Origin of the sequence: Gilliamella apis (genome assembly GCF_002142155.1) — a bacterium.
Classification (GTDB): domain Bacteria; phylum Pseudomonadota; class Gammaproteobacteria; order Enterobacterales; family Orbaceae; genus Gilliamella; species Gilliamella apis.
Map to the genome: position 1 here is coordinate 1 of NZ_NASD01000012.1, position 57,671 is coordinate 57,671.

Genomic DNA, 57,671 nt, shown 5'->3' on the forward strand with positions numbered 1-57,671 from the left:
ATATTAAATATTATAACATTATAATTTATAGTGAAAAATTGGGTAATGTAGGGTATTTCATGTAATATTAATACCCTATATTTTATGTACTATATCTTACGAGGTCTACCTACTCTGAAACTTATTATTTTCTTAATATCTTGATTGCCTTTAAAAAAATCATTGGCATTTACATTAAATAACTTTTTATTTTTATTATTAAATTTATTTGAGATTTTATTACAATTAGCCAATGTATTAAATAAATGCTCTTTCGTATTTTGATAAACTGGTATTCCATTTGGAACATAATATTCTAAATAGTTATCTAAAATATGATTTTCAATTGCATATCTGATTATATTTAATCTTTGAACATCAACAGTATAATTGTCAAAACAATCTGCTTTACTTTTTTGAATTAGGTAAAGTTTATTTTTTGCATCTTGTTCATTAACATATATATCTTCAAATCTAACTAAAAATGGTTTTTTAACATAATAAAAAAAATCTGGTATTAAATGGAATGTTGTTAAAACACCTCCATTAATGCAATCTATAGAGATATTTTCTTCTTTAAGAAATATTTTATTAATTAAAATACCATTGTTTTGTAATCCAAAGCATTTTGTATCTAATCGATAAAAACTAAAAGTATCATCTATTTCGCCTAATATAATACTATCTTTGTATCCCCATTGATTGGGCGATAATGAACATTCTTCTAAAAAATCATCTATTGTTATACGATAACTTTTTATTTTTTCTTTAGTATAATAATCTCCTAATAACCAGCAGTAATTATTTAAAATCAATTGAGTATTTTGAGGAACTCTAATATAAAAATAATCCATATCCCTTATAAGGTTGGATAACTGTAATCTATTATCTTTGTTTTTTTCTTTTTTATTTTGAATTATGGAAGGACAAACTGATGTTATAGATGTCAATACAGAATCATCGGGAAATTTAGTATTAAGATCTTTTGCTTTATCAAGAATTTTAGTAAATTCTTTTATTCTTATACAAAAATATTTATAGGCAAATTCAGTTATGAAATCCTTTTCAGGGTAAAAGAAATCACTAAACCTCTTCATTATTTGTCTTCCATCTGAATCATAAAGATAGATATCATTAAGTCGGTAAAATCCTCTCAATATATTTAAACAAACTTTAAATCGTGATGGATTTATTAAAATTTTATCTACTTGCTCAGGAAATTCTGTTAGCAATCTTTCATATGCATCATCAAAAGAAATTTTGTTAAAATTACTACACATAAACAGATAATATTGAATTAAAAATTAATTTGACTAAATAATATCAGAAATATCATAACTGGTAACCCTCAAATTATCTATGTGATCACACCATCTTTGCAACCATTCTCTACATTGATCGGCATAGCTATATAAATTATATGTTCCTACTATTCCTTTTGGTGAATGACCTAATACTGCTTCAGCAACTTCTGTTGGACAGTTTAGTTGTGCTAATCCAGTTCTAACTGTCCTTCTCAAATCGTGGGGAGTCCAATCCTCAATATCTAACATTCTATTCTTTTGTTTCAAATAACTTAATTTTTTAGAAAGAGAATTTTGATTATTTCCCCTTTTAGGAAAAATATATTCCAATGTGTTGTCCTTTTTAATTTCCTGCAATAATTCACATGCTTGTTTTGATAACTGAACAGCATGTGATGTATTGTTTTTAGCAATCGGAATTAGAAATGTTTTATTCGATAAATCAATATGTTCCCATTTAGCATTACACCATTCACCTGTTCTGCATCCTGTATATAAAGTTAATAAAAAAATATTTTTTATATCTTTAGGTAGTGGACATTCAGGTAACCATTGCAAAAATTTTTTAAGTTCCAGAATACTAAAATGACGTATTTTTGATGGATTTGTGAATTTTATTTTTGATTTGAGTAAAGTTCTCTTTGCTAATAGTGCAGGGTTAGTAATACTTTCATCAAGCACATCCAAACCTATAGCATAATCAAATACTGATACTAATAGATTTAGCATAAATTTCGCTTGTGTTTTTGCATTTCTATTAATAACATCCATTATAAGAGAGATTATTTGTTTTTTTGTTATATCCGTTGCTTTATATTTACCTAATTTTTTAATTGGATCTGAATAAAGTGTTCTCCTGACTTCTTTCTGATATTTTGATATTTTTGAATCGTTTATAATATTATCTGATTTACCTTTTCTGACTTCTATATATTTTATCAAATATAAATCTATTAAATCTTTAAATGTTTCACTTTTACTTTGGCATTTTTTAACTACATTCTTTTGTTGTTTAATTTCATCTGCTGGAGAACCTCCATTTCGACGAATTTGTTTTAATTTTTGTAATTCTACCCTTGCTTTTGATAAGGACATATCAGGGTAATCGCCGAACTTTATTTCTCTACTTTTTTTAGTTCCCAACTCTTCATAGCGATAAAAAAAAGAAGTTTTTTTGGTTTTTGGTGATTTTTTTACAATTAAACCTCTATTTTCATTTGTATCAGTTAGTCTACTTCCGTTCTTCATATTTTTAATTTTTAAATCTACCAAAGGTTGTTTCTTACCACTCATATAATGACTTTTTCCTATTATCTTTTTAATCAATAAATCACTAAAAAATCCTCAAAAAATATCACAGGATTCTCTAAAATTTATAACAGTTTTTATTACAGTTATAAATAAGATTATATGATATTTTATGACATAATTTGAAACAAAAAGAAACAATAAAAATGATAGTTACATGAATATATTTACTTTTATTAAAGATATCTGGTTCTCATTCAATCAGAATTTATTGATTTTCTACTTTTCTTTCACAAAAAGACAGTAATTAACCATTATTATTTGCTCTTAAGGTTTTGTTAATCTGCTTTTGTTAGTTTAGTTACCATTATTAATTGTGAATAATAGTAGCTATGCAAAAGTTAGATAATTCTCCAGATTTTAATTGGTGTTCATTGCTCTATGTAATTTTATTTTTTTGTTACTTTTCTTGTAGTTTGCAACTCTATATTGCGTTGTCTGGACATGCTAATTTTATTGGCTTTCGTGATTCAATTATTTACAGCATGATTTGGCTAGTACCGGTATTATTTTTTCCTCGTTATACCAAAAAAATTGCTACTGTTTATGGCATTATAATTGGGGGATTATCATTAATTTCTATTGGTTATTTTACCATATATCGGCAAGAGTTTTCACAGAGTGTCTTTTTTGTAATGGCCGAGTCAAATTATAACGAATCACATGAATTTATCTCTCAATATTTAAGCATTAAGTTAGTTATAGTATTGCTGATCTATATTTTGCTTGGGTTTTTTCTATGGCTTAAAGTTAAACCTGTTTATGTTAAAAATATGACTAAATGGTTAGTGTCGATAATTATTGTTATTTATGCATTAATGCCATTGTGTATTGGTGTTGTAATAAAAAAAATGTCATTTTCACAAGCAACTCAGCATTTACAAGAACGTATGGAAACTACAGTTCCTTGGCAATTGATCAACAGTTATTTAGCATATCGTTCACAATTGTCGAATATGGAGAATATTTTAAATCATCTGCAAACACTGCCTGAGTTTGAAAATTTAACGGATGCTAATGGTGATACGCCAAGAACATTAGTGTTAGTGATTGGTGAATCGACTACACGTAATCGTATGGGAATTTATGGTTATGAACGCAATACTACGCCGTTGATTGAACAATTTAAGCAAGATAATCCTGATTTTGTTGTGTTTAATGATGTGGTTTCATCAAGACCTTATACTATTGAAATATTACAGCAAGCCCTAACTTTGGCAGATGAACAAAATCCAGATTTATATCTTAGCAAACCATCTCTTATTCACCTTATGAAGCAAGCTGGTTATAAAACCTTTTGGATCACTAATCAACAGACTATGACAAAACGTAATACGATGTTAACTATGTTTTCTAAACAAGCTGATGAACAGTTTTATATGAATAACGATCGTAATCAAAGTTCACGACAATATGACTCATCGGTATTTGAACCATTTAAAAAAGTATTACATGATCCTGCTGAAAAGAAATTTATCGTCATTCACCTGCTTGGTACGCATATGAAATATGAATTGCGCTATCCTCAAAGTACTGATTATCAGCGTTTTAATAATAGATCAGATTTAGCATTTAAACTTGATGATGATAAGTTAAAGGTTTATAACAGTTATGATAATGCAATAACCTATAATGACTTTGTAACAACCAAACTATTTAATTTATTTAAAGATAGTCAGGAAAATGGTTTTATGTTGTATTTTTCTGATCATGGTGAAGATGTTTATCAAACCCCTCCGCATGATATTCTAGGTCGTAATGAAAAAGCGCCTACTAAGGTGATGTATACTGTACCATTCATGCTATGGCAGTCACCAAAATGGCTAGCTAGTCATCCTAATAACTATCAGTCCTATGTGAATAGAAAATTCAGTACTCAAGACTTGATTCATACTTGGTCTGATTTAGCTGGGCTTAGTTATAAATCCTATACTCCAGAAAAAAGTATAATAAATCCGAAATTTGAACAACCAATTCGTTGGATTGGCGATCCTCATGATAAAAAAGGCTTAACTGATTTTGATAAGTTAACTAAATAATAGTGAGTAATTTGCAGATAAAGTTAAGGTGTGATATTGTATATTTATACAGTTATTTTTTTAATGCTATTACACCTATTATGCGAAAAATTATTCATGTCGATATGGATTGTTTTTATGCCGCTGTCGAAATGAGAGACAATCCCCGTTATCGCAATATTCCTATTGCGGTAGGGGGTGATCCGCGTAAGCGAGGTGTGGTATCAACTGCAAATTACTTAGCTCGTCAATTTGGTGTCCATAGTGCGATGTCCATGGCCCAGGCAATTAAGCTCTGTCCTAATCTTAAAGTTATCCCCGGTCGACATGCTGTTTATAAAGAAGTTTCTAATCAAATTCAGCAAATCTTTAAACGATATACTCAAGCTATTGAAACTCTCTCCCTTGATGAAGCTTATTTAGATGTGACTGATTGTAAGCTTTTTCACGGCTCAGCTACTTTAATTGCTCAAGATATCCGTCAAGCGATATATAAAGAACTCGAACTCACTGCTTCGGCAGGTGTTGCTCCACTTAAGTTCTTAGCCAAAATAGCTTCTGACATGAATAAGCCTAACGGACAGTATGTAATTACACCTGAACAAGTAGGGAGTTTTATTGAACAGTTACCGCTAAAAAAAATTCCTGGTGTGGGTAAAGTAACTGAGAAAAAGCTAACTGAATTGGGATTATATACTTGTAAGGATGTTGTCAATTATGACCTAACAAAATTGCTTAATCAGTTTGGTAAGTTTGGTCGAATTTTATATGAACGTTGTCAAGGTATAGATGAACGTGAAGTTTGTAATGACAGACAACGTAAATCCGTAGGCGTAGAGCGTACTTTAGTTGATGATATTCATAGTTGGGATGAGTGTTTAGCTCAATTTGATCCTTTATTTGATGAACTCGAAAAAAGATTAAGCAAAGTTCGTGCTGATTTATCGATTGCAAGGCAAGGTGTCAAATTTAAATTTGATGATTTTCAACTGACAACTCAAGAGCATGTATGGTCAAAATTGGATAAGGATGATCTGATTGAACAGGCTTATAAAGTGTGGTCAGAAAGACGAAATAATCGAGGTATAAGATTAATTGGTTTTCATGTCACTTTAATAGATCCTCAAGTTGAAAAACAGCTAATTTTTCAATTTTGATTGCTAACTGACGATCAAATAGTTATTTTTTACTGTTAGATCATGGTGAGATTTGTTAATGATAAAGGATCTGATTTAATTTTGATAAATCAGATCCTTGATTGTTATTTTGAATATATAGCTAAATGATTATTTTAAATTTTGACCATTAGTCTTAATCACATTTTTATACCATTCAAATGATTCTTTTTTATAGCGTTTCATACTGCCGTTACCTTCATTGTCACGATCAACATAAATTACGCCATAGCGTTTTTTCATTTCTCCAGTAGTGAAAGATACTACGTCGATAATTCCCCATGCTGTATAACCAATCACATCAACACCATCGTAATCCATCGCTTTTTGCATCGCTTTGATATGAGCGCCAAGGTATTCAATACGTGGTTTATCATGAATTTGGTTATCATGTTCTAGTTCATCTATCGCACCAAAACCATTTTCAACAATGAATAGTGGTAATTGATAACGATCATATAAACGGTTAAGAGTATAACGTAATCCTTCTGGATCGATTGGCCATCCCCAGTCACTGCTTTTAATGTATGGATTTTCTACCGCATTTGGTAGCGCACCATTGACGATATTGTCACGATGGTCATTTTTAGCATCAGCTTTTACCACTGTTGACATGTAATAACTAAAGCCAATGTAGTCAACTGTTCCTTGTTTTAAACAGGCTAAATCATCTTCAGTGATGTCAAGTTTGTAACCTTCTCGTTCAAACTCTTTTAATGCATAAGCAGGGTAATAACCACGTACATGTACATCAGGGAAGAAGAAGCGTTGATGCATAGCGATTTCTGATGCCATCATATCTTCAGGATTACAAGAATATGGATAGATTGGTACATGCGAAATCATACAACCAATTTCAAAATCAGGATTAATTTTTTTACCAGCAATAACTGCTTTAGCACTGGCTAATAATTCATAGTGAGCCACTTGATAAAGTACTTCTTGTGGATTTTCACCAGGTTTAACTTGCACACCTGAATTAGTCCAAAAGAAGATTGGATTACTGGTATCCATTTGATTATTAATTTCGTTGAACGTCATCCAATATTTGACTTTATTTTTGTAGCGCTCAAAACAACTAATTGCGAAACGTTCGAAAAATTCAACGGTTTTACGATTTCTAAATCCACCATAATGACGAGCAATATGTAATGGAATTTCAAAGTGTGAAAGGGTGATAACCGGTTCAATTCCATTAGCAATAAGTTCATCAAACACATCATCATAAAACTGTAGACCAGCTTCATTTGGTTCTAACTCATCACCATTAGGAAAGATTCGTGTCCAAGCAATTGAAGTACGTAAACATTTCAAACCTAATTCAGCAAATAACTTAATATCCTCTTTATAATGATGATAAAAATCAATTGCAGTGTGATTTGGATAAAATTTACCTGCTTCGATATCTTGAGTGATTTGTCTTGCAACGCCATGAGCACCAGCGGTCATGACATCAACCACGCTCGGTCCTTTGCCCCCTTCATTCCAGCCGCCTTCAAATTGGTGGGCTGCTAATGCACCACCCCATAAAAATGGTTTTTTAGTCATTTTTGGTTCCTTGTTATTGCTTAATTTCAAATAAGATATCGTCAAGATTTACTTCAGTTTTATCAGTTAATGTGATCAATTGGTATTGATCAGTATTAACAATAATAATCGGTGTAATTAATGGGTAACCAGCTTGTTTAATTGCTTGTGGATCAAAGCTAATTAATAAATCACCCGTTTTAACTTGTTGTCCCATACTTACATGGTAACTAAATTCATTGTTAGTCAGATTAACAGTATCAATACCAACGTGAATTAATAATTCTACGCCATTATCTAAAGTTAAACCGATAGCATGTTTTGAACTTTCAAAAACGGCGGTCACTTTACCATTATAAGGTGCATAAACATGGTTCTCAGTTGGTTCTATCGCAATACCTTCACCCATCAATTTTTGAGCAAATGCGGGATCTGGAACTTCACTTAGTGGGTATACTTTACCAATCATTGGACTTGTTACATCGATTTCGTCGATAACGATTTTTGGTGTATCGTCTTCAACAGGTACATTATTTGCTTTTGTTTCATTAGTCCCAAAAATTTGTAGAAGTAGGACTGGGCCAAATAACGCAATGGCTGAACCAAGTGCAACACCGATGAACGAACCATAATGTTCTGGATTAATTGCATTAACGATGGTTAATGGTCCAGGTAATGCTGCATAAGTATAGTAGTAAGGTGTAAAGAAGCCAGCAGCAATACCACCAAGAGCACCACAGACACAACCATAGATAAATGGTGTTTTGAAACGTAAGTTAACCCCGTAAATAGCCGGTTCAGTGATACCAAATAGACCAGTGATAAATGCTGATAAAGAGACACCTTTCATTTCTTTAGAACGCGTTTTGATATAGAAGCCTAGTGCAGCACCAACTTGACCGATTACGGCAATAGTTTGGTAAGCTTGGAAAGAGTCTTTACCGTATTGGCTAATATTTTCGATAATCACAGGTGTAATACCCCAATGGACGCCGAAAATAACAAGTACTTGCCAAAATGCGCCAATAATGCCACCGGCAACCCATGGAGCAAGATTAACAATCCAGTTATAACCACTAGCAATATAATGTGCAGCACCAGCAGTAAGTGGACCAATCGCAACTAAAGTCAATGGCACCATAATCACTAGACTGATTAATGGCATTAATAGCGGTTTAATAATGCTATGTAATCTAGGCTCTAAGAAACGCTCTAGATAAGATAGCAACCAAACTAAAAATAGCGGTGGCAATACGGTTGAGCTATAAGTAGTTTCAGACAGTGCTAATCCAAAAAGATTAATCTCTTGTCCTGATTTAATCATAGCTGCCAATTCGGCCCATGTTGGTGAAAGTAGGGCTGCACAGCAAGCTACTGCAATATAGATGTTGCAACGGAAATGTTGCGATGCGGTAATGGCAATAAAAATAGGTAAAAATGCGAATGGAGCCCAAGAAATAAAGTTAAATACTTGGCAAGTACCTGTTGCTTCAAATTCTGGGAAAGCTAGCTTAATTAAAATCAAGATACCTTGTAATATCCCTGCACCAGCTAATACATAAACAAATGGGGCAAAAACGGCTGACATAGTGGCAATAACACGGTTTAAAATGCTACTTTTACTATTTACATCAACTTTATTACCACCTTTAATTAATTGGGTAAAGGCATTATAGACTTTATCTACATTAGTACCGATAACAATCTGAATTTGACCACCTTTTTCAACCACAGTGATAACGCCTGGGAATTTTGCAATATTTTCTTTAGCGTTTTCTGGCGTTTGTTGCGTAACTAAACGCAAACGAGTGGCACAACGAGCTACGGTAACAATATTTTCTTCACCGCCTAACTCATTTAATATATCAACTGCCAATTTATTATAATCTCTAATTTTAGATGACATTAATTATGCTCCTTTCAACAGGTAAGAGAGCTTATATTATCCTTAAATTAAAAATTGTTAATGACCAATTTTATTGTTTGTGATCTAGATCCCGTTTTCTCGTAATTTTGATTTAATAATTAATTTACAGGTATAGAATAAAAACTATTTATAACAATAATAAAGAATAACAAATGTTAAAATATCAAGATATAGCGGAAAAAATCCAGCAAGCAATTTATCAGCAAGATTTGCCTAAAGGTACGCAATTACCAAATATTGAAGGTTTAATTCAGCAATATCAAGTTAGCCGAACTACTATTATTAAGGCTCTAAATCGTCTTGAAAGACATGGCGTAATTTATCAAATCCAAGGTAGTGGTATCTTTGTTCGACAACCGAAAAAACAAGGTTATCTAAATTTTCTGGAAAGTCATGGTTTTAGTGTCGATCTCAATGATTTACCTGGCTCATCGCAAGTATTTAATGTTGATGTTATTCAACCTAATGCTAAAGTTAAAGAAAACCTTCAGTGTGAAGATGATGAATATGTCTATTATATAAAGCGATTACGTTTGGTTGAAGATAAAGTATACGGTTTTGAACAATCTTATTATCGAAAAAATATAATTTCTTATTTAAATAAAGAAATTGCCGAAAACTCAATCTTTAGTTATGTAAAAGATATTTGTAAGGTCAATATCGGTTTTTCAGATAAATATTTTAAAGCCATAAAATTGGATGAAGATATCGCTCCTTATTTGGGTTTAAAGGCCGGCGATCCCGCTTTATGTGTTGAAGAGATCTTTTATACTTCTTCTGGTGAACCTTTCGATTTTTCACAAATTATCTATCATTACGATAATGCGAAATTCTTTGTTCAAAGTCATTCAAAATAGTCTGCAAGATTTCATTTAGTTAATAAATTATTAACCAAATGAAATCTAATCAATCTAAAGACTTTATATAAATTTACATCAAATTAGTTTTGCTCGACCTTTTTAAGAGTTTCGAATGAGCCTGATAAGGTTAGGGTGATTTCATATTCAGGTGGTGTATAAATATCAACATTACTATAGTTCTTCATTGAAACCATTTTGCCCATCATTTGATCACTACTAGAGTTATTTCTTTCATAAATTGCTTCAGGATATCTTGATTGAATTTCAAGTGAAATAGGTGCACCAACGACATATTGTTTAGCTATTAAGCGTTCAACTTTAGTGGTTAATTGGTTTAATAAAAGAGTTTCATGCTCTTTTACTGCGGTTTGAATGGCTTGTGGTGATACGCTATAAGAGATGTTATTATTGACTTCCATTTTTAACTCTTGTGCTTTAGCAATGATCTTACCGATAAGATCGAGTTTATCTGTTTTTATTTTTAAAGTGTTATTAACAAAATAACGTTGCTCATTAATTTTGTTTGTATCAATTTTTCGGACAAACGAGCTCTTAATTGAAATATTTGTTAAACCGATATTTTTTAAATCATTGGCGATATTAGTATATTTTTGGTATAGATCTTCTTTTGCTTTACTTTCACTATTAGCGACTGCAGTAATTTGGAATAGATAATAGTTAGTTAACTTCTCTTCTTCAAGCTGAGAAATATCATTTATATTATATTTATCAAGGGCTTTATTTAGATTGATAAAACTGTCATTATCATCAATAGTTAATACAATATTAAGAAACGCTTGATAATGGTTATCTTCTTGATTGTTTTCTTTCGCAATTGTTTTAACTCTGTTTTTGTAGTCTATGGTGACTAAATTATCATCGGTGATATTAAGTGTGTTTAGGTAATTTTTTAATTTCTTCATTGTCTCAACGTTAAGATCTGAAGCTTCAGTAGGTGTTGCACCTTCTGTTTCTAAAGTAATAGAAAATTCAACTGTATCAGGTTTTAATTTAATGCTATCAATAATACTTGAATTAATTTGCCCCACAGGAATGAGATCTTTTCCATATTTTAATTGTTGCAGTTCTAAATAAGAGTTACTGACGTTTAACTCGTTATAGTTTGCCTGAGATGGAAATATGGTGCTTATATTGAGTAACAAAATTAATATAAATGTTTTTTTCATTTTATTTCCTTAATTCAGTCTAGAGAAATGGGCTTAAGTAAATTAATGTAGAAAGATAAGACAAATTATAATTAATTTAATTGAAAAGTTGTCAAATAATTGTAAAAACTTGCAAATATAAAAAAAGCGTCTTACGACGCTTGGTTATTTAATGCCATATTCAGAACGATATGCTTCGACTTGGACTACTTGGTCTTTACGTGATGGATCACGATAAAGATATTGGATCAAATCATCTAAAGTGATAATCGAAATTACGTCACAACTATAAGTTTGTTTGATTTCTTGAATAGCGGATAATTCACCTCTACCTTTTTCTTGACGATCAAGACAGATTAATACGCCAGCAAGTTTAGATTGATTATCTTCTAAAATTCGCATTGATTCACGAATTGCAGTACCAGCGGTAATTACATCATCAACTAACATGACGCGTTGTTGATAAATAGAACTACCAACTAAATTACCACCTTCACCATGATCTTTAGCTTCTTTTCGGTTAAAGCAATAAGGTACATCAACATTGTGGTGCTCGGATAAAGCCACAACTGTAGATGAGACAATTGGGATACCTTTATAGGCAGGACCAAAGATGACATCATATTTTAAATTTGCATCCATTAATGCAGCGGCATAAAAACGACCTAATAACGCCAAATCCTTTCCGGTATTAAATAGTCCTGCATTAAAAAAATAGGGACTTTTCCGTCCTGATTTTAAGGTAAACTCACCAAATTTTAATGCTTGCCTATCTAAAGCAAATTCTATAAATTCACTCTTATATGATTTCATCGATCCTCTCCAATTAATCTTTTAAAGCTTGTTTTTGTGCTTCTATAATGGTTGTAATGCCATTTTTTGCCAGTTCTAATAAAGTTAATAATTCTTCATGACTAAATGGTTCACCTTCGGCAGTACCTTGAACTTCAATGATGCGACCATCATCAGTCATTACCACATTCATATCGGTTTCGGCATTAGAATCTTCAATATATTCTAAGTCGCATACCGCTTCACTATTAACAATGCCTACCGATACGGCAGCCACTAAAGATTTAATTGGGTTTTGCTTTATTTTACCACTTGCTAACATCATGTTTATTGCGTCAACTAATGCCACACAAGCACCAGTTATTGATGCTGTTCTAGTGCCTCCATCAGCTTGGATAACATCACAATCTAATGTAATGGTATATTCCCCTAATAATTTTAGATCAATCATTGCGCGTAATGAACGGGCAATAAGGCGTTGGATTTCCATGGTACGGCCTGTTTGTTTTCCTTTTGCCGCTTCACGTTGAGTTCTTGAATTGGTTGCTCGAGGCAACATACCATATTCAGCGGTTACCCAACCTTGATTTTGACCTTTTAAAAAGCGAGGTACAGATTCTTCAATTGTTGCATTACAAAGTACTTTTGTTTCACCAAACTCGACTAATACAGAACCTTCTGCATGCTTAGTGTAATGACGGGTTATTTTGATTGGGCGGACTTGTTCCGCGGATCGACCAGACGGGCGCATGCAATTCTCCAGCAGTTTTATTTTAAAATTTATCTTTGAACTTATTAAATCATTTAGGAGGACATCAACAAGAAAGCGTTGATGTTTAGCCTAAGCTAAGAGCACATTATACAGAATTTGTGATACAATGCCCAGCAAGTTTTTTATAAATTTAGGACCTATTATGATTTCTAGTATGACCGCATATGCGCGAAAAGAGTTGAACCAATCATGGGGTAGTGCTTCTTGGGAGTTACGTTCGGTCAATCAACGCTACTTAGAAACCTATATTCGTTTACCCGAACAGTTTCGTTCTCTTGAGCCAATTATTCGTGAACGACTTCGTGCACGATTAACGCGCGGAAAAGTCGAATGTAATTTACGTTTCGAATTAGATCCCGCAGCACAACATCAAGAATTGTCATTAAACATTGAACTTGCTAAACAAATATTAGCTGCTGGTGATTGGATAAAACGTGAGTATCAAACGGGACAAATAAATCCGCTTGATGTTTTACGTTGGCCTGGTGTCATGTCAAGCAAAGAACAAAATTTGGATACTATTTCGCAAGAAATTTTGGCCTTACTTGAAACCGCAATTGATGAGTTTATCGCCGTTCGGGAGCGTGAAGGTAAAGCGCTTTGTGAATTAATTACTCAACGCTTAGAAGCGATAACCGTGGAAGTTGATAAAATTCGCACTTGGATGCCGCAGATTTTAGAATGGCAAAAAGAACGATTAAAAAGTAAGCTTGAAGAAGCTAATATTGATCTTGATAATTCACGTTTAGAACAAGAAATTGTTATGGTAGCCCAAAAAATTGATGTCGCTGAAGAACTAGATCGGTTAATGACGCATGTTAACGAAACATATTCGATCTTAAAGAAAAATGAGGCAGTAGGTCGTCGACTCGATTTTATGATGCAAGAGTTCAACCGTGAATCCAATACTATTGCTTCAAAATCGATTAATGCTGATGTAACCGCTAGCGCGATTGAACTCAAAGTGTTGATTGAGCAAATCCGCGAGCAAGTACAAAATATCGAATAATTTACTTGTTGATGAATCAGTATCTCGGTATTTTTGCTGTTATTTTGGCATCGCTATTATGGGGCACAACTGGCACAGCAGCCACTTTTGCTCCTACTTTATCTCCTTTATTTATTGGTTCCTTCGCAATGGGCATTGGTGGGATATTGCAATGCGGATTAGCCATTTATAATATCAAGCAAAACCACTCATTATTAACAGCTCATAGCCGTTTTTTAGTTGTAGGTGCCTTAGCCGTAGCTATCTATCCTTTGGCATTTTATTCATCGATGCGTTTATCGGGTGTTACTATCGGCACGGTTGTTTCAATAGGATCAGCGCCAATCTTATCAGCTATAATTGAATATATTAGTCGTGATTTCCAAGTGACAAAACAATGGGTTATTGGTGCTTTATTGGGTATTATCGGCATGACTATGTTAGCATTTTCTGAAAATGCTTCGACCGCAGTTGAATATAATCATGTTGGTTTGGGGATTTTATTAGGACTTATTGCTGGTTTTACTTATGCTCTTTACTCATGGTCAGCACGACAATTAATGTTAAAAGGTATAGATAGCAAAGCGGCCATGGGTGCTACATTTGGTTGTGGTGGTTTATTACTGATTCCAGTGATGCTAATAACGGGAACGACATTTTTTGCAGCATGGAATAATATTGCAGTTGGCTGTTATATGGCATTGATTCCAATGTTTTTAGGATATCTATGCTATGGATATGGATTATCGAAAATATCTGCCAGTTTAGCAACTACTATTAGTCTATTGGAACCGGTTATTGCTGCAATTCTCGCTATGTTAATTGTTGGCGAATCGCTGTCATTAATAGCTTGGATTGGTATGTTATTTATCTTTGTCTGTTTGATTATAGTTACATTATCAAGCGTAATTAATAATTAAAAACGATATTATTAATTGAATTTAATTGAACGATTGAATTATTGAACTAAAGACAATAATTTCACTAATCTGATCATTGATTTGCTGATAACTAAGAATAGATTAATTTTCTAATTTGACTGTCTTGTATTCCTATTTTAAACCTCTAAAATCTATCTTTTCTTCTACTTGAAAATCAATTAAATATTGCTAATATAATGATATTATTTTTGTTGTAAATATATAAAAATATTAAAGGATGAAAAGGAATAACTAATATGAAAAAAATGCTTACAAGTGGTTTATTAATTTTATTTTTTGCATGTTCGGTTAATGCAGCTAAATATGATAATGTACCATATGATGAAGTACTAAAAATTGCCACCGAGCAAAATGATCCAGTTGCACTAAATGAGTTAGGTTATAGATACCTCAATGGGGTAGAAGGTGTTGAAAAAGATACCGTAAAAGCGAGAGAATGGTTTGATAAAGCTATTGCACAAGGCAGTGGAACAGCCGAATCCAATGTAGGTACTATGTATGATAAAGGTAATGGCGTTGAACAAGACTATGCTAAAGCGAAAGAGTGGTATGAAAAAGGTGTTGCAAAAAATGATAAGTATGCGCAATTAAATTTAGGTGGCATGTATAAAGAAGGACGAGGTGTTGAAAAAGATCCATTAAAAGCAAAAGAACTACTTGAAAAATCGGCAGAACAAGGTTTGTCTTATGCTCAATCTTTTTTAGGTGATATGTATTTTTTTGGTCAAGGTATTAAAAAAGATGTAATTAAAGCTCGATACTGGTATGAAAAAGCAGCTGAACAAGGTATACCTGAAGCCCAGTTTAATTTAGCTGTCATGTATGAAAATGGCGTGGCTGGCCTAAAAAAAGATCATGATAAAGCGATGGATTTATTTGAAAAAGCTTGTGAAGGCGGTGTGGAGCATCCAATTTGTCAATAATTTTTGATTAATTAAAATTTAGTTTTAGTGAGAATTAATTAAACGACAGCTAAATTGAAATTTAAAAGGCGGGCTTAATCCGCCTTTTTCATTTTTTAGAGTTATAAAATCAATCTTCATTAACTAACTGCTTAATATAAAAGAGCTTAAGCTAAACGATGTCTTCTTTTTATCGATTTGAAATACCAATATAACGCGGCATAAGCGATACCTGTTGATAAAAGGTCTGCCGTTGGTGATGCAGCCCAAACGCCATCTAAATCGAAGAATAATGGAAGAATATAAAGCGTTGGTAATAAAATTAAAAGTTGTCTTGAAAGGCTTAACAAAATAGAAATCTTTGCCATCCCGATACATTGGAAAAAACTAGTTGTTACCATTTGAAAGCCGACAAACGCAAATGAAAACGTAGTATAACGTAGTGCAATGGCGGATATTGCCACTAAATCGACATCAGAACTAAACGCTTTAACCAGCACGTCAGGAATAAAGCAACCAAATATAAAGCCTACACTGGTGATAACTGTGGCAATTTTAACTGCATAGATAAAGGTTTCTTTCACTCGGACATAATTTTTAGAGCCGTAATTATAACCAATAATCGGTTGCATACCTTGATTTACACCAATGACAATCATGATAATCAGTGTAATTAATCGGTTAGCATTAGAATAACCGGCGATCGCATCATCACTTGAAACATGTGAAATGGGGGCATAACGGGTTAACTGCCAGTTTATAAAAACAACTACCACTGAGGCGGCAACTTGCATGGCAAATGGTGACATGCCAATGGATAAAATTGCTTTAATGTAGCTTAAATTAAGTCTAAAGTTACGACGATATAGCTTTATATTACTGTTTTTGCTAATAAAGTGTTGCATCACAAATAAAAAGCTTATGAACATTGAGAGTGTGGTAGCAAAAGCTGCTCCTCTCATTCCCCAACCTAAACCTATAATAAAAATTGGCGCTAAAATAATGTTGGCGATCACACTAATAAACATGGTTACCATTGCTTTAAATGGGTAACCGCTTGCGCGCATCATATTGTTATAATTGAATGTTAATGTGATAAAAATACTACCCGGTAAAAATACTTCTAAAAACTCACGAGCATAAATATGGTTGGTTGAGCTTGAACCAATAAAGTGCAAAACAGGATCGATAAAATAGAGTAGTAAGGCTAAAGTGATACCACTAAGTACGGCAGTTAACATAAAAGATGTTCCCGCTACTTTTTCAGCTTTATCTATTTCACCTCGGCCTAAAAATATAGATATTCGGCTGGCTGAACCAATACCTACCAACATGCCAATACCCGCAGCAAGATTCATAACTGGTAAAATAATACCAGCGCCACTTAGTGCTTCACGACCAATCCAATGGCCAATAAAAATTCCATCAATAATGTTATACAGCGTATTCACTGTTGTGCCGATAATAGATGGAAGCGCATATTGCCAAAACAATAAGCTGATTTTTTTATGTTTAAAATCATCATAAATATCGTGTGAGTTTGTCATTTTGATTCACATTGATAAAAGGTTAAAAGTTATAAAGAAGTTTTAGAACAAGGATATGTAAAGTATAAAATTGACAATAAGAATGTTGCTTAGTTTAGCAGAGTTATAAATTGATGATAGCACTTTTTTAGTGCTTTGTTAAAATAGACACTATTAAATTGTCGATCCAAATAGGAATCTCCATGAGCGTACAAATTGAGAATATAGTTCTACATAAATTAATTAGAAAAAGTGATACTGAAATTGAACTACAACTTCGTGATTCACTCCTCGGTAATGAACAAGCTGTTGCTAACTTGATTGAAGATATTAATAGAATTTACAACAATAAAAGTAAAGCATATGGTTTATTTAATAGTGAAAGTCTTTTTGAACAATCACTTAAAGAGTTACGTTTAGGTAATCAAAATTTTCTTAATTTTAGTCAAGAATCAACCAAACAGTTGCGTAATGAATTAGCCAAATATCCATTTGCAGAAGGTGGTACTGTTATTTTTTGCCACTATCGATACCTTGCCGTTGAATATCTAATTATTGCTGTATTAAATAGTTGCTTAAGCATGTTAGTTAATGAGGAGCTTAATATCTCTGAAACTCAGTATCTAGATATCGATCATGCTGATATTATTGCCCGTATTGATATTACTGAATGGCAAACGGCACCAGAATCAAAACGTTATTTAACTTTCTTAAAAGGCCGAGTAGGGCGAAAAGTATCTGATTTTTTCATGGATTACTTAGGTGCTAGTGAAGGATTAGATGCAAAAGCGCAAAATAAAACTCTTGTTAAAGCGGTAGATGATTACTGTCAAGAGATGCAATTTGACAAACAAGATAAAACCAATGCTCGTGAAAATGTCTATAACTATTGTCAAGCTCAATTACAAGCAGGGGAAGAGATAGAGCTGAAAAATCTTGCTAATGAATTACCAACAAGTGACGAAAACAACTTTATGGAATTTGTAAAAAATAGCGAATATGATTTAGAAGATACATTCCCTGCTGATCGTAGTGCCTTACGTCAATTGAAAAAATTCTCCGGTAGTGGTGGTGGATTAACCCTAAGTTTTAACTCCGATCTATTAGGTGAGCGTATAAAATGGGACCCACAAACTGATTCACTCGTTATTAAGGGCGTTCCACCTAATTTACGTGATCAACTTCAACGCAATAGTGGCTCAAACGAATAATTAGGGGAAAAATATGAAATACATTGGTGCACATGTGAGTGCAGCTGGTGGTGTAGATAATGCGCCAATAAATGCTTATCAAATTGGTGCTACAGCCTTCGCTCTATTTACTAAAAATCAACGACAATGGCATGCAAAACCGCTTGAAACTGCAGTGATTGATAGTTTCAAAAAACGTTGTGAACGATATGGATTCACCAATAAACAAATTCTACCTCATGATAGTTATCTTATTAACTTAGGTAGCCCTGATAGTGAACAACTTGAAAAATCACGTACCGCGTTTTTGGACGAAATGCAACGTTGTGAACAGTTAGGCCTAACTTTGCTAAACTTTCATCCAGGTAGTCATTTACAAAAAATTTCGGTTGATGACTGTTTAGCGCGGATTGCCGAATCGATAAATATCACGCTAGATAAAACCAAAAGTGTCGTCGCTGTGATAGAAAACACAGCAGGACAAGGATCTAACCTAGGTTATAAATTTGAACATCTGGCACAAATCATCGACAAAGTAGAAGACAAAAGCCGTGTAGGTGTCTGTATTGATACCTGTCATGCCTTTGCTGCGGGTTATGACTTACGCACCGAAAAAGCCTGCAAAGAGACCTTTGATGAGTTTGAAAAAATTGTCGGTTTTAAATATTTACGAGGTATGCATTTAAACGATGCTAAAAGCGAACTTGCCAGCCATGTTGACCGTCATGACAGTTTAGGCAAAGGCACCATTGGTGAAGCTGCATTTAAATTTATTATGCAAGACTCACGAATTGATGAAATTCCACTTATTCTTGAAACTATTAACCCAGATATTTGGGCTCAAGAGATAGCATGGTTAAAAGAACAGGAAAAATAATCAAATGCGAATCAAAAAAATACTAGCGATATGTTTATTTTTCTTATTAAGTTGTAGCTTTTATGCAATTGGCAATACACGTGAGCAATTAGAGATATTTGAACTTAATCTTATTGATAATAACGGGCCAAAATTCTATTTTGTATCGGTACTCCGAGGTAGTCATATTGTTATTTATGACAAAGATGGCAATAAAAAACAATCTATTAAACCAATATTTCCTAATATAGAGGATGATTGTAAAAATGATAAACATCAATTACCTCAAAAATATCGACAAAGTTTTTTGACTGCCAGTGGCATATCCGAAACGGATAACTTATTCGTATATAATTATGAATATAATAAATTATATAGTTTTCCCATTAGTAAATTGGAGGTATTTGCAATAGGAGGCGATTGTTTACCTACTGATGAAAAATATTATCTATTTGGATTTGCATTAGCATTGAATCAACTACCTCAAGATTACGATCCTAATGATACAACGTTTGTTTATATTGGAAAGGAAAGTCCTTTTGCTCAAGAGCAACTAACTTTATTAAACTGGCAAAAAATTAGGGATAAAGAGGATAATTATTTAGCACAAGCTCATGGATTACATTACAATTTATGGACATTAGGGAAATCTCCTTGGTACCCAGATTATTACCCTAAATGTGCGGGTTTAGTGGTTAAGAATGATAAGAATAAAATCTTACTTGATGAAGTTTTAACTCAGGAATACAGCCTTCTACCTTTAAATGGCAAAGATAAAGATCATGAATACAAAAAACAATGGACGGGAAAATTATTTAAAAATAAACCATTAGTCGTGTTTGGGTGTTTCTCAATAATGGGTTGCCCAGTGATAGACTTCATTGATTCACCTTTTTCTAAATTTGACATAAAGCTACACTGCATAAATAAAAACAACTGGGTTGCCCAGTGATAGACTTTATTGATTCATCTTTTTCTAAATGTGACATAAAGCTACGCTGCGATTCTCGTTTTTATAGTTGTAAATGATATTAATTGAGAACAACTTTTTTAAGGAATAAGATAAATTATACTTAAAAATGGAAAAAACGAACAAAATAAAACAACGATAAAGACGAGCCCGTACTTGAGATTTTAAACAATAGATTGTGAGGCGTTATCAACAAGTAAAAACGCGTAATGAATTTGGTTTAAAGTATAAGTTAACGCCACCAATATTATAGCGATGGATAACTTAATGCACCATTACACGTTCATTTACATTGTCTACATTAAATGATTCAAACTTTAGTGATATTTGGTTTTGATTCGCCTTAATAGCCAGATATTGATGAATTAATACATAAGGAAGTGAATAAAATGCCAATAAAGAAAATAATACCGATATGTATGTTGTTCTTATTAAGTTGTAGTTTTTATGCAATTGGCAATACACGAGAGCAATTAGAGATATTTGAACTTAATCTTGTTGATAATAGCGAGCCAAAATTCTATTTTGTTAAGTTACTCCAAGGTAGTCATATCGTTATTTATGACAAAGATGGCAATAAAAAACAATCTATTCAACCAATATTTCCTGATAATGAGGATGGTTATAAAAAGGATAAATATCAATTGCCTCAAAAATATCGACAAAGTTTTTTGACTGCCAGTGGCATATCCGAAACGGATAACTTATTCGTATATAATTATGAATATAATAAATTGTATAGTTTTCCCATTAGTAAATTAGAGGTATTTGCAATAAAGAGCGATTGTTTACCTACTGATGAAACAAATTATCAATTTGGATTTGCATTAGAGTCGAATCAACTACCTCAAGATTACGATCCTAATGATACAACGTTTGTTTATATTGGAAAGGAAAGTCCTTTTGCTCAAGAGCAACTAACTTTATTAAACTGGCAAAAAATTAGCGATAAAGAGGATGAAGAGGATAATTATTTAGCACAAGCTCATGGATTTGATCATTACTATTTTAGCGATAAAGGTTATAATTATTTAGCTCAAACTAATGGATTACATTACTATTTAAAGCAATATCCTTCTCACCGCGATGATTATCCTAAATGTGGCAGATTAGTGATTAAGAATGAGAAGAATAAAATCTTACGTGATGATAACTATGTTTTCAGTTCGTTATACGGCGGTCTACCTTTAAATGGCAAAGATAAAGACCATGAATACAAAAAGCAATGGACGGGAAAATTGTTTAAAAACAAACCGTCAGTCGTTTTTGGCTTTTTCTTTGAGGGGGCGGAAAAGTGCCCAGTGATAGACTTTATTGATTCATCTTTTCCTAGTTATGATATAAGACTACGCTGCGATTCTCGTTTTGTATATTATAGATGTAAATAATATTAATTAAGAACAACTTTTTTAAGGAGTAAGATAAATTATTCTTAAAAATGGTAAAAACGGAGAAAATAAAACGACGATAAAGACGAGTCCATACTTGAGATTTTAAACAACAGATAGTAAAGCGTTATCAACAAGCAAAAACGCGTAATGAATTTGGTTTAAAGTATAAGTTAACGCCACCAATATTATAGCGATGGATAACTTAATGCACCATTACACGTTCATTTACATTATTTTACTTATAGTAAATGATTCAAACTTTAGTGATATTTGGTTTTGATTCGCCATAATAGCCAGATATTGATGAATTAATACATAGGGAAGTGAATAAAATGCCAATAAAGAGAATAATACCGATGTGTATATTGCTCTTATTAAGTTGTAGCTTTTATGCAATTGGCAATACACAAGAGCGATTAAAGATATTTGAACTTAATCTTGTTGATGATAGCGAGCCAAAATTCTATTTTGTATCGGTACTCTGGGGCAGTCATATTGTTATTTATGACAAAGATGGCAATAAAAAACAATCTATTCAACCAATATTTTCTGATATAGAGGATGGTTATAAAAAGGATAAATATCAATTACCTCAAAAATATCGACAAAATTTTTTGACTGCCAGTGGTATATCCGAAACAGATAGTTTATTCGTATATAATTATGAATATAATAAATTGTATAGTTTTCCCATTAGTAAATTAGAGGTATTTGCAATAAAGGATTATTGTTTTCCGACTGATGAAACATATTATCACTTTGGATTTGCATTAGCGTTGAACCAATTACCTCAAGATTACGATCCTAATGATACAACGTTTGTTTATATTGGCAAGGAAAGTCCTTTTGCTCAAGAGCAACTAACTTTATTAAACTGGCAAAAAATTAGCGATAAAGAGGATAATTATTTAGCCCAAGCTCATGGATTACATTACTATTTATGGACATTAGGGAAATCTCCTTGGTACCCAGATGATTACCCTGAATGTGCGGGTTTAGTGGTTAAGAATGATAAGAATAAAATCTTACTTGATGAAGTTTTAACTCAGGCATACAGCACTCTACCTTTAAATGGCAAAGATAAAGATCATGAATACAAAAGGCAATGGACGGGAAAATTATTTAAAAATAAACCATTAGTCGTGTTTGGGTGTTTCTCAGAAATGGGCTGCCCAGTGATAGACTTTATTGATTCACCTCTTTCTAAATATGACATAAATCTACACTGCGCTCATCGTTTTTATCCGTGTAAACGGTAGGCTCTATAGGGCCGGATATTGATGAATTAATACATAGGGAAGTGAATAAAATGCAAATAAAGAGAATAATACCGATGTGTATATTGCTCTTATTAAGTTGTAGCTTTTATGCAATTGGCAATACACAAGAGCGATTAGCGATATTTAAACTTAATCTTGTTGATGATAGCGAGCCAAAATTCTATTTTGTATCGGTACTCTGGGGCAGTCATATTGTTATTTATGACGAAGATGGCTTTAAAAAAGAATCTATTCAACCAATATTTCCTGATATAGATGATGGTTATAAAAAGTATAAATATCAATTATCTCCAAAATATCGACAAAATTTTTTGACTGCAAGTGGTATATCCGAAACCGATAATTTATTCGTATATAATTATAAATATAATAAATTGTATAGTTTTCCCATTAGTAAATTAGAGATATTTGCACTAAAAGATGATTGTTTTCCTATTGATGAAACATATTATCACTTTGGATTTGAATTAACGTTGAGCCAACTACCTCAAGATTACGATCCTAATGATACAACGTTTGTTTATATTGGAAAGGAAAATCCTTTTGCTCAACAGCAACTAACTTTATTAAACTGGCAAAAAATTAGCGATAAAAAGTATGATTATTTAGCCCAAGCACATGGATTACATTACTATTTAAAGCAACCTCCTTTTCATAGCGATTACCCTGTTTGTGGGAGTTTATTAATTAAGAATGAGAAGAATAAAATCTTACGTAATGATGACCATGCTTTAAGTTTGTTATACGGCCGTCTACCTTTAAATGGCAAAGATAAAGATCATGAATACAAAAAGCAATGGACGGGAAAGTTATTCGAAAATAAACCATTAGTCGTGTTTGGGTTTTTCTCAAAGGGGGGGAAAGAGTGCCCAGTAATAGACTTTATTGATTCATCTTTTTCAGGTCATGACATAAACCTAATCTGCTATAGTCCTCCTCATAGGTGTAGTTTTTAAACAACCATTTAAATAACAATAGGATATCTCAGGCTCTGCAATAGCAAAAAATCCGAGTTGAAAGAAATGCTGTTTAGGCGAAGTGGCGATGAAATTAGAATCACCACGGACTGCGTTCAACATAATTCGGGCAGTATGGCTTTGTGCCTGTTTAATTAAGTTATCTTTTAATTCAATGGACTTAAATTAACATATTGAACATAATCGATTAGTTTTATGATGATCTTGGATCCTTGTTGCGATAATTTAAACAAAGTAATAATTAAAGGACATAATATATTTTAATGTGTTTAATGATTTCGACTAATATCAAGTTGGTAAATTATATTTTTTAACGTTCTACATCACGTTGTTATAGCGTTAGAAAGAGTATTAGTCTTGTTTTAATCAATTAAATCCACTTTTAATTTTCTGCTGTCGCTTCGCCCTAGATCATCGATTACAGATATTTTGTAAATACCACTTTTGTTAGGAACCCAATTCAGTGTGTTTTCAACTGAACTACTCCCAAGAAAATTTTTATCGACAAACCAATATAATTTCTTAACCTCACCATCAGCAATGGCATCTAACGTAATTTTCTCATTCTCTTTATTACTTAACCTTACTTTGTAAACAACGTTTTTTAATGGTGAAGTAATCCGTGGAGGAGAACCAACATAATTTTGAGTTGTTTCGCAATGCGCACTATTAGGTGGTGTTTTTTTGGGAATTCCCGCTTTAGCAAATACTTTAACTAAGTCTGAAGACCAATATTCATAAACTTCTACATGTGTATCTTTCGGATTGAAAGGAGGACAAGCAACTTTATTGGTTTTATTATCAATCACAACAGGGCGATAAACTGTATCAATATTAATCGGTGATACACCTGGTATAAACCACGTTTTACCCTTTATCTTACACCACTGCGTAACTAAATTCCCACTAGGTAAACAAATATCCACTTGTGTTAAGTTAGGTGGAATTGCGTTTTGATAACCTTTATGATTTGGATAGTAAGCTGTTATTGAATCAATAATATTGAAAAATAGGGGAGCTGCGGCATTAGCACCAATAAAAGCATTATTGCTATGTCCATCAAAATTACCCATCCAAACAATAAGAGTATAATTATTAAATCCTCCAGCTGTCCAAGCATCGCGAAATCCCCAAGATGTGCCTGTTTTCCAATATATAGGTGTTAGAGATTGCTGTTTTTTAGCTAAAATATCTTCATTGCGCGTGTTTTTTAATAACATATCTAATGTCATGAAACTCGCTTCAGGACTCAACAGACGCTGAGTTAAAGGTGGTTGATTATCGGTATTTTTTGTCATTCTTAACGGTTGCCAAATACCTTGATTAGCTAACATGGCATATAGTGTTGCTAATTCTTGGGCTGTCACTTCACCGCCGCCAAGAACTAAAGCTAAACCATAATGATCTTCTGTGTTCATCTCGCGAATATGGGCTTGTTTTAAGAATTGATAAAATGAAGGTTTTTTTAATTTACCAGCAACATATACCGCAGGAATGTTACGACTGTGAATTAGTGCATCTGTAACAGAGATAGGACCTTTAAAATGGTGATCAAAATTCTCAGGGGTATAAAATCCAAAATCTGTTGCGACATCTTTTAATACTGTTCTAGGATGAATAATACTTTGATCCATACCCAAAGCATAGATGAAAGGCTTTAGTGTTGAGCCGGGTGAACGTTTAGCAGCAGTTCCGTTAACTTGCCCTTGAATGCTACGATTAAAATAATCGGCAGATCCAACTAATGCTTTCACCTCCATTGTGTTGTTATCAACTAACAATACAGATGTGTTATAAATCCCTTTTATTTTATTGCGTTCAATAAAGGCGCTGACTTGCTGTTCAATAATTGTTTGTAGTTCTATTTTTAATGTAGTTTTAATAACTTGTTGTTCAGCATTAGTTTTTTGAATTTGTTGCTGAAGTATTTGGTTGGTGAAATGGGGGGCGATAAACGGTAATTGCTCAGGTTGACGCATCATTAGTGGTAAGTCAAATAGCGCAGCTATATTATCTTCGGTTGCATAGTGTTCTTGCCAACGTTCAAATAATCGTTGTCTAGCATTAACTAATGCTTTACCTGCAATGCCTTTTTTCTTGTCTATACGATAAGTAGGTGATTGAGGAAGAACCGTCAATGTTAACGCTTCAGGTAAGTTAACCTTATCAGGCGTTTTATCAAAATAAATTAACGATGCCGCTCCGATACTTTCTATATTGCGACCGAAAGGGGCATAATTAAGATAGGCTTCCAAAATGTCATGTTTAGAGTATTTTAACTCTAATTCAATAGCTCTAAATATTTGCAATAATTTACCAGCTATTGTTTTAGTATTAATTTTCCAATGCATACGTGCCAGTTGCATAGTAATGGTCGATGCGCCTTGTCGATTACCGCCCCCGATATAAGTTGCTCCAAATGCCCTTATCAAACTAAACGGATTAAATCCAAAATGATAATAAAACCACTGATCCTCATGTAATAGAAGGCTATTAATGATGTGTGGAGAAATTTTTTCCAAAGGTGTCCATGTTCGATATTGTTGGTCGTTTGCTAATGTTATGCGCAATAATTGGTCGTTTTCATCATACAAAATAGTGGAAAAATTTAGCGATTGGTTTAACGGTGGGTTAGGGGTTAAACGAAAGGCAATGACGATTAAAGAAAGAATAATAAGAATAACAATAATATTCCCAATATACCTAAATTGTTTTACCATTTTATTAAGTTACACCAATAATGATATAAAATTAAAATACTAAAGTTAGTAATCATGCAATAAATACAAAATAGCAGAGGGAAGGCGTTTACCCTCTGCTAGTGGCTAATTAACGTGGCTCAATAATAATCTTATTTCCACCTTTAGATACAGCTTGAATATCGCGATCATACATTGCTTCACCATAAGCCGGAGGTACCGCGTACTGGCCAATATTGGTCGCTTTTATCTGATAATTAAATGTTTGTATCTTATCACTTCTAGTCGAACCATAAATAATGACGCGATCTTCTCTAACATCTGTATAGTCTGGATACCAAGTATATTTACCTGTAGCAATTGGTGATATCCACTGTTCATCAGAATCGTAATTATCATTTTCACCTTCATCGCTTTGTTTATCGTTTTCAGATTCAGCATGATTATTAATCGCTTTTTGTTGAACAACTTCAAAACCACCTGGTAGCATATCAACAATTGCAATGTTGGTTAATCCTTCTTCAGATATTGAACGAATCCTAACAGTTACATTGATAGTTTCACCTAATTTCACCGTATCAATTTGCTTACCATCGTTATCTGTAAATTCACGGTAAATTTCAAGCCCTTTATTAATTGGTTCTTGTTGAATTGAACGATCAAAGCCTTTCTGCGATATTAAATACCAAGCTGGCAAATCTTTAGCGTTATGGAAGCTAATAGACTCTACCGAATCATTGAATTTTCCTTTAGCTAACAAGTTCTTCAATTTAGCAATAGTGGCAATTTTTGCCTGTTGATCGTTAGATTTTGTTGTGACAGTAAGATCGTTTTCATCTAACTCGTGAGCTTTAACTGCTGAATTATAACTATCTAAAGCCAACATAGTCATCGCAGCTGATTGAGTAGTATAACGTTCCTCATTTAGCATTAACACCATATTCTCAAGAGCTTGCGCAGGAATATCATTGATTTTATTATCAAAATGTTTTGCGATTAAATAGATTTTCCCAGCATTAATGACTAATGGATCATAATAATAATGATTCCACCATGCTTTATCATAGGCTTTGGAGAGATCCTTCCAAATCGGTTTTAAAAGATTATCTGCTTGTTTGTCCATTTTCAGCATTTTGTAGGATGACGCTAAATACAACGCCGTAAGATCAGTAGACCAAGATTGGTAATTATGATTTAAATCCTCAATGACTGAAGCAATTTGATTAGTTGTAATGATATTTTGTCTAGTTAGCAGATAAATTGCATAAGCTCGCAATCGCAAGCTGTAACGATCAGTTAAACTACCAGCAGCAACCAACTTAACATATTTATTGGCATTTTCTAGTAGATCTTTTGGTATTACTAATCCTGCATCTTTTGCTTCGAGTAGGAAGTGAACCGTATAAAGTGTAATAAATGGATCAACATTATATGTTGAATACCATAAACCAATTGCGCCTTCACTATTTTGGCGGCTTTGTAGTTTTTGCATTACTCCAGTAAATGGTATCGTTTTATCGGTGAGCAAATTGAATTCAGGATATTTATTGCCAATTACCAGTGGTAAAGCACGACTAACAATCTGTTCAGAACAGAAATATTCATAATTATCAAGGTATTCGGTAAGACCTTTAGCTAAGATCATTGGAGAATAAGAAACACCAGCATTCTGTTCATTAAATTCTGGATACATTTGTCTTAACCCAGCAAAGGTTTGTGTTTTACCATCCATTCGACCCATAATAGTTTTTATTCGATAAGGATTTATCGGACGAACAGAAGTACTTACTTGTCTTGTTATCGTCTTATCTTTATAAGTTGCAGTAAAGAGTAAATCACCACTACCTAATTGTTCGGTTGCTTTTAAACGGAAGCTTAAAGTACCTTCTTTCATTGACGCTAACTTGACGGTTTTAATTGAGTCATCTAAAACAGCTAGATGTGGCGTTGTGGTTAGCTTAACCTTAATTGGGATTTCTTCATTACCGATTTCAGTGATGTTATTTGCAACTAATAAACTTATTTCAAATTCATCGTTTGGCGTAACGAAATAAGGTACATTAGGACTTAATACAAAGTCATTACGAACTGTAGTAGACGTTTGGGTAACGCCCATTGTTTTCTTACCGACTGTTACAGCCATTACTCTAATTTTTCCACTGAAAAATTCAGGTACTTTGTAATTGAGTTGTTTTTCACCATTAACGTCTATAATTCCGGACCAGTAGGTAACAGGCTCATCGGTCTTACGTTTAAATGGATTCAAATGAGCATTAAGTTTATCATCACTATCTTGATCACCTCCTGGTGCAGATAAAGTTAGTAAACGTTTATATTCAGGTAAGATAAGATCTAAAATCTGATCCGTTCTTACTGATAACGCTTTTTTACGTATAAAGTTTTTAATTGGATTTTTTAATTGATAGCCAGCAACTTGTAAGATACCTTCATCAACTGCGAAAACTACGACACGTTGTTGGCTATTAGTTTTAATTGTGATTGGAATCGTCTCTCCAGGTTTGATTAAATTCGGTGCTTTTAATGTTACCTTCTCCATAAATCTATCATCAGAAACCTTAAATGGAACAACACCATAACTAAGTGGACTCATGAATATTTCTTCTGAATTTGGATCACGAACAAACTGCACATTGATATAGGCATTTCCTTCTACTTCTTCAGGTAAAGTGATTTTTTGTACCGAACTGGTAGTATCAGTTTTAAACCATTTCCACGCATAAACTTTATCCCTTTCGATAGTGATGATCCCACTACCGGTATAAGGTGCGGTTATTGCTATTTCTATATCTTGCCCAGGTTTATATTCATTAGCATCAATTTTTAACATTAATTCACTATTACGATCTAATGAGCGCGTTACATTTGCTGATCCGGCTACTGTATATTCAGTTTGATAAATTACTTCATTTTGGTTATTTAACAATTGAAGAATATAGTTACCAGGGGTTTTAGTTGGAATCTGATAAACAGTTCCTTTGTTATCAATTTCAAAAGGAATTTGTGAAATTACCACATCTTTTGGTTTAGATTCATATTTATAAACACCTGAAGACTGTTCAACTAATACAGAAAGATATTTTTTCTCAAGGGTAACAAGTTTGAGGTTATCTAGTGTAATTTGATCTAGAGTTGGATTTATTGCAATAAGATTAAGTAAACGCTTGCTGTCCCGTTTAATATAACTTAACTCACCATCAGGTTTTGCCCCAACTAGATAATCAGATGCAGAAATCAAAATTGAATCCATTGCTGCAACACTACGACCACTATTTGGTTCAAATACATCAGTCAAGAATTTAGCTACATATTGACCTTCAAAGTCTTCAATATGAAGATCAATATCCGCAATTCCTTCTTCATTTGTAAAATTGTCTTCAAGTTCAATTTTGAAATTACTACGGTTATTACCTATGCGATAAAACTGATAATCTTCAAATTTTTTAAAACTAAATCTGGTTGGCTGTAAATATAATTTACTCTCAACTCGACGATCTTGGGCTGCGGTTCCAAAGAGATTTTTTGCAGTCACTTTGGCAATTATATCCGATTGATTAATCCATCCTTGTTTGTTTTCAGTTACTATTTGTGCGGTAACTTTAGTTTTATCTGGTTCAAATTCTCGAATAGTCACAGAAGTAGAACCTAGGAAATTTTGATCATCATTCCCCGAAACATTTTCATCATCTTCAATGTATAAATAGACATGCCATTGTCCAGTTGGAGAACTTTCTTCCGTTTTAAATGAAATCTCATTAAAACCGTAATCATCAACTTTGATTTTTTTAGTTGTAACAAGATTATTTTTAGCATCATAAATGTTGGCTGCTAACTTAATTCCATTCAATGATTTAGTCCAATCATCTGCTTTAATAATCATCCCTATGTGGAAGGTATCGCCGGGTCGATAGATTCCTCTATCAGAAAAAAGATGCGCATGTAACTCTCCCCGTTCAACTGTTTCGTATTGACCATCGACATCAAAACGAGAGTAATTAAGTTTCCTGTCATAATAGCGATAACCTTTAGAAATTGGTAAAAATGACATATCTTTACCTTTTTCAATTAAGAATAACAACGGTTTAATGCCTTTATAGTAATCAGATAATGGTGCGAAATTGACATGACCAGTGTTATCGGTGATTGAAGAGGTAATTTCAATACCATTGGCACCGAGTATGGAAACTTTAGCACCGGCAACAGGTAATCCACTGTTGATAGATTGCACAAAGAGATCATAAGAGCCATCAAGTGATTTTTTATTTATAATGCCTAAATCTGTCACTAATATGAATCGAGAAGTGAAATAATCGTAAGGCTCTTCATCTTCTTCTGCATCATCATTTTGGGCATAGAGATTTAATAAAAATACTCCGCGATTAGCTTCGTTTTCTTTAACATCTTTGTTAAGGTATGGCGTCAAATCGAAGTCAGAGTAATGAATAGCTCCTGATTTACCCTTAACATCTTTTAAAATTGAATATTTTTCAACAAAATTATCACTTTTATAATATTCAAAACTCATTGCACTAAAATCACTGTCATTATCGTAGACCAGATGCTGTAATTGGGATGGAATAACACGTTTGAGTTCTAATTTTATTTGATTAACATTACGAGAAACGACGGGAATCTTTTTATCACCTGACAGCGATAATAGGGAACCTGTAGCAGCGAAATTAAGCAATTTACTATATTCACTAATTCGCATCAATTTCTCATATCTATTTTTAAATGTGTAACCACCTTCGGACGTTAAAGAAGGATCAACAGTAATAAATATCTGTTGACGTTGATCACCGTTTATTTCAAAGCTAAATTGATTTTGATAAGTTCTATTATCGTCAGTTTCAATGTATTTAGTTGTTAATCGTTTTGATTTATCTAAGACGGTTTTATCAATAAAATATTTAGTTTTGTGTTGGTTATCGATTTTATCGTAATATTCTTCACTATATTTGGCGTCTTGGTCTGGTAACTGCCAGATTGATAATGCTTTTTGTAAATCACTAGCTTTAACATTATAACCTAAATTAATTGTGATAATTTGGCGCATTTCATTATTGGATAGTTCAACAAAGGAAATTTTAGTTGAATTGATATTAAGATTATATTTATTCGGTATATTGATCTCTTTCGAACTTTCTAAGGTTGCTGGGGATCCTCCCATTGAAGATGTTATACCCTTTGTAATATTTAATGATAAATAGCGATTCATATCAGCGACTTCTAATTTATCACTTTTTATATAAGCACGTGTTTTATCTTTATTATAATTAATTGTAAAGTTTACATTTTGGACAAATTCATGAGGTTTATATTTTTGATCAGTATCTTGAAATAGTGATAGTTTTAAATTATTTTCAAAGGTTGTCGGATCGACAGGATGAGTGAATTTTACTTCATAAATACCGAGTTTTTCTTCAGCATCAATAGGATTTTGATAAAATTCACCGCTTATAATTACAAAAGAAAAACCGGTTGTTTTAAATGTAAAAATATTATCTTGATTACTTATTAAATTGTTAGGATTAAGTAATTTCGAACCATCCAATTTAACCGTATAGGTTTCACCGATTGGCCATGGTTGTTCTGGTTTAAAATAGATATTTTCATCGTCATACCAACTCCATGTCCCTTTAATTTCAGGTGAAATTTCAATACCCTCAGTTATTTCCTTGCCAATTTTATCTATCGGAGCGGGCGATCGTCTATGTCCAGTAAATTTAATTTTTAAATAAGATTGATTAGGATCAGTAATCACACCGGATTCTTTAGGCGCATAAAAAGAAATACCATACGTATTAATAATTACGGGGGCAGGCTCAATAGGTTTTGGTTTATTTAAGTACCAATGGTAGGCATAATTACCACTGAGATAGGCAACAATTGCCAAAATAACAACACAACCAATAATTAAACTATAGTTATTGAGTCTTGTAATTGATGATTGATAGATATCTTTAGCACGTGGATACCACTTAGGTATCGACCAATTAACTTGACCAATAATCGGGCTTATCAGCCATAATATGGATCGTAATACAATTAGTAGAAAAAGTGCAAAATAGAGAATCGCTTCTAGACAGATACAAAAGATGCGATACGGTAGACGGAGAATGAAACGTATTATATCCATGATATTCCTTATCATCTCAATTACTATTATCAATAATCGATTTTTAATCGCAATAAAACTAAAACGCAAAATATAGCTATTGTATTGTGTTTTACTTCATTATTTTTGCTGTGAATAAATTAGTATTACTAAAAATAGTGTATATACTTTGGTGAAAGTATAAATGATAAATAAAATTAATTGAATAATTATTGTTCTTTTTTAGCAAAAAAAATTACTAATCTTGGTGCACGATAACCTTGAATATTTTTTGTCGGTCATGTGGATCAAGAATATCGCTAAGATAATCCGCTGTTATCCAATCCGTTTTTTGCTGTTCTTTTAAATTGATAATAATTGGAACAACTTTTTTAAACAACAAGATAATCCATAATTGAAAAATGGAAAAAACGAAGAAAATAAAACGACGATCAAAACGAGCCCATACTGAAGATTTAAATAACAGATGGTAAGGCGTTATCAACAAGTAAAAACGCGTAATGAATTTGGTTTTGAGTGTAAGTTAACGCCACTAGCATTATAGCGATGGATAACTTAAAGCACCGCTACACGTTCATCTACATTGTTTTACTCTAGATTAAATTATTCAAACTTTAGTGATAATAGGTTTTGATTCGCCGTAATGTTCAGATATTGATGAATTAATACATAAGGAAGTGAATAAAATGCCAATAAAGAAAATAATACCGATATGTATATTGTTCTTATTAAGTTGTAGCTTTTATGCAATTGGCTATACACGAGAGCAATTAGAGATATTTAAACTTAATCTTGTTGATGGTAGCGAGCCAAAATTCTATTTTGTTAAGTTACTCCAAGGTAGTCATATTGTTATTTATGACAAAGATGGCAATAAAAAACAATCTATTCAACCAATATTTCCTGATAATGAGGATGGTTATAAAAAGGATAAATATCAATTACCTCAAAAATATCGACAAAGTTTTTTGACTGCCAGTGGCATATCCGAAACGGATAACTTATTCGTATATAATTATGAATATAATAAATTGTATAGTTTTCCCATTAGTAAATTGGAGGTATTTGCAATAGGGGGCGATTGTTTACCTACTGATGAAAAATATTATCTATTTGGATTTGCATTAGCGTTGAATCAACTACCTCAAGATTACGATCCTAATGATACAACGTTTGTTTATATTGGAAAGGAAAGTCCTTTTGCTCAAGAGCAACTAACTTTATTAAACTGGCAAAAAATTAGTGATAAAGAGGATAATTATTTAGCACAAGCTCATGGATTACATTACAATTTATGGACATTAGGGAAATCTCCTTGGTACCCAGATTATTACCCTGAATGTGCGGGTTTAGTGGTTAAGAATGATAAGAATAAAATCTTACTTGATGAAGTTTTAACTCAGGAATACAGCCTTCTACCTTTAAATGGCAAAGATAAAGATCATGAATACAAAAAACAATGGACGGGAAAATTATTTAAAAATAAACCATTAGTCGTGTTTGGGTGTTTCTCAATAATGGGTTGCCCAGTGATAGACTTCATTGATTCACCTTTTTCTAAATTTGACATAAAGCTACACTGCATAAATAAAAACAACTGGGTTGCCCAGTGATAGACTTTATTGATTCATCTTTTTCTAAATGTGACATAAAGCTACGCTGCGATTCTCGTTTTTATAGTTGTAAATGATATTAATTAAGAACAACTTTTTTAAGAAATAAGATAAATTATTCTTAAAAATGGAAAAAACGAACAAAATAAAACGGCGAAAAAGATGAGCCCATACTTGAGATTTTAAACAATAGATTGTGAGGCGTTATCAACAAGTAAAAACGCGTAATGAATTTGGTTTAGAGTAAAAGTTACCGCCAGCAACATGGGTAAAATTTAATAATAAGTCTCAATAACGTTGAGACTTATAAAGGTAACTATTTAAAATCATTTAAAAATAATTTAATGATGGTATAGACTCCTCAATATTTTTTACAAGTTGTCGGATTTAATAGTTATATTGAAGAAATTGCATTAATATAAGGTTGTTTATTTCATTGCAAAAGATAATAACTGTTTAAAACAATCCTATTAGGCAGTCTTATTATTCAATTCACAAATAAGAGAAATTATTTCTGGCAAAATATCTAAGATTAAGGCTAATTGCTGCATAACCAGCAGATCATTATTGCTTTGGTCATCATTAATTGATAGTGATTCAATATAATCAGCAACCACTTTTTTCAATGGTTGATATTTAGAATCGATTTTTTGGTCACTTAGCATAGTAATGATATAAACCGATACATCATCAAAAATTTCCATAGTATGCGGTGAAATACTTTTATCGCGATGTGCTCCCAAAGTGGATAGATAACTAATTAAGGTGTGATTAAGGGTCAATAATCTAAAACCTTGGTCAATCACATCTTGTTTAACGTGTGGCTCTTTAGTCATTAAGCTGATTAAGGAGGATAAATCTGCATTACTATCATGAGCTGCGCGTCGTGCGACACGGTATTTGGGATCATTAGTTTTACCTGAGACATACTGACTACCTATTACTGCTAAATAGTGGCTATCTTCGTGACAGACTCGATCTAGTAATTTAGGTAAATTCCTAAACTTCCAATCTGGCCAGATAAAACTTACCGCAAACCAAGCAATAAAACAGCCAATTAAGGTAGCTATAATGCGTGAAATAGCAACAGAGATACTGCTTTCACCGATTAAGCTAAAACTGAAAAATACTAATAAGGTAATAAAGGCAGTGGCATAAGCATATTGTGAGTTTTTGAATAGGAAAAATAACCAACCAGTTATAATGATCAATACTAATTGCGCTTCAATACTTGGAAACAAGTAAGTTAAAGGAATACCGGCAATTATCCCTAAAATAGTACCAAAAACGCGCAATTTTAAGCGATATTTTGTAGTTGAATAGTTTGGTTGGCAAACAAATAAGCTGGTTAAAATAATCCAATAACCATGTGAAAGGTTAGAAAAATATATCACCATATACCCAACAAACAAAACAATACTCATACGAATAGCATGGCGAAATAGTGGCGATTTGATGGTTAAGTTTTGCTTAATTTTGGCAAAAATATCATGAAAACGGGTAAGCTCTTCATCAATTAACTGGTTATCTTCTTGGCTTTTCGATAAATGTTGCTCAGTATCGATATGGGCTAATAATAAATCAATAGCGAGCAAATTTTGATATAAATTTTGTAACGATTTAATGAGTAATAAATTAGCGTTAGTTTGTTGTTGATATTCACCTATTGCTTCTTCAAGATAGGTAAAGTAGCGAGCGAACAATGGATCATGTTGGTAAGTTTGATTTAACTTAATTGATAGTGCTAATTTAGCACAAGCTTTAGCTTGTAAATTTAAAATTCTTGCAAAGCGAAATAAAAGATCGCTATGTTTGAAATGGTAACTTAACGCTTTATAATCGCCATGTGATGAACTTGCTCGCTCATGAATATCTTGAGCGACAAAATAGTAACTTAGCATTTTTCTGATATAGGCTTGTCCACGAAAACCTTTAAGTCGATTAAATAATGATCGTTTCGCATCATTAAATACATTAATAACCTGAGTATTACAGGTCGTTAACTCAAAAGTTTGTCGCTTAAAATCATCGGTTTCATCAGGATCGAACATTGCTGCTTTTGCATCAAGATAAAAACTTAATTTCACAAAACAATTGGCTAAAGTTTGTTGTGTAGTGCGAATAGGTTGCACAATTGATTCAATTAGTGAAACAAGGTTATACCAAAGTGCTCCTAACAATAAAAAGCAAGGTAGAGTGTAATTATCAGCAAATAAATTATGCCCGAGCATGGTATAAGCTGCAATTAGTAATGAGCCAAAGGCAATAACACCATACCGTTGACCTAACGAACCTAGCATAATAAATAGAAACGTTGAGCTAACTAAGCCAATAATAAACAATAGTGGAGCATGGAACAGAAATTCGACCGAAAATGTCGCAATTGCAAAACAAATTAGTGTTAATAATATATTAATACAACGACTTAATAAGCGAGTATCTATCTCAGTCAAACCTGCTGCGACTACGCCCAATGTGAGAGGGATCACTAATGGTACAGAATCAAAGTACCATGGTACTAGAGTAGATCCAGTCAAACTAACCAGCATACGAATACTAAACAGTAAATTACTGCTATAAAAAACTTTGCGTAAGGATAGGATAAATGAATGCACGTTGTTTAGTGTTTGAGTTGAGTTTTCTTAATAATATTAAGAATACTATATTGTTATCATTAGCGAAAGCAAATAAGTATAATGATGATGCTAATTTAAATTTGTGGTTTACTGTTTTAGCTATCTATCTTATTTAAAATAGAAGTAATTTTATATTATCTGTTAATTTAACTGGCTGTAATTATAATCACGGCATAAGCAAATCAGATAGGCTAATAATTTTTTTTTATTATAAATTAATTTAAGAAAACGTTATATTATGCCTTTAAAAATCATTACAGGATGAAATCATGAAGAACTTATTTAAAGTGGTATCGGCGTTAGCATTGTTAAGTTGTGCTTGTCTAAGTGATGCTAAATTACCAGAATCAATCAAAATTGGTTCGGATACATCTTATGCTCCATTTGATTTTATAGATAAAAATGGTGAAATTACTGGTTTTAATATTGAAATTACCAAAGCACTTTGCGAAAAAGCTAATATTAAATGTGAATTTCAATCGACTGATTTTGATGCCTTAATTCCATCTTTATTGTCGCGTAAAATTGATATGATTTCATCGTCCTTAATGATGACTGAGAAACGTAAAAAACAGATTGCTTTCTCAGATGAAATTTTTCTTACTAATTCGCGATTAATTACTAAACAAGGTGCTGATTTATTACCGACAGTTGAATCTTTAAAAGGTAAAAGAGTAGGGGTAGAACAAGGTACTTCGCAGGAACATTTTGTTAATGATAAATGGCGTCCCAATGGGGTCATTATTGTACCATATCAAAATCAATTGCAGGTGTTTTCAGATTTAGTTGCTGGTCGTTTAGATGCGGCATTACAAGATGAAGTGACGGGAAGTTATGCGTTTTTAAAACAACCACAAGGAAAAGATTTTGCTTTTGCCGGGGAAGTTCTAAACGATAAAGGCTATTTTGATGTTGGTGTCGGTTTAGGATTCCGTAAAAAAGATGATGAACTGCGTGAAGCTTTCAATAAAGCATTAGTTGAAATTTTAAATGACGGTACCTATCAAAAAATAAATGACAAATATTTTGACTTTAACGTTTATAGTAATAAAAAATAGTTCATGCAAGGTTATCGTTCTCTAATATTACAAGGTGCCTTGATCACTATTGAATTAGCGATTTTTTCGCTAATTCTTGCCATTATTATTGGCGTTATTTGTGCACTCGGTAAATTATCAAAAAGGTCAGTATTACGACTTGCTTGTCAGGCTTATACATCATTGATTCGCGGTGTGCCTGATTTGGTTTTAATGATGTTGATCTTTTTTGGTCTTCAATTTTTATTAAATAACATTACCGATTTTTTTGATGTAGATATGCTGGAAATTGATCCCTTTGTGGCAGGCATTATTACGTTAGGTTTTATTTATGGTGCCTATTTTACTGAGACATTTCGCGGTGCATTCCAAGCTGTTCCCAAAACATTAATTGAAGCTGCAACTGCATTAGGTATGAATAAATGCCACACCTTTATATATGTCAGGTTCCCATTAATGATGCGTTTTGCTTTACCTGGCATTGCTAATAATTGGTTAGTGATTTTAAAAGCCACAGCATTAGTATCATTATTGGGATTGTTTGACCTTGTGAAAGCCACTAAAACAGCTGGTGAAGCAACATATCAACCGCTATTTTTTGCACTCATAGCTGGCGCTTTTTATCTATTTTTCACCTCTATTTCAAATATTATTCTATGGTGGCTTGAAAAGCATTATTCCACCGGAATTACTAAAGCTAAATTATAAACGAGCAATGTTATGTTAGAAATCCTTCAAGATTATTGGAAAGCATTATTATGGTCAGATGGCTATCATATTACTGGGTTAGCAATGACCTTGTGGATCTTGATTTTATCCGTATCTTTAGGTGGATTATTTGCATTAGTGTTAGCGGTTGGCCGTAATTCAAAACATTTTTTTATAAAATGGCCTATTTGGCTATTTACTTATGTTTTTCGTGGTACGCCATTGTATGTACAGTTATTAATTATCTACACGGGTATATACACATTAAGTTTTGTTAATCAACATCAATCTTTAAATGATTTTTTTCAAAGTGGGTTAAATTGTACTATTTTAGCTTTTGCTTTAAATACTTGTGCTTATACTACAGAGGTGTTTGCGGGTGCTATTCGCAACGTTCCTAATGGTGAAATTGAAGCAGCTACGGCACTTGGTTTTAATCGTTGCCAATTATATCGATACATTATTTTACCTAGAGCCTTTCGAATTGCATTACCTGCTTATAGTAATGAAGTCATTTTTATGTTGCATTCGACAGCTTTAGCTTTTACGGTGACGGTCCAAGATGTGATGAAAATTGCGCGTGATATCTATGCCGAAACTTATCAACCTTTTCATGCTTTTGGTATTGCGGCGGTGATCTATTTATGTGTGAGTTTTGTTTTAATTTTTGGTTTTAGACAACTTGAAAAACATTACTTGTTTTATATACATGTTGGTGGTTCAAAGACTTGTTAAAATAGTAACAGGCAATATTCAATATTGCCTGAAGATATATGAATAAAATTAATTAATTAAATTATCAGCAGGAATTCCATTATCATTGCTGTCATGATCTTTTGAACCTGGTAATGCACGAGTACGATCAATAGGTAAATAACTGCCATTTGTTGTTTCGATTTGACATTCACTCCAAAAGATTGAGTATTTGGTATTTGCATGCATACTTTCGCCACGGAAATAACAACGTGCTGCATTATATAAATCGCCTCGGCAAAGTATGGCTATTAACAACCAAACGCCCACAACCGCCCATGCTACCCATTTCAAATTACGCCATAAGAAAGACCAAAAACCTTTTTTACTGAAATGGCAATAAGCAAAAATTAATAGTATTACGCCAACAAATCCCAATGATTCATACAACCAAAATAGCCACATATGGTTAACTCCTAAGCAACAGTACTTAGTATTTTATACTATCTTTGAATTTACATCCATGAACCATTACGAATAATACCAACAGCAATTCCTTCAATAGCAAAACTTTGTTGTTCTAAGTCGACATCAATTGGAGAAAACTCAGGATTTTCAGCTAATAATTTTACGTGACGACCTTTTTGCGATAATCTTTTAACTGTTACTTCGTCATCGATTCGCGCAACAACAACTTGACCATTTTTAACATTTTGAGTTTTGTGAACAGCAAGCAAATCACCATCTAAAATACCAATATCTTTCATTGACATCCCTTCAACTCTTAATAAAAAATCGGCTTGAGGTTTAAATAAACTTGGTGATACTTGATAATGACTTTCGATATGTTCTTGCGCTAGAATTGGTGATCCAGCTGCGACCTTACCAATGAGTGGTAGACCTTCAAGTTCATTAGTGTCATCAGGTTGTTCTAATAATAAACGAATTCCACGTGATGAACCGGCAATCATTTCAATAGCCCCTTTTTTAGCTAAGGCTTTAAGATGTTCTTCTGCTGCGTTAGCTGAACGAAAGCCTAATTTTTGGGCAATTTCTGCTCGCGTTGGTGGCATCCCGGTGGTTTGAATATTTTCTTTAATTAAATCATAAATTTGTTGTTGGCGTTCGGTTAATGGTCTCATGGCGAATTCCTGTTTTTATATACAGATACATGTGATTATATACAGCTAAAAAAACAAAACAACTGTTTTATCTATTTTTTTTATGAATAGTGGATAAAAATGGTAACTAAAGTTAGATTTTCGATCTAAATCACATAATAGTATTGAAAATTTTCATAAAACTATTTAAAGAAACAATTTTATGCTACAAACAATCTATCTTGCTAATAAAGTAATGCTTGGCGTAAATTTAATGGCTAGTTTAGTAATTTATTGGCGTATATTCTGTTTAATAGTTGTATGATATAATTATTTTCGAAATGATTATTTATTGGAACTAATGTATGTCTTATATTGTTGCACTTAGTGGTGGCATTGCCAGTGGTAAAAGTACCATTGCTAATCTATTTGCGCAATTAGGTGTACCAATTATTGACGCTGATGTAATTGCTCGGCAAGTTGTTGCTGTAGGATCATCTGCTTTGACGCAAATTGTAAAACATTTTAGTCAAGAGATCTTGTTAGAAAATGGTGAGTTAGATCGAAGTCAATTAAGAGAAATTATTTTTAATAATGAACATGAACGGTTATGGTTAAACAACTTATTGCACCCGATTATTGCACAAGAAACTCAACAACAGATTGCAAAACAAACAGCTCCTTATATAATTTGGGTGGTACCATTATTAATTGAAAATAATCTACACCAACTAGCTGATCGGGTGTTAATAATTGATACTCCAGAGGCGTTACAACTAGAGCGCTTAATTGATCGTGATAAAATAAGTGAGTCTTTAGCCAAGAGAATGATTGATTCACAAGTTTCATTAAGCGATCGTTTAGCATTTGCAGATGATATTATTATTAATGACGGTAATTTGGTGTCATTAACAATGCAAATATATGATTTAAATAAAAAATATTTGCATAACTCTAAAGTTAAGAATAGCTATGAATAACATTGTTTTTGAACATCCATTAAACGAAAAAATGCGTACTTGGTTACGGCTTGAATTTTTACTTAATCAATTAAATACACACCATCATTTTGAGAAAAATAATGCTTTATTGTTTTTTCATGCTTTATCTGAATTACTCGAAATTATTGAACGAAATGATGTCAAAGGGGATTTGATTAAAGAGATTGAAGCTCAAAAACAAAAATTACTTTCTTGGATTGATATTGACGGTGTTGATAAAGAATTGCTTGGCGAAATGATTAACAAGTATGAAGTGTTTTTAACTAAATTTAACTCAAGTTTACGTTTGGGACAACCGTTAAAAGATGATCGATTTATCATGGCAATTCGTCAGCGTTTGATGATTCCAGGTGGATGTTGTAGTTTTGATTTACCATCTTTCCATTTGTGGTTAAATCAACCGCAAGAAAAACGTAATATTCAAGTTGATAAATGGCTGCAGCATATTGCAATACTTGATGAAACGTTAAAAGCATGTTTACAGTTTATTAGGCAACTAGGTGAATTTAAAACTTTTACTTGTACTAATAATTTTTTTCAAGAGACTAATGGCGATGTGAATTTGATTCGAATTCGTGTTGCTTTCGAGAAAAATGTTTACCCTCAAGTTTCCGGTCACATGTCTCGTTATAGCATTCGTTTTTTACCCCTTTATGCTGGCGATAATAGTAATATTGATGCAATTGAATTTGAACTTGCATGTTGTTAGTCCTATTACTTTAAGAGTGTTTAAATGAATAAAAATACTGTTACTATTGTAAAGTGTCCTACCTGTCAAAAAGATGTTGAATGGTCTGAAAAAAGTTTATACCGACCTTTTTGTAGTAAACGTTGTCAATTAATTGACTTAGGTGATTGGGCAACTGAAGAACATCGCATTGCTGATAAAGAACTAAGTGAACAAGATCTTTGGAGTGAAGATGATCTTTCCAATTTAGTGAGTAAATATTAATGAAGATTTTAGGTATTGAAACATCGTGTGATGAAACAGGTATTGCCATTTATGATGACAAGCAAGGGCTTATCGCTAATCAACTCTATTCACAAATAAAATTACATGCCGATTATGGTGGCGTTGTGCCAGAATTGGCCTCTCGTGATCATATTCGTAAAACAGTGCCATTGATACAAGCTGCACTAAAAGAGGCTAATTTGTGTGCAAGTGATATTGATGGTGTGGCTTATACCGCAGGCCCAGGTTTGATTGGGGCTTTAATGGTTGGCGCCTCTATTGGACGCTCACTTGCATATGCATGGGACGTACCAGCCGTTGCGGTTCATCATATGGAAGGTCACTTGTTAGCCCCTATGCTAGAAGATAATCCTCCTGAGTTTCCATTTGTGGCTTTGTTAGTATCAGGAGGACATACTCAGTTAATTAAAGTAACTGGTGTTGGTAAATATCAATTACTTGGTGAATCAATTGATGATGCAGCAGGGGAAGCATTTGATAAAACTGCTAAATTGTTAGGACTTGACTATCCTGGTGGTGCAAAATTATCAAAATTAGCTGAACTCGGCGATGCCACACGGTTTCGTTTTCCTCGACCGATGACTGATAGACCTGGTTTAGATTTTAGCTTTTCAGGGCTTAAAACTGCTGCAGCAAATACTATTTATCAACAGAGCCAAGCTCAGGATCTTGACGAACAAACCAGAGCAGATATAGCTAAGGCCTTTGAGGATGCTTTAGTTGATACTTTATTAATAAAGTCGCGTCGAGCTTTAGATCAAACTGGTTTTAATCGATTGGTTATTGCCGGAGGAGTGAGTGCCAATAAAACTTTACGTCGCCAACTTGCTGCACTTATGGCCCAACGCAAAGGGCAAGTTTATTATCCTCGATTAGAATTTTGTACTGATAATGGTGCGATGATAGCCTATGCAGGTATGATTCATCTTAAAGCCTCACAATTTGCCGATCTAGCTATTGAGGTTAAACCAAGATGGCCATTAAGTGAATTAAACGCGAAAGAATAATATCCTATTTAATTATTTATCAATGGAGCATTACCAGATTTTTATAGTGGGGTAAATTCCCCACTTTTTTCTTAATATAAGACTTATTGATTATCGTCAGTTGATTTATTTAAAGCTAGTTTTTCGATATTTCGGTTAATATTGAATAGAACACAAATTATTTCGTATCCGATGCGGGTAAATAAAGCACCACCAACGATGGTTATAATGCCGGTTATTATACCTAGTAGTGCTGAGCCAAAACTATAACGAATAATTAGAAAACTTGAGAAGATGATAACTAGACCTGAAAATGCGATAAGAATTAAACTTATCCAATAAATTACAGTAATAATTTTAGGCGTGAACATTTTGTCAAAAAAGAAAAAGTCTTTAAAAGAAAGTCCACTGGTATCTATTATTTTTTTCATTTTATTTCCTTAATTAAGTTTTATTTATTTTATTGCTTTGACTTTGGTCAAAAAAACGATACATTTAATACCAAATAAATCAATAAAGCAACGTTATTTTTAAAAAGGTTTTTAAAATTTTAATATGAAAACATTTATTCCGGGTAAAGATGCAGCACTTGAAGATTCCATTAACTATTTTCAACAACAATTAGATAAATATGATTTAGCTGTTAATGAAGCCTCTTGGCTTAACCCCGTGCCCAATGTTTGGTCGGTACATATTCAAAATATAAAATGTCCTTTATGTTTTGCTAATGGCAAAGGCTCGAGTAAAAAAGCGGCGTTAGCTTCTGCTTTAGGTGAATATTTTGAGAGACTTTCAACTAACTACTTTTTTTCTGATTTTTATTTAGGTGATAAAGTCGCTAATGGTGAATTTGTTCATTATCCATCGGAAAAATGGTTTGCAATTCCTGATGATAATAGTTTACCCAAAGGTTTATTATCGCAAAAGTTACTTAATTTTTATGATCCTGAACACGAATTAACGGCAACGGATCTAATTGATTTACAGTCTAGTAATAGTGAAAGGGGTATTTGTGCTTTACCATTTGTACAACAATCAGATGGCAAAACCATTTATGTACCAGTGAACTTAATTGCTAACTTATATGCATCAAATGGAATGTCAGCAGGCAACACACAAAATGAAGCGCGAGTACAAGCTTTATCCGAAATATTTGAACGTTATACCAAAAATAAAATTATTGCTGAAGCTATTAGTCTGCCAACTATTCCCGAAACAGTAATTAATCGTTATCCAGCCGTATTAGCAGCAATCGAAACGCTTGAAAAGGAAGGTTTCCCTATTTATTGTTTTGATGCATCATTAGCTGGTGAATTTCCAGTGATTTGTGTTGTGCTATTTAACCCTCAAAATGGTACATGTTATGCTTCATTCGGTGCTCATCCTAATTTTGGTGTAGCACTTGAACGAACAGTGACTGAATTACTACAAGGTCGAAGTCTTAAAGATCTTGATGTGTTTTCACCGCCAAGTTTTGATAATGATGATGTAGCAGATCTTAGTAATTTAGAAACGCATTTTATTGATTCAAGTGGCTTAATTTCTTGGGATCTTTTTAATCAAAAATCGGATTATGAGTTTGTTGATTGGGATTTTTCTGGTACAACCGAGCAGGAATTTGCCAACTTGATGGCGATTTTTGAGCGTCATCAAATAGAAGTGTTAATAATGGATTATCAGCATCTTGGGGTTTATGCTTGTCGAATTTTAGCCGTTGGCATGTCAGAAATCTATCCGCCAGAGGATCTGTTAATTGCTAATAACAATATGGTGATTCATCTTCGTGATTTGATTTTGTCACTACCATATCAAAAACGTACTAACAAGCAACTACTCGACATTATTGAACTGTTTGATGAAGAAGGTATAGATGATTTTGCTCGAGTTCGTGAATTACTTGGTATTGCAACAGGTAAAGATAATGCATGGTTAACATTGAGAATTGGCGAATTAAAAGCTATGCTGGCGTTAGCAGCACAGGATTTACCGCAAGCTAAATTATGGATAGATTGGACGATTGAAATGAATGAGTCTATTTTTAGTGTAGAACGCAATCATGCCTATCGTTGTTTGCAAACTTTAGTTAATTTCATTATTGAGCGTGGCGCAAACCAATTTGATGATTATCAACCTGCTTTTAATAAAATGTATGGTAGTTCCTGTGTAGCAGAAATGTGGCTTTATGCAACAGCAAAAAAACAATTTTTTGGGCTAACGGATTTAGATCACTCTATTTCAGATAGTGATAGTTTAATGGATCTATTTACCATGCACAAAAAGCTTTTAGATGTATATAATAAATTACATCAAATTATGTAATGAAAAATTTTATTAATTATCAGAAAAAACTAACTATTAATAGTTATTATTGATGGTTACAATAGTTTTTATAAAAAAATTTTTAATTAATACTTATCAAATGGGGCTAATTAGCATATTATATAAATGATCCATAATTAGATCTGTTATTTGATTAAGTTATCAAAATTTAGATTTACATATCCAAAAGATCTTTGTTGGCATTGTTGTATTATATTAAAGCAGTAAGATTACTTCCCTTATTGCTTTTTTCTCTCTTAATTAATGGTAATCAATAGCACAATTACGTTCAAAATCGTTTAGTTAAATTATTTTCAATATTTGTTTTTTTTAAATTATATAATTTATTAAGGATAAATGATGACAATACTTACCGTTGGTTTTGCTTGTTTAGATCTATTGTGTTTTACCTCATCTGGTTTGGAACTGAATGGTTCAATTACTTCCGATGATGTTGTTTATTCTGGCGGAGGATCATGTGCTAATACAGCATATTTATTAGCACTATGGGGTGAAGATATATATCATATTGGCCATCTCAACAATGATAATCATGGTAATCAAATTGAGACAGAGCTTGCTAATATTGGCGTTAATACGCGGCAATTTATCTTTTCAGAGAAAATGGTCACACCATTAGAAGCTATCACCGTTGATGAGCAAAATAATAGCTATACTATTATATCACATCGCTTGGTACAGCCGCCTAAATTGACAATAGCAGAAAAAAATAAATTAGCTCACTTTGTACAAACTGTAAGCGAAAACAAAAATGATATAGTTATGTTAGCTGATGGCTATGAAGCAGAATTGAGTGAGTACCTAATTGAGCATTTACCCAAAGTCAAAATGATTATGAATGTAGATAACCTGTCGGCTAATAGTTTGTACTTAGCTCAACAAGCTGATTATCTAATTGTAACAGAACAATTTGCTAGTGCTTTTGTTAAATTAAAAGCTTTCCATGGTAGCGATGAGATTAAAAGTGCATTGAAAAAATTACGCAATTTAACTAACGGTAAAATTATTATTCGTATGAATAAAAAAGATTGCGTATATCTTGATCATCAACAAGTAGTAACAATTTCTGGCTTTAACAAACAAGCTGTTGATGACATTACTGAAAATGATATTTTTCAGGGGGCTTTTGCTTACGGTATTAGTTATGGTTGGCCATTAGAGAAAACGATTTTGTTTGCCAATCTAGCCATAGTAGCAGCCAACAAACAGAAAAGAGGGCGTAGTGCAATGCCTAACTTGGTTGATATTAATCGAGCAGGTAAAGATCTTATTAAAGATTTTAAATACTTTTTTTGATCTATTACTAAAATGATTGATCATCAAAATTGTTTTATTTGAGCGAGCTCTTGAATCTCTAAAAATTACTTTTCTAAATATTTTTAAGTATCACAAATTTTCTGCTTTCTAATAGGATTTTATAATCAATTATGCTCATTCAATTACGTTTATAAGCTTTAAACAAAGCGTTTTCTCATAAGACCATTTTATTAATCACTGTTATCGTTTTGATATATTTTTTAAAACAAACTACAATTTTGTTAAACGTCCATGTTTAACATGTTAACCTGTCTTTATTATTATTTTTTTGTAATGTTCTTAACCTTGTCTGGCGAATTCACCTGCTTGCTGGATCAATTCTTCACTAGGAGTAACACCGGTATATAAAATAAATTGCTCAACCGCTTGTAACACGGCGACATCAGCTCCTGAAATAATCGTTTTATTTAAGTTTTTAGCATACTTTATAAGTGGTGTTTCAACGGGTAGGGCGACAACATCAAATATAATATCTGCTTGGTTAATCATTGCTTCACTAAACGATAATTGGTCTGCCTCAATGCCACCTTGCATGCCAATTGGCGTAACATTGATAATTAATTTAGCTTGTTCTGGTGTAATGGTAGATTCATCTTTTTGCCATTGGTAATTATAACGCTTAGCTAAAGCTTCCCCTTTCTGTTGGTTTCTAGCACAGACTATGCCATGTTTAAAACCAGCATCGTAAAATGCCCCAATTACAGCATTAGCCATACCACCACTACCTTTTAAAATAAATGGTGTGTTATTACTGATATGATTAGCTTTAATTAGTTTTTCCACCGCAATATAATCAGTGTTGTAGGCCTTCAAATAGTGATCGGTATTAACAATAGTGTTAACCGCTTGAATTGATTGTACCGAAACATCTAATTCATCAATAAATTCGATACATGCTTGTTTATAAGGCATTGAGATAGCACAACCACGAATTGATAATGCTTTAATTCCATAAATAGCATCTTTTAAGTTATTGGTTGTAAAAGCTTTATATAGATAATTTAAATCTAATTTTTCATATAAAAAATTGTGAAAACGAGTACCAAAATTACTTGGTCTTGCTGAAAGAGACATACAAACAATAGTATCTTTGTTGATAATTCTTGCCATTAACCAAAATCCTTGTGATCATATTAACTAATTCTTTATTCTATCATCTATTTTAACTAACGTATATTTGATTATGGTTGCAAACAATACTGGTCCGAAAATAACTCAAGAAAAAGCTACCGTAAAAGTGATGATACACCTATATTGTCACCAAAAACACCATACTCCAAAAAATCAACTATGTGATGAGTGTAGTGATCTCTTGCAATACGCCATGCAACGTTTAACTATGTGCCGATTTGGTGAGAAGAAAACTACCTGCGAAAAATGTCCAAAACATTGTTATCGTAAAGATTATAAACAGAAGATTAAAGAAGTTATGCGTTATGCAGGGCCAAGAATGATGATCCATCATCCAATCATGGCGGTTAAGCATTTGTATAAAAATTTGAAAACTATTTTGAAGGTATTTTAACAAAAGTATTTTTTCACAATTAAAAAAGTTGAGGAGAGGGGTTTTTGGCTTATTTTTATCACTTATTTTTTTGATTTCATCAATGTTGCATTCGTTTTTTCTATCAATGCAATAATTTTCACTTATTTTAGATGTTTTTTGCAATTTACTCGCAGTTAAATGCTAAAAATGCGAATGATTATCTTTTAAAATATTGTCATTTTTTAAATACAACCTTATTTGATAGGAAGTATGATGTCTGCATTTACGCTTGATCGCCTTTCTCAAGGACGTGAAGCTGTTATTAAACGTCTGTTACCTGACTCTTTACCTTTTCGTCAAAAGCTTTTAGCTATGGGAATGACGCCCGGATGTAAGTTGACTGTGATGCAAATAGCTCCATTAGGTGATCCAATTGAAATTAATTTGCGTGGTTTTCTACTGTGTTTACGCCGTCGTGAAGCGGCGGCAATTGAAGTTGAGGTAGTCGCATGAAAATTGCATTAGTTGGTAATCCTAATTGTGGCAAAACGACATTATTTAATTTGTTAACTGGTTCAAAACAGCGTGTAGGTAATTGGCCAGGGGTAACCGTTGAGCACAAATCTGGTTCGTTTGCTTATCAAAATAAGCACTATGATATTGTTGATTTACCGGGAACTTACTCTGTAGAGCCAGATCCAATCGGTATTGCTCAAGATGAATTTATTACTCGGCAGTTTCTATTAGCTGATAACAATAGCTTGATAGTTAATGTTATTGATGCAACAAATTTACAACGCAGTTTATATCTAACATTTCAGTTAATTGATATGCAAGTACCTATGATAATTGTGCTTAATATGGTTGATGCACTTAAAGCTATGGGAGAAAGATTAAATATCGATAAATTAACCAAAGCGTTAGGTTGTCCGGTTATTGCGATTTCGTCTACGCGAAAAACTGGATTATCAAAATTTTATCAGCAAATTGAAGCTAGCACATCGAATTTAAAGATTGCAATGCCAACCATTGATACGTTAAGTAGTGGTGCACAAGCGGTATTTAACCGATATTTAGGTGAATTGCCTGCAACCAGTCGGATACAACAATTTAATCGTTGGCAGTTAATTGAAGCCTTGCTTAATGGGGAAAATCAATCTTTAGATTTTTTAGAAAACGAAAAGTTAGCTGCTTGTCGTTGTTTATTGTCTATCAATTTCGATAATCAGATTGACGTAGCACTTGCAAGTGCACGTTATGATACGATTGATACGCTTTGCAAGATGGTGATTGATAAGCCTAGAGAAGCCAATATTAATCTTACTGAAAAATTAGATAAATTAGCTTTAGGGCGTTTTACTGGTATTCCATTTTTTTTACTCGCAATGTATAGCATGTTTTTTATTGCGATTAATTTTGGTTCAGTTTTTGTTGATTTCTTTGAAGGAGTATTTAGTACCATTTTTGTTAATGGCTTTGCTTATCTCTTAAATATGCTAGATACACCAACTTGGTTAACAGTTATTTTAGCTGATGGGGTCGGCAATGGCATCACTACGGTATCGACCTTTATACCGGTTATTGCGGCGATGTTTTTTGTGCTATCTTTTTTGGAAGATTCAGGTTATTTAGCGCGAGCAGCAATGATTGTTGATCGTTTTATGCGATGCATTGGTTTACCCGGTAAAGCGTTTGTACCCATGCTAATGGGGTTTGGTTGTGGCGTACCAGCAATTATGGCAACAAGGACACTTGATAGCCCTCGTGATCGTATTTTATCAATTTGTTTAATTCCGTTTATGTCTTGCAGTGCTCGATTACCCATTTATGCTTTGTTTGCTGTGATTTTTTTTCCTAATCATGCATCAATTATTGTCTTTATGCTGTATTTGCTGGGTATTTTGGTCGCTATGCTAACGGGATTTATATTAAAAAGTACACTGTTACAAGGTGAATTAACGCCATTTATTATGGAAATGCCCGTTTATCGTATTCCGACATTACGGAGTATGTTGAGAATAACTTTTCAACGTTTGAAAAGCTTTGTTTTACGAGCAGGAAAAGCCATTGTCGTTATGGTAACCGTACTTAGCTTCTTTAATTCCTTAGGAACTGATGGTTCATTTGGGAATGAAAATTCAAATCACTCTGTGTTATCAGTTATGGGGCAAAAAGTTACTCCTGTATTTACACCAATGGGAATTGATAAGCAAAATTGGCCTGCAACAGTAGGTATTTTTACCGGAATCTTTGCTAAAGAGTCAGTTGTGGCAACTTTAAATTCACTTTATTCAATGGATCATCAAACTGAACAACCAGAACATTTTTCTTTTTATGATGGCATCAAGTCAGCGTTAGAAACCATTCCAGATCGTTTTATTGATTTAACTAACTCAATCGCTGATCCGCTAGGTCTATCCAGAATTAATCAAGATGAAAACAGTCTACGAAATGAATTGTCTGTCGACTCGACTACGGTATCGAAAATAAGTAGTTCATTTGTTACATCATCTTCAGCTATTGCTTATCTTATTTTTGTGTTGCTTTATACACCTTGTGCGGCAGCATTAGGCACAATCTATCGTGAAACAGGGCTAAAATGGATGATATTTGTTGCTATTTGGACATTTGTTATAGGTTGGTTGTCTGCAACTATTTATTACCAATTTAGTTTATTAGGCCAATCTTCATGTGCGCCTTATTGGTTGATAGCTATTGGAGGATTTATGACTTTCATTTTTATCGTTATGCGTAAAATGGGGCGTTTACCTTGCTTTAATTAATATTACTTACCAAAACCACGATCTCACAACAATCAATCAGCTTGTTGTGAATAAAAATTATTGGTTAATGATAAATTTAAATATTGAATAATATGTTAATTACCGCAATTCGTGATTATATTCAGTTACAAGGACGAGCTAATCTGCAAGATGTGGCTCGTCACTTTCGCTTATCTAGCAGTGCAGTTGAACCTATGCTGAATTTTTGGGTTAAAAAAGGAGTAATAAAATTAATTAAACGTGATTTATTAACTTGTGCAGGTAAACAGTGTTCAACGTGTATAAGTTGTAATTTAGACGCTTATGCAAGCTATGTATGGATTGAGTAAAATATCGAATACAATCAATTAATGGTTAAAGTTAATTTGATTGTATCAAAAGTATTAATATCTAACCTTTGATAAATTCTTGCCAAATTATTTTAACTTTTTGCTTTTTTTAGAATTGAATCCACTTCTTTATCAGCTATTAAAAATTAAATTATCTTTTATTTACTATTTTTTTTGCGACTTATGTCACAAAATTAAATTTATTTGTATCTCAAAATTACAAATGATATTAATATGAACTTATGTTCATTTTGGTGTAAATTAAGTAAAAACTATAAAACCGATAACAAGTGATAAAAAGATATCCTTGATTTAAATTCGATCAACAAATTGCTAACTACTGGTTTAGATGATTACATAAATATGAAGAGTCAATTTTTTACATTATTTACCTGTTAATTTTTATGTACTAAAAAGTTAGTTAATGGCTATGAAATATCAATGTTTTTCGTTTTTATCGATAGCTTATTCTGATCAAATTGTAGTTTTATCAGTCTTGTTCATTTTTAGCCAAAAAGACCTTAACCGAAACGATGAAACCTTGTCGTTTTATTACTTAATAAATGTTATTATAATTATGTTTAAAAAACATGTAGTAGAGGAAATAGAAGTATGAGTCAATTAGATGAATTCAAAAAATTAACCGTAGTGGTTGCTGATACTGGCGATATCGATTCAATTAAACAGTTTTCTCCTGAAGATGCAACAACTAATCCATCGCTTGTTTTAAAAGCTGCTCAACTTCCTCAATATCGTTATTTAATTGATTCTGCTATTGAAACAGCTAAAAAACTAGGTGGTAGTAAAGCCGAGCAATTGGTTAATGCTTGTGACCAAGTAGCGGTAAATATTGGCGCTGAAATTTTAAAATCTATCCCAGGACGAATTTCGACTGAAGTTGATGCAAGATTATCATTTGATACCCAAGCCTGTATTGAAAAAGCTCGTCGAATTGTTGAGCTTTATAAACAAAAAGGCATTGATAAATCAAAAATTCTGATTAAAATCGCTTCTACGTGGGAAGGTATTAAAGCTGCTGAGGTTTTAGAAAAAGAAGGGATTAACTGTAATTTAACTTTATTGTTTTCCTTCGCTCAAGCGCGAGCTTGTGCTGAAATTAATGCCTTTTTAATTTCACCATTTGTTGGTCGTATTTATGATTGGTATCAAGCCAAAAAACCTATAGATCCTTATATTGCTGACCAAGATCCTGGTGTAGTTTCAGTACGTAATATCTATAACTATTATAAACAACATGGTTATAAGACTATTGTCATGGGGGCTAGTTTTAGACAAGTTGATCAAATTTTAGCATTGGCGGGTTGTGATCGTTTAACTATTTCCCCTAATTTATTGTCTGAGATGCAAAAATCAAGTGCCCCAGTAGTGCGTAAATTAGATCCAAATCAAACTTTAGTTGAGCGTCCAGCATTAATGACTGAAGCTGAGTTTAGATGGCAGCATAACAGTGATGCTATGGCTGTTGAAAAATTGGCTGAAGGCATCCGTGCATTTGCTGTCGATCAGGGTAAACTAGAAGATATGATCGGAGCACTACTTTAATTAAAAGAATAGGGGAAATATATTCCCCTTTTTTGTTTTGGTACGAAAGCGTTTTATCTGTCTGCTGTTTGTAGACAATCAATGAATATTTAAAATATATTTTTGGAGAATATTAACATGAATGTAACCACACTATCCCACCGCGAACTAGCCAATGCGATAAGAGCATTAAGCATGGATGGCGTGCAAAAAGCAAAATCAGGCCATCCTGGTGCGCCGATGGGGATGGCCGATATGGCTGAAGTCCTTTGGCGAGGATTTTTAAAACACAATCCTACTAATCCTAATTGGGCTGATCGGGATCGATTTGTATTATCAAATGGTCATGCATCAATGTTAATTTATAGCTTGTTACATTTGACTGGATATAACGTAACCCTTGATGACATAAAAAACTTTCGTCAATTAAATGCTAAAACCGCAGGTCATCCAGAATTTGGACATCTTCCAGGCATTGAAACAACAACAGGTCCTTTAGGGCAAGGAATTGCTAATGCTGTCGGTATGGCTATTGCTGAAAGAACATTAGCAGCTCAATTTAACAAACCTGCACATACTATTGTTGATCACCATACCTATGTATTTATGGGTGATGGTTGTATGATGGAAGGGATTTCTCATGAAGTATGTTCATTAGCGGGTACACTTAAATTAGGCAAATTAATTGCTTTTTATGATGATAATGGTATTTCAATTGATGGTGAAATTGAAGGTTGGTTTACCGACGATACCGCTAAACGTTTTGAAGCATATGGTTGGCATGTTATTCGTAGTATTGATGGCCATGATGCTAAGGCATTAGCTGAAGCTATCGAGCAAGCACAAGCTGTAACTGATAAACCATCATTATTAATGTGTAAAACTGTTATTGGTTTTGGTTCTCCAAACAAAGCAGGAAGTCATGATTGTCATGGCGCACCACTTGGTGATGCTGAAATAGAAGCAACGCGTAAAGCTTTAGGTTGGTCATATCCTGCATTTGAAATTCCAAAAGATTATTATGACGCATGGGATGCAAAAGCTACTGGTAAACAACGTGAAGATGAGTGGAATGCTCGCTTTGATGCATATGCAAAAGCTTACCCAGAATTGGCAAAAGAATTCAAACGTCGTATGAATGGTGATTTACCAAGTAATTGGCAACAGGTTGCTAAAGATTTTGTTAATAAGCTACAAGCAAATCCGGCAACAATTGCTACCCGCAAAGCCTCACAAAATGCCATTGAAGCTTTTGCGCCAGTGTTAACTGAATTTTTAGGTGGTTCAGCTGATTTAGCACCAAGTAATTTAACTATGTGGTCAGGCTCTAAAGAGATTTTAGCTAATCCAGATGGTAACTACATTCATTATGGTGTACGTGAATTTGGTATGTCTGCAATCATGAATGGTATCGCTTTACATGGCGGTTTTATTCCTTATGGTGCAACTTTCTTAATGTTTATGGAATATGCGCGTAACGCAGTTCGTATGGCCGCTTTAATGAAAATTCGCTCTTTATTTGTCTACACGCATGACTCAATTGGCTTAGGAGAAGATGGTCCAACTCACCAACCTGTTGAACAGATAGCAAGCTTACGTGTTACTCCAAATGTTAGTACTTGGCGTCCTTGTGACCAAGTTGAATCAGCTATTGCTTGGCAATATGCCGTTGAACGTAAAGATGGTCCAACTGCGTTAATTTTCTCAAGACAAAATCTTAAACAACAAGAACGCACTGAACAACAATTAGCCAATGTTTATCGTGGTGGCTATATTTTAAATGATTGCAGTGGAACTCCTGAACTGATTTTAATTGCCACTGGTTCTGAAGTCGAACTAGCTGTTGAGGCTTATCATAAACTTACCGAAGCTGGTAAAAAAGTACGTGTTGTTTCAATGCCATCAACCGATGCATTTGATAAACAAGACCAAGCTTATAAAGAATCAGTATTACCATCTTCAGTCACTGCACGAGTCGCTATTGAGGCTGGTATTAGTGACTATTGGTATAAATATGTTGGTCTAAATGGCAAGATTATTGGTATGACAAGCTTTGGTGAGTCAGGTCCAGCAGAACAATTATTTGCTAAATTCGGCTTTACAGTTGAGAATGTTCTAAAACAAGCCAATAGTTTATTAAAATAATAAATTTATTTAAATAGTAAAAAGCCACCTTATGGTGGCTTTTTTTAATCTAATTAAATTATCTAGAAGCGCGTTTTAATATTATTTCTGTTGGTTGTTTTTGTAGATAAACCATTCTAGCAATTAACAGAAATGCAGCAACAGCAAGCCCTGATATAATCCCTATCCAAAATCCTGCTGCACCAATTGGTTCCATCACTAGATCAGTTAAGCCTAATATGTAACCAACTGGTAAACCAACAACCCAATAAGACAGTAAAGTAATAAAAAAGATGCTCTTAGTATCTTTATAACCACGTAATACATTACTTGCGACTACTTGTAAATAATCTGAAGCTTGATAGATGGCAAGTAAAATAATCAGTTGTAGACAGATGGTTATTACATCGATCTCATGAGTAAATATGGTTATTATTGGTGATCTAAAAATGACCAGAATTAATGCGACGATTACCGCTATCATGAAGGATATCGCTAAACTTATATAAGCAGTTTGCTTGGCTAGAATTGGTTTATTTTTACCCAATAAGTAACCGACACGAATACTGGTCGCCACGCCTAGAGATAATGGAATTGCAAATGTTAAACTACTAATAGTAAAGATAATTTGATGAGCAGCCACAGTTATTTGTCCGAGAGGGGCAATAAGTAAGGCAACTACAGCAAACAAGCTCATTTCAAAAAAGTAAGCAAGGGCTAAAGGTGTTCCTAACAGCACTATCTTTTTAATGATGGAAAAATCAACAAGCTTTGTTAATGGTGTTTTACGAATATCTCGTTGGCTAGCAGTAGTTAAGGTATATATACGGATTAAACCAAACATTAACCAGAAAATTATTGCTGCAGTAATACCACAACCGACACCACCAAAAGCAGGTAAGCCTAATTTGCCATAAATTAAAATATAGTTAATTGGAATATTAGCAAGTAAGGCAATGAATATTATTACCATGGCGGGTTTTGTGTTAGATAAACCTTCACATTGATTGCGGTAAACTAAAAATAGTAGAAATGCTGGTACTCCCCACATAATTGCACGTAAAAATGAAACGGCAACTTCAATCATGTCTGGATCAATCGGATTATCAGCGGAACTTCTTAAGCTAATTATTTTATCTGAATGATATAAAATTAACATTATGAACACAGATAAAATTAATGCAATCACCACACCTTGCCGTGTATGATCGGCAACTTGCTCACGTTTAGCTGCACCATTTAAGTTTGATATAATGGGAGTTAATACAGTCAATAGACCTTGACCAAATAATACTGTGGGTAACCAAATTGATACCGCTATAGCAACACCTGATAAGGCTGTTTTACTGTAATTTCCAGCCATAATTGTATCAACAAACGTTATTGCTGTTTGTGATATTTGAGCAATCATGACAGGGATAGCTAAGGTAATTAAATTTTTAATTTCATTTCGATAATGTAATTTCATTGGTTATTTACTGTTGTACAGTTCCCCATAAATCGTATTCATCTGAATGTTCAATATTGACCTTAACAATATCGCCAACTTTAACCGTTTTTTCTTCATTTAGATAGACTACACCATCTATTTCCGGTGCATCAGCCATACTTCGTCCAATTGCACCTTCAGCATCCACTTCATCGATAAGCACGGATAATGTTTTACCAATTTTGTTTTGTAGCTTACGGGTTGAAATTGTTTGTTGCAATTGCATAAACCGATGGAATCGTTCTTGTTTTATATGCTCCGGTATTTGATTGGCTAATTGATTAGCCGCAGCGCCTTCTACTGGACTATAAGGGAAACAACCGACACGATCTAATTGTGCTTGAGATAGAAAATCGAGCAGTAATTCAAAATCTTGTTCGGTTTCGCCTGGATAACCGACAATAAAAGTTGAACGTAGAGTGATTTCAGGACAAATATCTCGCCACTTATGAATTCTTTCAAGTGTTCTTTCAATGGTTCCCGGTCGTTTCATTGATTTTAATACAGTAGGGCTAGCATGTTGTAATGGTACATCCAAATAAGGTAAGATTTTGCCATCCGCCATTAAAGGAATTAAATTATCCACACTAGGGTAAGGATACATATAATGTAGTCGAACCCAAATACCAAGACTAGATAATTGTTCACAAAGGGTATGAATATCGGTTTTTAACGGCATACCATTCCAAAAATTGGTTCGGTTTTTTATATCAATACCATAAGCTGATGTATCTTGGGCAATAACCAATAATTCTTTCACCCCACTATCAACCAAACGCTTTGCTTCATCAAGCACATTACCGATTGGGCGACTGATCATTTCGCCACGT

Annotated in this window: 46 protein-coding genes (1 of these 46 running past the window's edge); 29 read left to right on the top strand and 17 right to left on the bottom strand. The window is 33.1% G+C overall.

All coding sequences use genetic code 11. The features are described from left to right. Window positions 1-89: 89 nt before the first annotated feature. Window positions 90-1,259: a hypothetical protein gene (locus B6C84_RS06895; protein WP_133052308.1), complete on the bottom strand. Its 1,170-nt coding sequence runs from the start codon at window positions 1,257-1,259 to the stop codon at window positions 90-92. A gap of 33 nt (window positions 1,260-1,292) precedes the next feature. Further along, the gene (locus tag B6C84_RS06900) at window positions 1,293-2,576 is read right to left on the bottom strand and encodes a tyrosine-type recombinase/integrase (protein ID WP_086320553.1); all 1,284 of its coding nucleotides are present in this window, start codon (window positions 2,574-2,576) and stop codon (window positions 1,293-1,295) included. 347 nt (window positions 2,577-2,923) lie between these two features. Here B6C84_RS06900 and cptA point away from each other — a divergent pair, with 347 nt between their 5' ends. Both cptA and dinB read left to right on the top strand, forming a co-directional pair. Next, window positions 2,924-4,630, top strand: a complete 1,707-nt coding sequence (gene cptA / locus B6C84_RS06905) for a phosphoethanolamine transferase CptA (RefSeq protein WP_086353994.1) — start codon at window positions 2,924-2,926, stop codon at window positions 4,628-4,630. 80 nt (window positions 4,631-4,710) lie between these two features. Then, window positions 4,711-5,766 carry a DNA polymerase IV gene (gene dinB / locus B6C84_RS06910; RefSeq protein ID WP_086353995.1) on the top strand — a complete coding sequence of 352 codons (1,056 nt, stop codon included), beginning with the start codon at window positions 4,711-4,713 and terminating at the stop codon, window positions 5,764-5,766. Window positions 5,767-5,895: 129 nt separating this feature from the next. Here dinB and B6C84_RS06915 read toward each other — a convergent pair whose 3' ends face one another. Then, a complete protein-coding gene (locus B6C84_RS06915) occupies window positions 5,896-7,332 on the bottom strand; it encodes a 6-phospho-beta-glucosidase (protein ID WP_086353996.1) in 1,437 nt (478 codons plus the stop codon). A 13-nt stretch (window positions 7,333-7,345) separates the two neighbouring features. Then, window positions 7,346-9,217 (bottom strand): beta-glucoside-specific PTS transporter subunit IIABC, encoded by a 1,872-nt coding sequence (locus tag B6C84_RS06920; RefSeq protein ID WP_086353997.1) that lies wholly within the window; start codon window positions 9,215-9,217, stop codon window positions 7,346-7,348. A gap of 173 nt (window positions 9,218-9,390) precedes the next feature. Between B6C84_RS06920 and B6C84_RS06925 the strand changes: the two genes are divergently transcribed. Next, complete coding sequence (locus B6C84_RS06925) at window positions 9,391-10,095, top strand: GntR family transcriptional regulator (protein WP_086353998.1); 705 nt, start codon at window positions 9,391-9,393, stop codon at window positions 10,093-10,095. Window positions 10,096-10,178: 83 nt separating this feature from the next. Here B6C84_RS06925 and B6C84_RS06930 read toward each other — a convergent pair whose 3' ends face one another. From B6C84_RS06930 to rph, 3 genes are all read right to left on the bottom strand, one after another. Then, window positions 10,179-11,285, bottom strand: a complete 1,107-nt coding sequence (locus B6C84_RS06930) for an SIMPL domain-containing protein (RefSeq protein WP_086353999.1) — start codon at window positions 11,283-11,285, stop codon at window positions 10,179-10,181. Window positions 11,286-11,429: 144 nt separating this feature from the next. Beyond that, entirely contained in the window at window positions 11,430-12,077 is a 648-nt protein-coding gene (gene pyrE / locus B6C84_RS06935) for an orotate phosphoribosyltransferase (RefSeq protein WP_086354000.1), read from the bottom strand. A 13-nt stretch (window positions 12,078-12,090) separates the two neighbouring features. After that, the gene (gene rph / locus B6C84_RS06940; protein ID WP_086354001.1) at window positions 12,091-12,807 is read right to left on the bottom strand and encodes a ribonuclease PH; all 717 of its coding nucleotides are present in this window, start codon (window positions 12,805-12,807) and stop codon (window positions 12,091-12,093) included. 163 nt (window positions 12,808-12,970) lie between these two features. Here rph and B6C84_RS06945 point away from each other — a divergent pair, with 163 nt between their 5' ends. From B6C84_RS06945 to B6C84_RS06955, 3 genes are all read left to right on the top strand, one after another. Beyond that, window positions 12,971-13,837: a YicC/YloC family endoribonuclease gene (locus tag B6C84_RS06945; RefSeq protein WP_086354002.1), complete on the top strand. Its 867-nt coding sequence runs from the start codon at window positions 12,971-12,973 to the stop codon at window positions 13,835-13,837. 11 nt (window positions 13,838-13,848) lie between these two features. Further along, window positions 13,849-14,736, top strand: a complete 888-nt coding sequence (locus tag B6C84_RS06950; RefSeq protein WP_086354003.1) for a DMT family transporter — start codon at window positions 13,849-13,851, stop codon at window positions 14,734-14,736. A 257-nt stretch (window positions 14,737-14,993) separates the two neighbouring features. After that, on the top strand, window positions 14,994-15,680 hold the full coding sequence (locus B6C84_RS06955) for a tetratricopeptide repeat protein (RefSeq protein WP_086354004.1): 687 nt from the start codon (window positions 14,994-14,996) through the stop codon (window positions 15,678-15,680). Between the two features lie 146 nt (window positions 15,681-15,826). Here B6C84_RS06955 and B6C84_RS06960 read toward each other — a convergent pair whose 3' ends face one another. Continuing rightward, window positions 15,827-17,206 (bottom strand): MATE family efflux transporter, encoded by a 1,380-nt coding sequence (locus tag B6C84_RS06960; protein WP_086354005.1) that lies wholly within the window; start codon window positions 17,204-17,206, stop codon window positions 15,827-15,829. Between the two features lie 182 nt (window positions 17,207-17,388). Here B6C84_RS06960 and yejK point away from each other — a divergent pair, with 182 nt between their 5' ends. The 6 genes from yejK to B6C84_RS06990 all read left to right on the top strand — a co-directional run bounded on the left by yejK (window position 17,389) and on the right by B6C84_RS06990 (window position 23,828). After that, window positions 17,389-18,396 carry a nucleoid-associated protein YejK gene (gene yejK / locus B6C84_RS06965; protein WP_065613239.1) on the top strand — a complete coding sequence of 336 codons (1,008 nt, stop codon included), beginning with the start codon at window positions 17,389-17,391 and terminating at the stop codon, window positions 18,394-18,396. A gap of 13 nt (window positions 18,397-18,409) precedes the next feature. Beyond that, window positions 18,410-19,252 (top strand): deoxyribonuclease IV, encoded by an 843-nt coding sequence (gene nfo / locus B6C84_RS06970; protein ID WP_086354006.1) that lies wholly within the window; start codon window positions 18,410-18,412, stop codon window positions 19,250-19,252. Window positions 19,253-19,256: 4 nt separating this feature from the next. Further along, on the top strand, window positions 19,257-20,183 hold the full coding sequence (locus tag B6C84_RS06975; protein ID WP_086354007.1) for a hypothetical protein: 927 nt from the start codon (window positions 19,257-19,259) through the stop codon (window positions 20,181-20,183). A 407-nt stretch (window positions 20,184-20,590) separates the two neighbouring features. Next, entirely contained in the window at window positions 20,591-21,589 is a 999-nt protein-coding gene (locus B6C84_RS06980) for a hypothetical protein (RefSeq protein WP_086320541.1), read from the top strand. Window positions 21,590-21,948: 359 nt separating this feature from the next. Then, window positions 21,949-22,851: a hypothetical protein gene (locus tag B6C84_RS06985; RefSeq protein WP_086320540.1), complete on the top strand. Its 903-nt coding sequence runs from the start codon at window positions 21,949-21,951 to the stop codon at window positions 22,849-22,851. Between the two features lie 74 nt (window positions 22,852-22,925). Next, window positions 22,926-23,828 (top strand): hypothetical protein, encoded by a 903-nt coding sequence (locus B6C84_RS06990; protein ID WP_086320539.1) that lies wholly within the window; start codon window positions 22,926-22,928, stop codon window positions 23,826-23,828. 383 nt (window positions 23,829-24,211) lie between these two features. Here the strand turns inward: B6C84_RS06990 and pbpC are convergent, their stop codons facing one another. Together pbpC and B6C84_RS07000 are read right to left on the bottom strand one after the other, a co-directional pair. After that, window positions 24,212-26,569 carry a penicillin-binding protein 1C gene (pbpC, locus tag B6C84_RS06995; protein WP_086320538.1) on the bottom strand — a complete coding sequence of 786 codons (2,358 nt, stop codon included), beginning with the start codon at window positions 26,567-26,569 and terminating at the stop codon, window positions 24,212-24,214. Between the two features lie 109 nt (window positions 26,570-26,678). Beyond that, window positions 26,679-32,705 carry an alpha-2-macroglobulin gene (locus B6C84_RS07000; protein ID WP_165754907.1) on the bottom strand — a complete coding sequence of 2,009 codons (6,027 nt, stop codon included), beginning with the start codon at window positions 32,703-32,705 and terminating at the stop codon, window positions 26,679-26,681. Window positions 32,706-33,370: 665 nt separating this feature from the next. Here B6C84_RS07000 and B6C84_RS07005 point away from each other — a divergent pair. Continuing rightward, window positions 33,371-34,297, top strand: a complete 927-nt coding sequence (locus tag B6C84_RS07005) for a hypothetical protein (protein WP_086320536.1) — start codon at window positions 33,371-33,373, stop codon at window positions 34,295-34,297. A 470-nt stretch (window positions 34,298-34,767) separates the two neighbouring features. Here B6C84_RS07005 and yccS read toward each other — a convergent pair whose 3' ends face one another. After that, a complete protein-coding gene (gene yccS, locus B6C84_RS07010) occupies window positions 34,768-36,912 on the bottom strand; it encodes a YccS family putative transporter (RefSeq protein ID WP_086354010.1) in 2,145 nt (714 codons plus the stop codon). Here yccS and B6C84_RS11570 point away from each other — a divergent pair. From B6C84_RS11570 to B6C84_RS07025, 4 genes are all read left to right on the top strand, one after another. After that, window positions 36,903-37,049, top strand: coding sequence for a hypothetical protein (locus B6C84_RS11570; protein ID WP_165754906.1), 147 nt, complete (start codon window positions 36,903-36,905; stop codon window positions 37,047-37,049). The genes yccS and B6C84_RS11570 overlap by 10 nt on opposite strands. A gap of 153 nt (window positions 37,050-37,202) precedes the next feature. Then, complete coding sequence (locus B6C84_RS07015) at window positions 37,203-37,991, top strand: lysine/arginine/ornithine ABC transporter substrate-binding protein (protein WP_065579207.1); 789 nt, start codon at window positions 37,203-37,205, stop codon at window positions 37,989-37,991. A gap of 3 nt (window positions 37,992-37,994) precedes the next feature. Beyond that, window positions 37,995-38,678, top strand: a complete 684-nt coding sequence (locus B6C84_RS07020) for an ABC transporter permease (RefSeq protein WP_086320534.1) — start codon at window positions 37,995-37,997, stop codon at window positions 38,676-38,678. 12 nt (window positions 38,679-38,690) lie between these two features. Next, entirely contained in the window at window positions 38,691-39,413 is a 723-nt protein-coding gene (locus B6C84_RS07025; protein WP_065651879.1) for an ABC transporter permease, read from the top strand. Between the two features lie 48 nt (window positions 39,414-39,461). On the opposite strand, the gene B6C84_RS07030 is transcribed toward B6C84_RS07025, so the two are convergent. Beyond that, a complete protein-coding gene (locus B6C84_RS07030; RefSeq protein WP_065579204.1) occupies window positions 39,462-39,836 on the bottom strand; it encodes a hypothetical protein in 375 nt (124 codons plus the stop codon). Between the two features lie 50 nt (window positions 39,837-39,886). Further along, window positions 39,887-40,513, bottom strand: coding sequence for a transcriptional repressor LexA (gene lexA, locus B6C84_RS07035; protein ID WP_065579203.1), 627 nt, complete (start codon window positions 40,511-40,513; stop codon window positions 39,887-39,889). A 323-nt stretch (window positions 40,514-40,836) separates the two neighbouring features. Between lexA and coaE the strand changes: the two genes are divergently transcribed. Genes coaE through tsaD form a run of 4 tightly spaced genes read left to right on the top strand, consistent with a single transcriptional unit; the run spans window position 40,837 to window position 43,452 of the window. Continuing rightward, complete coding sequence (gene coaE, locus B6C84_RS07040) at window positions 40,837-41,451, top strand: dephospho-CoA kinase (RefSeq protein WP_065651881.1); 615 nt, start codon at window positions 40,837-40,839, stop codon at window positions 41,449-41,451. After that, entirely contained in the window at window positions 41,444-42,181 is a 738-nt protein-coding gene (gene zapD, locus B6C84_RS07045) for a cell division protein ZapD (protein ID WP_086320532.1), read from the top strand. Before coaE ends, zapD begins: the two co-directional genes overlap by 8 nt. Window positions 42,182-42,205: 24 nt before the next feature. Beyond that, window positions 42,206-42,424: a DNA gyrase inhibitor YacG gene (gene yacG / locus B6C84_RS07050; RefSeq protein WP_065613223.1), complete on the top strand. Its 219-nt coding sequence runs from the start codon at window positions 42,206-42,208 to the stop codon at window positions 42,422-42,424. Continuing rightward, window positions 42,424-43,452: a tRNA (adenosine(37)-N6)-threonylcarbamoyltransferase complex transferase subunit TsaD gene (gene tsaD / locus B6C84_RS07055; RefSeq protein WP_065613221.1), complete on the top strand. Its 1,029-nt coding sequence runs from the start codon at window positions 42,424-42,426 to the stop codon at window positions 43,450-43,452. The genes yacG and tsaD overlap by 1 nt, the downstream gene beginning before the upstream one ends. Before the next feature lie 83 nt (window positions 43,453-43,535). On the opposite strand, the gene B6C84_RS07060 is transcribed toward tsaD, so the two are convergent. Continuing rightward, entirely contained in the window at window positions 43,536-43,862 is a 327-nt protein-coding gene (locus B6C84_RS07060; RefSeq protein WP_065613220.1) for a DUF4282 domain-containing protein, read from the bottom strand. A 124-nt stretch (window positions 43,863-43,986) separates the two neighbouring features. Here B6C84_RS07060 and ycaO point away from each other — a divergent pair, with 124 nt between their 5' ends. Further along, complete coding sequence (ycaO, locus tag B6C84_RS07065) at window positions 43,987-45,750, top strand: 30S ribosomal protein S12 methylthiotransferase accessory factor YcaO (protein ID WP_086320530.1); 1,764 nt, start codon at window positions 43,987-43,989, stop codon at window positions 45,748-45,750. A 360-nt stretch (window positions 45,751-46,110) separates the two neighbouring features. Next, a complete protein-coding gene (locus tag B6C84_RS07070; RefSeq protein WP_165754905.1) occupies window positions 46,111-47,067 on the top strand; it encodes a carbohydrate kinase family protein in 957 nt (318 codons plus the stop codon). A 300-nt stretch (window positions 47,068-47,367) separates the two neighbouring features. On the opposite strand, the gene B6C84_RS07075 is transcribed toward B6C84_RS07070, so the two are convergent. Beyond that, complete coding sequence (locus tag B6C84_RS07075) at window positions 47,368-48,198, bottom strand: shikimate 5-dehydrogenase (protein WP_086320528.1); 831 nt, start codon at window positions 48,196-48,198, stop codon at window positions 47,368-47,370. 73 nt (window positions 48,199-48,271) lie between these two features. Here B6C84_RS07075 and B6C84_RS07080 point away from each other — a divergent pair, with 73 nt between their 5' ends. From B6C84_RS07080 to tkt, 6 genes are all read left to right on the top strand, one after another. Further along, window positions 48,272-48,613 carry a nitrous oxide-stimulated promoter family protein gene (locus B6C84_RS07080; protein WP_086320527.1) on the top strand — a complete coding sequence of 114 codons (342 nt, stop codon included), beginning with the start codon at window positions 48,272-48,274 and terminating at the stop codon, window positions 48,611-48,613. A 234-nt stretch (window positions 48,614-48,847) separates the two neighbouring features. Continuing rightward, window positions 48,848-49,087, top strand: coding sequence for a FeoA family protein (locus B6C84_RS07085; RefSeq protein WP_081298917.1), 240 nt, complete (start codon window positions 48,848-48,850; stop codon window positions 49,085-49,087). Then, entirely contained in the window at window positions 49,084-51,357 is a 2,274-nt protein-coding gene (gene feoB, locus B6C84_RS07090) for a Fe(2+) transporter permease subunit FeoB (RefSeq protein WP_086354011.1), read from the top strand. The genes B6C84_RS07085 and feoB overlap by 4 nt, the downstream gene beginning before the upstream one ends. 92 nt (window positions 51,358-51,449) lie before the next feature. Then, window positions 51,450-51,686, top strand: a complete 237-nt coding sequence (locus tag B6C84_RS07095; protein WP_065651889.1) for a FeoC-like transcriptional regulator — start codon at window positions 51,450-51,452, stop codon at window positions 51,684-51,686. A 612-nt stretch (window positions 51,687-52,298) separates the two neighbouring features. Beyond that, on the top strand, window positions 52,299-53,249 hold the full coding sequence (gene tal, locus B6C84_RS07105) for a transaldolase (protein WP_065613207.1): 951 nt from the start codon (window positions 52,299-52,301) through the stop codon (window positions 53,247-53,249). Window positions 53,250-53,366: 117 nt separating this feature from the next. Continuing rightward, window positions 53,367-55,373 (top strand): transketolase, encoded by a 2,007-nt coding sequence (gene tkt, locus B6C84_RS07110; RefSeq protein WP_086354012.1) that lies wholly within the window; start codon window positions 53,367-53,369, stop codon window positions 55,371-55,373. Between the two features lie 58 nt (window positions 55,374-55,431). On the opposite strand, the gene B6C84_RS07115 is transcribed toward tkt, so the two are convergent. After that, entirely contained in the window at window positions 55,432-56,820 is a 1,389-nt protein-coding gene (locus B6C84_RS07115; protein ID WP_086354013.1) for an MATE family efflux transporter, read from the bottom strand. Between the two features lie 7 nt (window positions 56,821-56,827). Continuing rightward, a protein-coding gene (gene rimO, locus B6C84_RS07120) for a 30S ribosomal protein S12 methylthiotransferase RimO (RefSeq protein WP_086354014.1) crosses the window boundary here: on the bottom strand, window positions 56,828-57,671 show its 3' portion. The gene runs 479 nt beyond the window's last position; 844 of the gene's 1,323 nt are visible here — the last part of the coding sequence; the start codon falls outside the window, past its right edge; it ends in the stop codon at window positions 56,828-56,830.

Bases quoted from the DNA above. Each gene is read 5' to 3' on its own strand.
- tal (WP_065613207.1), top strand. From the start codon at position 52,299: ATGAGTCAATTAGATGAATTCAAAAAATTAACCGTAGTGGTTGCTGAT.
- B6C84_RS07075 (WP_086320528.1), bottom strand. From the start codon at position 48,198: ATGGCAAGAATTATCAACAAAGATACTATTGTTTGTATGTCTCTTTCA.
- coaE (WP_065651881.1), top strand. From the start codon at position 40,837: ATGTCTTATATTGTTGCACTTAGTGGTGGCATTGCCAGTGGTAAAAGT.
- B6C84_RS07070 (WP_165754905.1), top strand. From the start codon at position 46,111: ATGACAATACTTACCGTTGGTTTTGCTTGTTTAGATCTATTGTGTTTT.
- B6C84_RS07060 (WP_065613220.1), bottom strand. From the start codon at position 43,862: ATGAAAAAAATAATAGATACCAGTGGACTTTCTTTTAAAGACTTTTTC.
- pyrE (WP_086354000.1), bottom strand. From the start codon at position 12,077: ATGAAATCATATAAGAGTGAATTTATAGAATTTGCTTTAGATAGGCAA.
- B6C84_RS06955 (WP_086354004.1), top strand. From the start codon at position 14,994: ATGAAAAAAATGCTTACAAGTGGTTTATTAATTTTATTTTTTGCATGT.
- B6C84_RS06930 (WP_086353999.1), bottom strand. From the start codon at position 11,285: ATGAAAAAAACATTTATATTAATTTTGTTACTCAATATAAGCACCATA.
- ycaO (WP_086320530.1), top strand. From the start codon at position 43,987: ATGAAAACATTTATTCCGGGTAAAGATGCAGCACTTGAAGATTCCATT.
- lexA (WP_065579203.1), bottom strand. From the start codon at position 40,513: ATGAGACCATTAACCGAACGCCAACAACAAATTTATGATTTAATTAAA.
- B6C84_RS06915 (WP_086353996.1), bottom strand. From the start codon at position 7,332: ATGACTAAAAAACCATTTTTATGGGGTGGTGCATTAGCAGCCCACCAA.
- B6C84_RS06960 (WP_086354005.1), bottom strand. From the start codon at position 17,206: ATGACAAACTCACACGATATTTATGATGATTTTAAACATAAAAAAATC.
- yacG (WP_065613223.1), top strand. From the start codon at position 42,206: ATGAATAAAAATACTGTTACTATTGTAAAGTGTCCTACCTGTCAAAAA.
- B6C84_RS07030 (WP_065579204.1), bottom strand. From the start codon at position 39,836: ATGTGGCTATTTTGGTTGTATGAATCATTGGGATTTGTTGGCGTAATA.
- B6C84_RS06920 (WP_086353997.1), bottom strand. From the start codon at position 9,217: ATGTCATCTAAAATTAGAGATTATAATAAATTGGCAGTTGATATATTA.
- B6C84_RS07025 (WP_065651879.1), top strand. From the start codon at position 38,691: ATGTTAGAAATCCTTCAAGATTATTGGAAAGCATTATTATGGTCAGAT.
- B6C84_RS06975 (WP_086354007.1), top strand. From the start codon at position 19,257: ATGCGAATCAAAAAAATACTAGCGATATGTTTATTTTTCTTATTAAGT.
- pbpC (WP_086320538.1), bottom strand. From the start codon at position 26,569: ATGGTAAAACAATTTAGGTATATTGGGAATATTATTGTTATTCTTATT.
- B6C84_RS06945 (WP_086354002.1), top strand. From the start codon at position 12,971: ATGATTTCTAGTATGACCGCATATGCGCGAAAAGAGTTGAACCAATCA.
- B6C84_RS06925 (WP_086353998.1), top strand. From the start codon at position 9,391: ATGTTAAAATATCAAGATATAGCGGAAAAAATCCAGCAAGCAATTTAT.
- feoB (WP_086354011.1), top strand. From the start codon at position 49,084: ATGAAAATTGCATTAGTTGGTAATCCTAATTGTGGCAAAACGACATTA.
- B6C84_RS07015 (WP_065579207.1), top strand. From the start codon at position 37,203: ATGAAGAACTTATTTAAAGTGGTATCGGCGTTAGCATTGTTAAGTTGT.
- tkt (WP_086354012.1), top strand. From the start codon at position 53,367: ATGAATGTAACCACACTATCCCACCGCGAACTAGCCAATGCGATAAGA.
- B6C84_RS06900 (WP_086320553.1), bottom strand. From the start codon at position 2,576: ATGAGTGGTAAGAAACAACCTTTGGTAGATTTAAAAATTAAAAATATG.
- B6C84_RS07000 (WP_165754907.1), bottom strand. From the start codon at position 32,705: ATGGATATAATACGTTTCATTCTCCGTCTACCGTATCGCATCTTTTGT.
- cptA (WP_086353994.1), top strand. From the start codon at position 2,924: ATGCAAAAGTTAGATAATTCTCCAGATTTTAATTGGTGTTCATTGCTC.
- tsaD (WP_065613221.1), top strand. From the start codon at position 42,424: ATGAAGATTTTAGGTATTGAAACATCGTGTGATGAAACAGGTATTGCC.
- B6C84_RS06980 (WP_086320541.1), top strand. From the start codon at position 20,591: ATGCCAATAAAGAAAATAATACCGATATGTATGTTGTTCTTATTAAGT.
- rph (WP_086354001.1), bottom strand. From the start codon at position 12,807: ATGCGCCCGTCTGGTCGATCCGCGGAACAAGTCCGCCCAATCAAAATA.
- B6C84_RS07005 (WP_086320536.1), top strand. From the start codon at position 33,371: ATGCCAATAAAGAAAATAATACCGATATGTATATTGTTCTTATTAAGT.
- yejK (WP_065613239.1), top strand. From the start codon at position 17,389: ATGAGCGTACAAATTGAGAATATAGTTCTACATAAATTAATTAGAAAA.
- zapD (WP_086320532.1), top strand. From the start codon at position 41,444: ATGAATAACATTGTTTTTGAACATCCATTAAACGAAAAAATGCGTACT.
- B6C84_RS11570 (WP_165754906.1), top strand. From the start codon at position 36,903: ATGAATGCACGTTGTTTAGTGTTTGAGTTGAGTTTTCTTAATAATATT.
- nfo (WP_086354006.1), top strand. From the start codon at position 18,410: ATGAAATACATTGGTGCACATGTGAGTGCAGCTGGTGGTGTAGATAAT.
- dinB (WP_086353995.1), top strand. From the start codon at position 4,711: ATGCGAAAAATTATTCATGTCGATATGGATTGTTTTTATGCCGCTGTC.
- B6C84_RS07085 (WP_081298917.1), top strand. From the start codon at position 48,848: ATGTCTGCATTTACGCTTGATCGCCTTTCTCAAGGACGTGAAGCTGTT.
- B6C84_RS06990 (WP_086320539.1), top strand. From the start codon at position 22,926: ATGTGTATATTGCTCTTATTAAGTTGTAGCTTTTATGCAATTGGCAAT.
- B6C84_RS07080 (WP_086320527.1), top strand. From the start codon at position 48,272: ATGGTTGCAAACAATACTGGTCCGAAAATAACTCAAGAAAAAGCTACC.
- B6C84_RS07020 (WP_086320534.1), top strand. From the start codon at position 37,995: ATGCAAGGTTATCGTTCTCTAATATTACAAGGTGCCTTGATCACTATT.
- B6C84_RS07095 (WP_065651889.1), top strand. From the start codon at position 51,450: ATGTTAATTACCGCAATTCGTGATTATATTCAGTTACAAGGACGAGCT.
- B6C84_RS06985 (WP_086320540.1), top strand. From the start codon at position 21,949: ATGTGTATATTGCTCTTATTAAGTTGTAGCTTTTATGCAATTGGCAAT.
- B6C84_RS06895 (WP_133052308.1), bottom strand. From the start codon at position 1,259: ATGTGTAGTAATTTTAACAAAATTTCTTTTGATGATGCATATGAAAGA.
- B6C84_RS06950 (WP_086354003.1), top strand. From the start codon at position 13,849: ATGAATCAGTATCTCGGTATTTTTGCTGTTATTTTGGCATCGCTATTA.
- B6C84_RS07115 (WP_086354013.1), bottom strand. From the start codon at position 56,820: ATGAAATTACATTATCGAAATGAAATTAAAAATTTAATTACCTTAGCT.